Genomic DNA, 57516 nt, shown 5'->3' with positions numbered 1-57516 from the left:
GAGACTGGAGCCGGCGACACTGCTGCCGAAGGCCCACCTGTCGAGTTGGCTGCATCGCTCGCGCCGCCGCAGCCCGTCAGCAGGCAGGCGAGGAAGGTTGCGAGGATGCCGCTGGTCAGCCAGTTCAATTTGGAAAGTCGCATGATGGCCATGATTCAAGGAAGAGGAAAGCCCAACGAGGTGGCGATCGTGCGAAGGGAGCTGATGCCAGGAACGCCGCTGATGCCGGGGACGCTGCCGGTGATGGAGCCGGAGCACACGCCCCCGAACGGACCTTGCGGGACCGAGTAAGCCGGCGCAGACAGGTTTGGCTGAGCGACGAAGTCGAGCGCGTAGGCGATCGAATTGGTGTCCGGCAGCCCGCCACGCGCGCCGAGGGCGTTCAGCCCGAAGCGCCAGGTTAGCAACTGATGGATTGAACTCGGGTCGAGCGGCCAATGACTGACGTGCCCACGCTTGACCCGGGGCCCGATCAGCACCATCGGCACACGGAAGCCGAGGTAGCCGTCGTTGCCCAACTGTGTCTCTGCGGCAGACACCGGGCGCTTGAACGGCGGCACGTGGTCGAAGAAGCCGCCCCACTCGTCGTAGGTGATGATCAGCAGCGTTTTTTGCCAACCTGGACCATTACGCACGGCATCATAGATTTGATTGAGAAAGACCTGTCCGTTGCGGATATCCGAGTTCGGGTGATCATCGGCCGATACGCCTTGCGGGTTCTCCCCGGTAAAGCGCGGATCGACGTATGAGAATGCAGGTAGGGTGCCGGCTGCGGCGTCCGTCAAAAACGTTGCGAACGGTTTGGAGGTATTGAGATACTTGGCGCCAAACAGCGCCGTGAACGGCACGTCGCTGAAGTAATAGTTGGCCGACACGCCCTTTTCGGCAAAGCGATCGAAGATCGTCGGGAGCGAACAGGTTGCATTGGAGTTGTGTAACCGGTCAGTCTCGCCACACATCAAGTAAAACCGGTTCGGATACGTCTCCGCCAGAATGCCGCAGTGGTAGCTGTCGCATACCGTCCAATCGCGAGCGGCGGATCCGAAGAAAGACAAATCCTCGGCCTGGTAGTAGCCGATTGGAAACAGGTCGCCAGGCGTCTTGTTTGTGTCGGCCGTGAGCAACCATCCGTCCATCTTCCCGCCATTGAGCTGGGTGCGCGCTCCCTCGTAGCTGTGATCCGGATCGGCAAAGCCGCAGCCCTGGAAACCATACTTGGGATCAGTCGCGAGGCGGAACGAATTCTGCGGATTGCCAAAGGCGTCGATGAACTGGAGTCCAGCCTGCTTTCCGTGGGCGCCTGGCAGCCAGCCCAGATAGTGGTCGAACGATCGGTTTTCCATCACCACCAGCACGACGTGGTCGATACCCGACTGCGCAGGACCGGGCAAGACCGGTGGCACCAACTGGGTTGGCACGGGCGCGCTGCCCGTAGATGAGGCGCCACCTGAATCCCCCGAGAGGCTGCCATCGCCGCCTCCGCCACATGCAGACAAGCCGGCACCGGCGAGCGTTGCGGCCGCCGCACCAAGCAATCGGCGGCGCGTCTGGAAACGCACCGTTGAAATCTTCTGAGTCACGCTACTTCTCCTGCTTATTTATCGCCCTGAGGGCATCCCTAGAACGCGCGGACAGTAGCAGTGGTGCTCGGACCATCATGTGACAGGATCGCGAAGTAGAGTCGTGGCTCTTATTCAAACGGTCTGGATGCGGCGTGTGGTGCACACGTCGTCAAGACTGCTTCGAGATTAGGTGCGGGTATGCAACGCCTGGCGGACGGGCGCGGGATAAAAATCTGGCAACGGCAGCGGAATCGCAGTTGGAGGCGAGCGAGTTGTCAGCTCACCCGCCATCACAGAGGAAACGCTAGTCGATGAACACAGTCCGGTTCTTGCCAGAGGTCTTCGCGCGATACATCGCACTATCTGCGCGACGCATGATGGCGGGGATGTCGAGTGGGGCGTCTCGCGTGTCGGCTGAAAACAGGTAGACGCCGATGCTGGCCGACACAGAAACCGGATGCCCATCAACGGTTTGAATCGCATTCAGTACCGATTGGACTTCATCTGCAATGGCTTGCGCGTCTGTCTTGGTATAAAGGTCGCGCGCCAGAATCACAAACTCGTCGCCTCCCAAGCGGGAGAGCGTATCGCCCCGGCGCATCCGAGCTTGCAAGGCATGGGCAAAGCGTTGCAGCAGCAAGTCTCCTACTCCGTGCCCATATGCATCGTTGACTTGTTTGAACCCGTCCAAATCAATGAGCAACAGAGCCGTTCGGTACGCTTCCCCGTCTTGAGCAGAAAGGACGCGTGCGACGGCCTTCTCAAGGCTCTTGCGATTGCTCAGACCCGTCAAAGGGTCGGTAGCGGCTCGCTTCTCGAGCCTGTTGACCAGCACTGACAAGTAGATCGAGGTTGCGGTAACCCCGAAGGCGATGCCCAGCGCGGCGGAAAAATTCTCTTGCCACCACGGTGCCCATCGCATGAGCGTGACAATGCCAGCAAGCGCGACAGTACAGGAGAGTGCCAACATGCGCTTGCCATGGCGACACCCTGCGCCTACCAAAAACCAGAAAAAGGCCCAAAGCATGGGCAATGCAATCCGGCCTCCTGCGGCAAGAATCATCACCACCGACGCCTGGTCCATGACGGTGGTCGTCACTAAGCGCGTGCGCGATGGGGCGGACACTGTGTTGACAGCCAAATACGTACCGACGCTGAATACGGCATAAAAAAGACATACCAATAGCGTTCGGTATGCCTCAGGCGTTGGTTGGATGAGTGCAACGACTGTATAGGCCAGGAAGGGGAACGGGCCTAGATAGACCCGCAACAGCGCTTGCTCATACTCCGGCAGCCTTTCAACGGTGCTCAAACGCCGGGCTCCGCTTACGCCAAGTAAATCTGCCCATCTCATATGAATTCGCAAACCACAACCTTTCTTGTTTTGGCCGAGTGTAGTTGATGCGCAGGCGCTTCGGTTCATCTGCCAACGTAGTTAATTGGTGGGGTTGCGCGACCGCGCAAACCAAATCGAACCGTTGATTACCGACGTTGGTGGATGTAGGGCGTCCCCCCTCTCGAGGGGGGGCACATATATATTGACGTCGTTCATCTACGTTACGGTACATCACTGGCTCAAGCATCGCGGCATGCCTACATTGCCAGCGCTTCCTCAGATCGCTGGGCACGCCGGACGAGTACTTGCCAAAGTACTGACGCCGCTCTGAAGAACTGGTCCCCACCGGCCGACACTTGCAAACAAGTGACCATGCTGTCTCATCGCACAGCGCAGCGCGCCCCGCGTCGAACCTTGGTCTGGGACGATATTCGTGGTCAACTGGAGCGCTGGCGGCAGCATATGCGACGCCGGGGCGATCAGAGAGTGGAAAAAGCCCGAGATGCGATTGATGCCGCATGCCAGGAAATCCTCAGCGAAGGGGAGCGATCAATTTTCGCGAAATAAGAAAGCGTGTCCGCAAGAGGCGCTTGGCAGCGTTAGAGGGGTTATCACCTTGCTGCAGGAAGCGCGGGATCGTATGGAGGCGGACTGAAGGTCGCCGAGGCGTAACCGCAATGAAAAAAGCCGACGCGCAAACGTCGGATTTTTTTTGCCCATCGGTTTTGCGACCGTTTGAAGACCCGCCCGTTAAGGTGCGCCGTGCCGATAAAGCATAACGTGGCCGACGAATAAAGCATAACGTGGCCGGCTGCACAGGGGCTTAGTCTGGCTTGGCGCTAGGCCATAAAGCACAACTTGGCCCAACGGGACGGAATAAGGCATAACCTGTCCAAACGGGTTTCTTCCCGTTGAGGCCCGCGCAATGCGGGTCTTGGGACGTTGTAGCAGAGCGTCCCGAGTCGCGAGTTCGTCATTGGACCGTCTACCTACTGATCATGACGACGCATGCTGCTGCTCGGCTCAGGCGGTAGGGCATAGAGCCACGGGCAGGGCTGAAATCTTTGGCCCTAATGGAACTGCCTCCGACCTTCCAATGAATTAAGCTTCGGTCGTAGGAATGTGCCGAACGGCCTACTTCGGCGTTCTCTAATAGACAGCGACGTTGTCTATTAGACAGCAGGTTGATCCAACGTACAACGCCGGTAGCAGGATGCAGGGGCTCGCGCCTATATTCGCCGTCGACAACCGCCAGAAGTCCGGCCGTTTCGACTCGTTTTACTTCGACACAGATAACTTGGGACGCCATCCGCATCGCACCCGAACTTGCTGTGTCGCTCATGGCTGGTCTCCCGTGATAGCGCTGTTGCGTGGATGATCCTGACGCCCACGGGGGACGGTCAGGTATTTGAGACTGAGGAAAGCATAACAAATCACCGTAGCGGTCAGGCCAAGCAGGATGTAACTGGTTCTGGGCAATAGCAGGGCAAGCCCGGTCAACACAAACACGACCAGGGTGTTGACGACCAACTGGCGCCGCAACTCAGGACGCTCCATGAAATAGGCGTACTGCTTGCCAATGAAAAAGCAGACCGTGCCGATGACCAACAGTATCCGGAAATCGGATACCTGCATGTCGTCCAGGATCGCATGCCGGATCAGGCTCGCCAGGATCGACAGGCCGATGAAAACAAAAAGATGCGAATACGCGACCGAATGACCGGTCGCGAGCTTCTGTCTGGACAACAGGTGAAAACTGTCAAAGTAGACCCACCAGATGCTGGATATCGTCACGAAGCCGGTGGCGGCGGTCATCAGCCTCACCACAGTCCAGCTAATATTGGCCAGTCCCGCCGACAGGCTGATAACGGACTCTCCCAGTAAGATGAGCGTGAGCAGGCCCACACGCTCGATCAGGTGTTCGGTATGCACTGGGATACCCTGGAGATGACGGGGCAAAAAAAAGAGGAACGCAACCAGATCGAACAGTATTCCAAGGTAAAACACGACATATCGCTGTGGCGCCGGGAACAGGATCGAAGCGAGGCTGATGGTGGCGCCAGCGAGGGTCACCCACCCAACTGCCGTTGTGAGATGCACGCTTTCCTTATGCCGTTGCTTCGATACGAAATACATCATGGCGATGATGTATTTCGAACAAGCGTAGCAGACGATGATGGCCTCAAAGCTGGCCAGGAATCGTTGGTCGATCAAGCCTGAGATGATAATCATCAGGAACATGATGAACAGGGTTGCGAGCCGATGCTTCCGGTCATCCGCGTCGAACCGGTTGGCATACATCGTGTGGCTGACCCAAATCCACCACAAGGGTATGAAAGCGAGGACGTATTGCCAGAACTGGGGTGGGTCAAGATGACCCTCGTGCGTGTGGTTCAGGATATTCGTTACGTCACCGATCGCCACCACAAAAATCAGGTCGAAGAACAACTCGAGCCAGGTGGCACGGCGATTGAGTTCGAAATATTTTGTGTTCTGCATTTTGGGCCTAACAAGTAATGCTAGCGCACCAATCTTCAGTGGTTGTTGAGGTACTGCCGCAGATACTCGACGGTGCGGCTTTCCTTCGCGCGCACGATCTCCACTGGTGTGCCGCTCGCCACGATCTTGCCGCCGGCGTCGCCGGCGCCCGGGCCGACGTCGATAACCCAGTCGCTCTGCGCGGCCACCCGCATGTCGTGTTCGACCACCACGACGGTATTGCCGGCATCCACGAGTCCCTGGAGTTGCACCATGAGCCGGTCCACGTCGGCGGGATGCAGGCCGGTGGTCGGCTCGTCGAGGATATACAGCGTGTCGGAGCGCTGCGCGCGTTGCAGTTCGGTGGCGAGTTTGATGCGCTGGGCTTCGCCGCCGGACAGTTCGGTGGCCGGCTGGCCGAGCCGCAGATAGCCCAGGCCGATGTCGCGCAGCACGTTCAACGCGCGCATCACGCTGGCTTCGTCGGCGAAGAAGTCGCAGGCGGCGTCGACGGTCAGGCGGAGCACCTCGGCGATGTTTTTATCGCGCCACGTGACTTCCAGCGTCTGCGCGTTGTAGCGCGTGCCGTGACATGTCGAGCAGGGCGCGTAGACGCTCGGTAGAAATAGCAGTTCGACGCTGACAAAGCCTTCGCCTTCACAAGTCGGGCAACGGCCTTGCGCCACGTTGAACGAAAAGCGGCCCGCGCTGTAGCGGCGCTTGCGGGCGAGCGGCGTGTCGGCGAACAGCTTGCGCACATGGTCGAACAGGCCCGTGTAAGTGGCAAGGTTGGAACGCGGCGTGCGGCCGATCGGTTTCTGATCGACGCGCACGAGTCGCCGCACGGTGTCCATCCCTTCTGTGATGCGGCCTCCGGTCGGCACGGCGGTGGCGGCGAACAACGGGTCCTGCTCGTCGTTGTCCGGGTTTTCGAAGGCGCGTCCAAGGTGGCTAGCGACCAGCTCGGGCAGTGCCTGGCTCACGAGGCTCGATTTGCCCGAGCCCGACACGCCTGTGACGGCAGTCAGACAGCCGAGCGGAAACGCGGCATCGAGCCCGAGCAAATTGTTGCGCGTGATGCCGGCGAGCCGCAGCCAGCCGGTAGGTTTACGCGGCATACGTTCGACTGGCGCCGGCGGCGCGAACAGATGCCGGCGCGTTTGCGACGCCTCCACCTTCGCGAGTCCGGCGGGCGGCCCGCTATAGACCACATAGCCGCCGGCCTCACCCGCTGCGGGGCCGACGTCGACCAGCCAGTCGGCGCGCCGCATCATCTGCAGATCGTGTTCGACGACAAACAGCGAATTGCCCGCCGCCTTCAATCCCTGCAGCGCGCTGAAGAGTGCTTCGCTATCGGCGGGATGCAGACCGGCTGATGGCTCATCGAGCACGTACACGACGCCGAACAACTGCGACGATAACTGCGTGGCGAGTCGCAGGCGCTGCGTTTCGCCGGATGACAGCGTGGGCGTGCTGCGCTCCAACGCGAGATAGCCCAGGCCCAGATCGACCAGCGTCGTCAGGCGCTCTAGAAGTTCGGCTGCGATACGCTGGGCAGCGACGCGCTTCTCCTCGGACAGGTTGGGCGTGCGCCTCACGTCGGGCGAGGCTTTGTGCGCGGAACCGCCTGCGGCGCCCCGCTTTTCGACGGCATCGCGCATGGCGCTCCTGCTGAGCACGCTGCCTCTGGCGGCGTCTTTGACCGAATGAGCGGCATCCGGCTCGGGCCATTTTCCGCGCGCGATCGGTTCGAGCATCTCGGCAAGTCTGGCGAGCGGCAACTGAGCAAAATCGCCGATATCGAGCCCGGCGAACTTCACCGACAGCGCTTCCTTCTTGAGCCGCTTGCCATGGCAGGTCGGACAGACGCTGCCGACCATGAATTGCGACACGCGTTTTTTCATCAGCGCGCTTTGCGTGTTCGCGAACGTGTGCAGCACATAGCGGCGCGCACCGGAGAATGTCCCTTGATAGCTCGGTTCGTCCTTGCGCTTTAGCGCGGCGCGGGTTTCTTTCGGCGTGAGGCCGGCGTAGACGGGCACGGTCGGCTGTTCGTCGGTGAAGAGAATCCAGTCGCGGACTTTCTTCGGCAAATCGCGCCACGGTTTATCGACGTCGTAGCCGAGCGTCACCAGAATGTCGCGCAGATTTTGTCCGTGCCAGGCCGGCGGCCATGCAGCGATTGCGCGCTCGCGAATGGTCAGCGAGTCGTCCGGCACCATGGATTTTTCCGTAACCTCGTACACGCGGCCGAGTCCATGGCAAGTCGGACAGGCGCCTTGCACCGTGTTTGGCGAGAAATCCTCGGCGAACAGCATGGGTTGCTTTGGCGGATAGTCGCCAGTGCGCGAATAGAGCATGCGCACGAGACTCGACAGCGTGGTCACGCTGCCAACCGACGAGCGCGCGCTCGGCGTGCCTCGCTGCTGCTGCAATGCGACCGCGGGCGGCAGGCCTTCGATCGCGTCCACTTCGGGCACGCCGACCTGTTCGATCAGGCGCCGGGCATACGGCGCGACCGATTCGAAATAGCGCCGCTGCGCTTCGGCGTACAACGTGCCAAATGCCAGCGACGATTTTCCCGATCCCGACACGCCGGTGAAGACGACTAGCGCATCACGCGGAATCTGCACGTCGATGTTTTTCAGATTGTGTTCGCGAGCGCCGCGCACGCACACGAAGCCGGTGAAAGCGGGTGCGTCGGATTGCGCCGGCGTCGAGCGAGCTTCGTTGCGGATGGCGTCCATATCGATGAGTAACGAATAAGCATGGCTCGGCTAATCGAGCGAAAACTAATGAAGGCGCTCGGCACAGGCTATTCGGGCTCGAAGGTTGTTGAGCAACGAGGGCGGGGATGGCCGCTGCGGCCAGCATTGTCGGGGCATCCTCACCGCTTCAATTAAACCCGAAGCGCCAGCATGACAGCGGCACATTTCCCCAGACAGCCGAGACTGTAAAGAGCCATCCCTAAAGATTCAAACATGATGTGCGAGACCAGCATGAGGATGCCTGCAACGAATTCCGCACTGTGTCATATCGAAGAGCATGTGTTCTTCAAGGGAAGATTGCATGACGCGGCTCCTCCATTCTTTTTAGACAATCAGGGGGACCAGCCAGGGCTGACACGGACAGCAACAGAAAGCCCCATGACATGATCAAACGATCATCGTTCGCGCTTCTACCAGCCAGCGACGCCGATTTTCTGAAAAGATTCCCTGTGCGATCAAAGCAAAGTGCTTGGTGCGCGCCGGTTCAGGTTCGGCTCGGGCGCATGTATCACGTCCTTCGATTGGTTTCGGGTTTCGGATCTGCTGGCCCACTCTCCTTTTGCATGACTCACTCCTTCAACTCCGGCGACGTATCAAGCCATGCTCAGCCTCGAGAGCAGCGCTTTTGCCGCTGCTTCCGACGAGGCGGGATTCTGTCCAGTAATCAGGCTTGCCGCGACGACCACATAGGATTGCCAATCCGGCCCCTTCGAATACTTGCCTCCATTCTTCTTCAACATGTCCTCGACGAGGAATGGCACCACTTCCGTAAGACCGACGGCCGCTTCTTCTGAATTGGCAAAGCCGGTTACGGGTTTATCGCGCACGAGCGGAGAGCCATCGGGCGCCTTTGCATGACGGAGCACACCGGGTGCATGGCAAACGGCGGCGACCGGCTTTCCCGCCGCATACATGGTTTCGATCAATGAGATCGACTGCGGATCTTCTGCCAGATCCCAGAGCGGTCCGTGTCCGCCGGGATAGAACAAGGCATCATAGTCCGCGGCCGAGACAGTTGAGAGCTTCGCTGTATTTGCCAGGGCCGCTTGCACTTCGTTATCGTTCTTGAAACGCCGGGTTGCTTCGGTTTGCGAATCCGGATCGTCGCTCTTGGGGTCGAGAGGCGGCTGGCCGCCTTTTGGCGAAGCGAGCGTCATCTCGACGCCTGCGTCCTTGAACACGAAATAAGGCGCGGCAAACTCTTCGAGCCAGAATCCGGTTTTCCGGCCCGTATCGCCGAGCTGGTCGTGTGAAGTCAGTACCACCAGAATCTTCATGACAACCTCGCGAGTCCGTTCAATTCACGTTGCAACGAGCCGAAGAGCGGTGTCGTCGACCCAAGTCATTCTGGCAGTATAGGCGGCTGTCAGGAGCGCTGAGGGTGTTGCCGGTTTTTGTGCTGTGTTCTTCCCCGCCCCTTGACCACGTCGGCATCGAACGGTCGGAGGTCGCCGGAACATGTCGATTCCAGTTCCGCCAGTATCGAATTCCTAAGCTCCGCATAACGCGACCAATCGGTAACCTGAAAGAGGCAAGGTCGCGGTGACCCAACGCAAGTACGGATGGCATCTACCGTATGGGCGCCTCTGCCATCGAATTTAGGAATTGCGAACTGTAGATACGAGGCCGTGCTTAGTGCTGTCCCCCGTACGGATTCTCGCAACAGCCCTCACTTTCCAGCCGTGTTGAACATTCGGATGGAGAAAGGAATTTCATGTCATCACCGCGAACTGCCGTTCAGCGTCTACCGAAGCTGAAACCGCGTGCGCAACGGAAGTTCGGTATTGCGATTTTCGTCCCGAAGATTCACTTCGACCGCCCAAGTCACTGCAGGGTCAAGGGGCCCGAAGAATGTCGCTGTAGGTGAAGTTGCCGCTTAGGTTGAGCGGTGGGAGACCTCGCCTTGTTTGCCGAGGATGGCCTCCCTTGCCAAGCAGACCCAGGTGATTTTCCTTACCCACCACCATCACATGGAAGCACTCGCTCGAGACACATTGGGCGATGGCATCAATGTCGTGCGCCTGTAATCAACGAACTATCATCGGCCAACGAACGACGGGGCCTCGCAATGTCGCAAGTCATATTGGATGAACAACGTGTGCAAATCGTGGCAGCCGCAGATAAGGGCAATATGCATGGAGTCACTAAGAAGAATAGCGGCCGTGACCTGCCCCCGGGGATTAGTACGCTGACGATGTAGAGTCCGTTCCCATACGCCGGAAATCTCCACTTATGGACGGTACTAATTCCGGTGTAGGGTCACTTGCCTCTCTCACTGCAAATCGATGGGTGTCCAAGTTGGTCGGTCAATCAAACGGAACTGTGAGCTGGTCGATGATGGCTCGCGTTTGCGGGCGAACGCCGCGCCACCACTCGAATGCTTCTGCTGCTTGTTCAACCAGCATGCCTACTCCGTCCGCAATGCCTTGAACACCGGCATTGCGCGCCAGCCGCAGGAACGGTGTCAGTTTTTTTCCATACGCGAGTTCATATGCGGTTCCCTCCGGGCTGAAAACGCTGGGCGGGACGGGAGGAAGGTCTCCAGTCAGACTTGCTGACGTTGCATTGACCACGAGGTCGAATTGCCCCATCGGCTCAAGCTCGCCATAGCCAAGCGCACGCAGCGGCCCCTTTGAGCCGACCTCGCTGACTAAGTCCTGAGCCTTGCACAGGTTCCGGTTCACGATGACAAGTTCTGCGGGCTGTGCCGCAAGGAACGGCAGCAATGCGCCCCGTACCGCGCCACCTGCGCCAAGGACGAGAACGCGTTTTCCTTGCAGCGGCAGGCCTATGTTGACCTCGATATCGCGCAGCAACCCGATACCGTCGAAATTCTCCGCAAATGTCCGACCGTTCGCAAATTTCAGCGCGTTTGCCGCCCCAGCCAGCGTTGCACGCTCACTTCGCTCGTCGGCCATTGCGAATGCCTTGAGCTTGAAAGGGGCCGTGATGTTGATGCCCTTTCCCCCTCCCGCTGCAAAAGCCCGCACCGTATCTTCGAAAGCATTTTCCGGTTCCAGCGGGCCTTCGATGGCCGTGTAATTCATGTCCTGTTTTGTCTCTTTGGCGAACAGGCCATGAATCAGAGGAGATTTGGTATGTCCGATGGGATTACCAATTACCGCGTACTTGTCAGTCATCGTTGGCTCACCTCGAATAAAGCACACCTTCGGATTGCATCGCCTCAATCTCTGCCGGCGTAAAACCTAGCGATTGCGCCACTTCGGCGTTGTGCTGGCCATGGTCCGGCGCAACGTCACGAATCGCCGTGTCGCAGTCTGAGAAGCGGAAAGGCAGGTTGGGCAGGCGCAACGTTCCATAGCGCGGATGATGCTGTTCCACGACCATGCCTCGCGCTACGATTTGGGGGTCGCTCAGGACCTCGTCGATTCGTTGGACCTTGGCGCAGGGTACGTCGACGCTGTCGAGCAACGCGAGTATCTTCGCAACGGAATGCGCGGCCACCCAAGGCTGCACGACCGAAAGAATCTCTTCTCGGAACGTATTGCGACCGGTGAGTGTGTGGAAGCGGCCGTCGGCTCCGAAACCTGCAGGGCCGCCATTCTTCTCGACCAGTTCAGCAAACCGTTTCCAGGCGTCGTCTACCTGAGCCGCAATCACCAGGTCGCCGTCGGACGCACGGAACACGCCGTAGAGCGTGGACGTCGGCATATCGTGGCCCGTTTGCTCAGGCAAAACGCCTTGCATCGTGTAGCACTGCACGGCGTATTCGTGCATCGATACGAGCGTGTCATACAGCGCCATGTCGATGTGCTGACCGCGCCCACTCCGCTCACGTCCCAGCAGCGCTGCATTGATTGCCGCGACGGCATGAATCCCGGTGTACATATCACCGAGGGAAATGCGCAGGAGCGGAGGGCGCTCGCCGGGCGTGCCGACCATTTGCATGATTCCGCTCTTTGCTTCTGCAATCAAACCAAAACCCGCGCGATGCGCATCCGGCCCGGTGTGCCCGTAAGCCGAGATTGAGCAATAAATCAGTCGCGGATTGCGCTCGGACAGCGCGGCGTAGCCGAGTCCGAGCTTGTCGAGCGCGCCGGGTCGGTAGTTTTCGATGAACACGTCGGCCGAGTCACACAGGCGCTGCATGAATGCCTTACCGCGCGGGTCTTTCATATTGACGCTGACACCACGCTTGCCCATGTTGAGCTGCAGGAAATAGCCGCTTTGCTTGTCGTCCAGCACCGTGGCGTGCTGCCGGCCTGCGTCGCCACTGCCGGGACGCTCGACCTTGATGACTTCCGCACCGAGACCTGCAAGGCAGCGACCGACGTAGGGCCCTGCCAGAAAGTGGCTGTAATCGATGACGCGAATGCCTTCGAGGGGACGTGCTTGCATCAGTACGCTCCCGGCCGGCGCGGCACCATGAGGCGATGTTCGCCGCGCTGCACGACCTCGCCCTTCTGATTGATGAGCTCCGAGGGCAGGACCACGATGCCCCAGTCCCGCCGGCTCTTGCTTGCGCGCATGGACCCCACTCGAAACTTCACGTGCAGCACGTCATTGACTTTGATTGGCAGCAGGAAGTCCCAGGTCCAGCCGAGCGACATGCCCGGCAGAAAGCGGTAGTCACTCTGGGTCTTGAGACCATCGGCGATTGACAGACCGAATAGGCCATGCGCGACGATGCTGCCAAAATGACTCGCGTTGGCATATTCCTCATCGACATGCACCGGCGTGTGGTCACCGGTCAGGTCAGCGTAAGCCAGGATGCGTTCTTTGGTGACGGTGTAGGTCGGGCTCGCGCACTCGTCGCCTTCGCGCGCGTCATCCCAATACTTTTCAACGATTGTCATGCTCACGCCTCCGCGCGGGGATTGATTGCCAGTGCCTGCGCGACACAGATTGCGGGTTGGGCTTGAATCAGTTCGACAGCGAGTCCGTCCGGCAAACGCACCCAATTAGGTCCTTGCGGCATCTCCGTCACGCCATAGCGCTTTGCCGCCGTCAAAGCCTGCTCGAGGTCTTCGCACATCACGCCCAGATGAGCGAGTCGGCCCTCCGGTCCGTCGTGCTCTGGAGCATGGATGAACTGCAGTCCACCCAGCGTCCAGTATTGGCGGGGCGCATCAATGGGTCCGTCGACCTCGCGCATCGTCATGCCGAGAACATCTTCGAAAAAGCGGATGTGCCACTGAATGTCCTTCACCCAGATAGCAACGTGCTCGAGATATGCTTTGGGACCGCTCATGTTCTTGCCTCCTCCTTCTGTTGGTCGGTCATCGCACGCTCGATACCTTTGATGCATGCGACCAGAGTGGCGTTGACCGGCGTCGGAATACCAACGCGTTCACCCCAGCGTACGACCGACCCGTTGATGTAGTCGATTTCGGTGACCGAGCCTTTTTCGAGACTCTGAAGCATCGAAGTCTTGAAAGCCGGTCCAAGTCCTGCGGCTGCCAGATTCCATGCGTCTTCCGGCTCCGTGATTGACAGTTCGACGCCTGCAGCCTTTGCAACGGCGATTGCCTCGGCCACTGCGGAAAGTGAGGTCGCCTTGAGAAGGGGTTCTTCGTACAAGGGACCGTATGTCAGACTGGTGATGCCGGTCAGGGCGCCTGTCGCGACGTTAATCAGCAACTTGTCCCACATGGTCCCCATGATGTTGCTGCTGACCGTGGTGGCGAGTCCTGAAGCATTGAACGCTTCAGCGATGGCCTTCGCGCGCGGGGTGAGTCGGCCATCGAGTTCCCCAATGAAGGTGAGCTTTCCGGCAACACCGGCCTGAATATGGCCCGGAGCACGCAACACGCCGCCGACGTAAGTCTTTCCTGCCAGAACTCGCTCGCGGCCCACGATGTCGGCAAGCACATCTTCATGGCCGAGACCATTCTGCAGCGATAGCACGACCGTATCGCTTCCGATGAGGCCGAGCGCGCTGCGCATCGCCGCATCCGTATGGAAGGACTTGACTAGCACGACGACCAAATCCACAGGACCGACGTCGGCAGCGTCCGTGGTTGCGCGGACCTTGATGTGCCTGGAGCCCTCGGCACTGTCCACCAACAGTCCGTCACGGCGCATCGCGTCGACGTGCGGAGCGGAGCGGGTGACCAACCAGGTCTCGTGACCGCCTTGTGTGAGCGCGTAGCCGATAGCGCAGCCGAGCGCACCGGCACCGAGAATCGCAATCTTCAATGGCATCCCCTTGATGTGTGCTGCACACGATAGGAGTTGCCCGACATATTGACAATTCAATGGCTACAATGAGCATATTGCGTATCGCAATAACGCCATGAACTCAAGCGATTTGCCGGACCTGAAGCTGCTCCAGCTTTTTGACATCCTCTATGACACCCGAAGCGTGACTCGCGTTGCCGAGCAGCTCGGGCAGAGTCAACCGACCATCAGCATATGGCTCGGTCGACTGCGGGAGTATCTGCAAGACCCATTGTTCATTCGCACGCCAGGAGGGATGGCGCCGACACCACAGGCCGACGCACTGATTGGGCCTTGTCGGGAAATTCTTGAGTCGCTCCGACGCTTCGTCGCATGGGAAATTGCTTTCGACCCCGCAACTGCGAAGCGAAGGTTTCGAATCTGTATGACTGACGCGAGTCACATCACACTGCTCCCAAGGCTGCTCGCGCACGTCCGTGCTCAAGCGCCGGGCGTTCGGCTGGAGGCGGCGACAATCGATGGCAATACCGAACGCGCGCTGGAATCAGGCGAAGCAGACCTCGCAATCGGTTACGTGCCGTGGCTGAGCGGCGGAATCTACCAACAGCAACTCTACGAACAGGATTGGGTTTGCCTCACGAACAGGCGTCACCCAAGGGGCGGCGCCCGATTTGGTGTGAAACAATATCGCGCGGAAGGGCATATCGCCATTGCGGCTGGAACCGGAGCCCAACTTCTCGAACAAGCGTTGGCACGCGAACGCATCGAGCGCGAGGTCGTATTGGAACTGCCAGGCTTTTTGGGGCTTGGCGCCGTCATCCAGACAACCGACCTGGTCGCAACTCTACCGCGCCACATCGGCGAGACGCTTGCGCAGGCGAACGGGCTCCATGTGCATAACTGTCCGATTCCGGTCGAGCGCTTTGCCGTTCGGCAGCATTGGCACGCGAGATATCACCATGAAGCCGGGAATCGCTGGTTGCGCGGCGTCATTGCGCTTTTATTCGGTGGTTGATGAAATCAACCTCGACGCATGAAGGGCTTCCCCATATGTTCTCGACGTTCTCGGAATTCAGGGAATCGCGGTGTCCAGAGCGTAGGGGCCTTTACGCAAACGCTTGATGATGAACTGGGTGCAGGTGCGCAACTTCGGGGAGGTTTGAAGTTTGGCGGCGGTCACGGCCCACACATTGGCTTCTTGCCGGTATTCAGGCAGCACGCGCTGGAGTTTGCCGGACTTCAACGCATGAGCGACGTCCCATCCAGCAAGAAGGATAATGCCGTGACCCGCCAGCGCCCAATTGCTCACGATGTCACTGTGATTTGAACCGATGGGCCCGGTTACCTTAACCGACTCGATGCCCTGAGGCCCCTGTAGCCGCCAGACGCCAAACGTCTGATGTCGCTCCCGATAGAGAAGACAGTCGTGGCTCGCCAGGTCGGCCGCTGTTTTGGGAGTGCCCCGTCGTGCCAGATATTCAGGGGAAGCACACAACACCCGCGCATTCTCAACGACAAGGTGTGTGACCAGATGCGGTTCGGACACCTCACCCATCCGCACATCGATATCGAACCCCTCGGCCAGCAGGTCGACGCGGCGGTCCATCAGTTCCAGCCATATCTCGAGTTCAGGATGCGCGCGATGCAGCTCAGCCAATATTGGTGAAAGGTGGTTACGTCCGAGTCGCAAGCTTGAGCTGATGCGCAACTGGCCAGACAGGCGGGTGTCCGTATGCGACACGCTGTCGTTCAGCCCTTCCACCGCTTCCAGCACCTTGCGCGCCCATGCATAGACTGCTTCACCCGCATCACTGATGCGAACCCGGCGAGTCGTGCGGTGAAACAGCGTAACGCCCAGCGCACGCTCCAAATCTGCGACCCGCTTACTGACGTAGGCGGGGGAAATACCGAGTTCCGTTGCTGCCGCGACGAAGCTCGAGCGTCGAGCGACTTGGCAGAAGACGCGAAGGTCAACTAGGTCCCAATCATTGTTCACGATTTGGAATGATTAAAGTGAACGATGCACGCATTGTAATCGCATCGGTTGACTTTAATCTCCGCTCCAGACAAAGCCGCGCGTCAAGTACGCGGCGGTCATACATGGAGACGAAACAATGAAGCATCAAGCCAGCAATGCGGCCGACGGCGGACACCCGACCCGGCAGACGCGAAGAGCTGTTGCGAGCGGTTGGATAGGCTCAGCACTCGAGTACTACGACTTCTTCATCTACGCGACGGCTGCTTCGCTCATCTTCCCGCAAATCTTCTTTCCCAAAGGCAACCCCACAGTCGCCATCGTGGCTTCGCTGGCCACGTACGGCGTGGGGTACGTCGCACGACCCATTGGCGCGTTCTTCCTGGGGCACCTGGGCGATACGCATGGACGGAAGAAAGTGCTCATCACCTGCATGTTCCTGATGGGATTCTCGACAATGGCGGTCGGACTTCTGCCCACCTACCAACAAGCCGGCGTTCTCGCTCCCACGCTGCTCGTCATCATGCGGCTCATCCAAGGGTTCGCGGTCGCCGGGGAGATTTCCGGTGCGGCCTCCATGATTCTGGAGCACGCCCCCTTTGGGCGCCGGGGTTACTACGCAAGCTTCACGCTTCAGGGTGTGCAAGGCGGCCAGATTGTCGCCGCCGCCGTGTTCCTTCCACTGGCTCATTACATGCCGGAAGACGCTTTCAATTCCTGGGGTTGGCGTCTGCCCTTCCTGTTGAGCTTCCTGGTCATTGTCGCGGGCTACGTCATCAGACGAAAAGTGGAAGAGACACCCGCCTTTCAGGACGAAGGCATCAAGAACGCCGTGCCGCGCTCTCCAATCGTGGAAGCGTTCAAATACGGTTGGCGCGACATGCTTCGCGTTGTCGGCATCGCCCTGATGAACGTCATTCCGGTCGTGACTACCGTGTTCGGCGCGGCATACGCGGTACAGCCGGGTTATGGAATCGGGTTAGCGAAGGACATTTATCTCTGGATTCCGGTGCTCGGCAACATCGTCGCGGTGCTTGTTATTCCCTATGTTGGCAACCTGTCGGACCGCGTCGGAAGACGGCCCCTCGTCATCGGTGGTGCGCTCGTATCCGGGCTGCTGTCGTTCTTCTATCTGTACGCAATCAGTATCAAGAACGTTCCGGTAGCCATCGGCATGTCGCTCCTGATGTGGGGCGTTATCTATCAAGGCTACAACGCAATCTTTCCGAGCCTCTATCCGGAGCTCTTCCCAACACGCACGCGAGTGACCGCCGTCGCCATTGCTCAGAACGTCGGAACGGCACTCACCGCGCTGTTGCCCGCGCTCTTTGCCGCCGTGGCACCTCCGGGCGCGACCGGCATTCCGATGACCATCGGCGCAATCACGTTTGGCATCACCGTTGTGGCGGCGGTTGCGGCCTGGAGTGCGCGCGAAACCTATCGGATTGCGCTGAACGATTTGGGCAAGCCTGATGCGAGCCCGGTCAGCAAACCTGAGTATCAAGAGATGCGCCAGCAGGCTCTTGCGCAATCACGCGCCTAAGCGCAATGACTGAGGAGCAATACGAAGCATGAACAAGACTCGAATCGCCGTCGCGGGGGCCGGCTACATCGGACAGGCGCATATCGGCGCGGCCGTCGGGAGTAGCACCTGCGCGCTTTCGGCCATCGTGGACCCGTCGCCTGCAGCGAAGGCAATCGCAGAACAAGCGAACGTGCCGCTTTACGCGACACTGGACGAACTGTTCGAGAAGGATAAGCCGGACGGTGTTGTGCTCGCGACGCCCAACCAATTGCATGTTGCACACGCAATGCAAGCTCTCGAAGCACAGGTACCGATGCTGCTCGAGAAGCCAATTGCGGCGACCGTCGCCGAAGCCGAGGTGCTGGTGCGCGCTGGCGAGGGCGCAGGCGTGCCGATTCTGATTGGCCACCACCGCGCCCACAGCCCAATCATGGCGAAGGCTCGCCAGGTCGTGGACTCGGGGGTTCTCGGACGTCTCGTCGCGGTGACCGGTACCGCGATGTTCGTGAAGCCGGACCACTACTTTGTCGATGCCCCCTGGCGTCGCGAGATTGGCGCCGGCCCGATTCTGCTGAACATGATTCACGAAGTGCACAACCTCCGCATGCTCTGTGGCGACATTGTCGCCGTCCAGGCATTCAAGTCGCATGCGACGAGAGCGTTTCCGGTCGAGGACACTGTCGCTATCAATCTTCGGTTCGAAAGCGGCGCGCTCGGCACGTTCATGCTCTCGGACGCGGCCGCCAGTGCTCGTAGCTGGGAGCAGACGTCACAGGAGAACAAGGCCTACCCGACCTACGAAGACGAAGACTGTTACCTCGTCGCAGGTACAAACGGGAGTCTGGCCATTCCGACCATGCGGCTGAAAACCTATCCGCGAGACGAGGACCGCTCTTGGTGGAAGCCGTTCGAGGCTGGCGTGGTCGGCATGGTGCGAGATGACCCCATCAAGCATCAGATGGAGCATTTTGGTGCGGTTGCTCGCGGTGCGGTCGCGCCTTTGGTATCGGCGCGAGACGGCCTCAAGAACCTGCGCATCACCGAAGCTATCATTACAGCGGCTACGTCGGGCACCGTCGTCGAACTGCCGCGCGACTGAAACTCAAGGTTAAGGAGGGATTGAAATGAAAGTACTCATGCTTCATGGCGTCAACCACAATATGTTTGGCAAGCGCGACCCGGTCCAGTACGGGACGATTACCTTGGCCGAAATAGACGAGAAACTGCAAGCGCTCGGTCGCGAGTTGAACGTCGAAGTTGACAGCTTCCAGACGAATCACGAAGGTGAGATGTGCGAGCGTATTCACAAGGCCTTCACCGATGGCGTCGACGCGGTGTTAATCAATGCCGGCGCCTGGACTCATTACAGCTATGGTATTCGCGACGCGCTGGCGATTCTCACGGTGCCTGTCGTCGAGGTGCATATGTCGAACATCCATGCTCGTGAAGCCTTCCGGCATCACTCGGTGTTCGCCGAAGTTGTGAAGGGACAAATCTGCGGTTTCGGTGTCGACAGCTATCTGCTCGCACTGCGCGCGGCCGCTTCGGCGACAAAGTAGCCTTCGACATGGCTGTTGCGCGGCTAGCTCGCGTCGAGCGATATTTTCGCACCAATGAAAATGGCCACGCGGAAACGGGTGGCCGAATCAATCGTTGCCTTCGAGATGCAAACATCGCTAACCAAGGCAAAGCAATCAACCTTCGGGAAGTGAGGGGGCGAGTCCCTCGCTTCGACAAGCGAGCTGACAGGTGTTGGCGGCCGAACGCAGTCGGCCGCCGGCACGACTACAGATTTGGGTTCGTTGGACCGCAGACGGTTTTCACTAGGTTGCCCCAGTAACGCAAGCCAACGGCTTCCCTATCCCGTTGCTCTAACGCATCCGTCGTATGGAACGAGGCAACTGGTTGATGCCGCAATGATGTTGGAGAAGATACGGCTCAATCCAACCATCACGACGAACTCAATCGCCATCCTGAAGCTCTTTGCGAAGAGCGACCTTGGATACAGTCTGCTACCGCCGTTCTCCATTGCCACCGAGCTTGCCGCTGGTGAGCTGAAGGCAATTCCCATCGACAACATTGTCCTCCGTAGTTCGGAGGCTCAACTGGTGATTCGTGTTGGTCGGCAGCTCTCCGCTGCGGCAAACCGCCTCCTTCAGCATCTCAGCTCCCCGATGCGAGCCTTTCAAGAGGCGTAGACCCCATTGTCTCCAAGGTCCCACCAGAGGCCGGCCATTAGCATGAGTCCTTCTCGCGCAATCCCACTCAGCATGTGTTCATCCGGCGCATGTTGAGCGTAGCCGGGGTAGGAGTGTGGAATCCAGATGGTCGGCAACTGGAGAATGTCCGAGAACACGTGGTTTGGAATCGAACCTCCAATGCTCGGCAGAACAACAGGTGTTCTTCCATAGCCTACGTGGCCTTGCATCTTTCACCAAACGTCCTAGACTGCAGTCGCGCGCCCCAGCGGCGCATCAGTTGTTGCCGCCACAAGCAGAACTACTTCCTGGCAACAATCTCATCCCTTGCGTGCAAGACACCCCGACGGCCCATCGAGCTGCTGACTCGTCGTGCCTGAGCTTGGGCTGACCGCGCCTGTGCCCGCTTAGCGGGCGTAGGAGCGTGGTTTTGTGCCCAAATTTTTGCAATCGGTTGTGCTGACTTGCTAGCAAAGGCGTCTCTCGCCTGTGCAGGGCGTCATTGCGCCCAATGAGGCTGCTTAACAGCGTAGGAGCAACACCGTGCACACGTGGATTTCGACGGTCGAAGACATTGCAGGAGACGCCCTCCTCGTGGAGTGGCGCGTGATGCAAACCTGCGTTGGCACCAGACACTTTGTCGGTAAATGCATGCGCAATGGCGGTTGCTGCCGGGTCAGCCCGCCGATTATCTCCTTTGATGGCACAGCCAGGGTGGGCCTCACCAAGGGCGGTCTTCGATTTGCCTTGTCGGGCGTCGCTGGCCGAGACAAAGGTCTGGTGAAGCTTTGTTGGTACATCGCAGCTTGGTCCAACAAGGTCTCAGGTCATAAGGACGTGACAGGCGAGTATTTATCAGAATTGCTCACAAGGGAGTGTCTCGCCTGAGGTAGCGCTTATGGAATCACACCAACGCCGCAGACGAGAGTAGCGAATAGAGGGAGGGGCGCGGTACTGACCGAGGTACGACGACGTCCCCAGCGGCGCGATGATGGTTCGGCAGCACGTCTTCTCGGTCGGCGGAAGACTCGTCCGTAGAACGACGACGCGAGTGGCTGGTGCGCCCACGCAGTATGGACGTTGGCGCCTCTGCGGAGGCGAGGAGATTGGCGATGCTGCTCATCACGATTGAATTGCTTCCTAGCGGCTGCGCAGACGGTCACGGGGCGCTGGCGATAGCTGAAATCGGGCGCATTCAGGGCGGCCGACTGGGGCGCTACGCCGTGACTCTTCGGGAGGAGCCATTCGGCTTGGTGGGGGAGGGACAGCTCAGTGGCTACCCGAGGTATAGCGCCAGTATCTGGGACCTCGTGGCGCGATGCATCGCCGTGGGCTTGACTGGGAAGGAAGAGCTGCCCGCCCGTCCAAGGATACCCCTGGTCCCAATCCACTTTTCAGATTCGCTCGCGTACGTCCGCTTGAGTGAAATTCCTGAACCTGCCCGTGCTCTTTTCGCGTCCAACATCCGAAACTCTGCTTGTCCGGTGATTGCCGGCGAGCCTGAGCCGACGGGCTGCGCGTACTTGTGGGATTGGGAAGACTTTCTTGATGGCAGGCGATGAGCATCCATAAATGGCAGGAGTGTCATCATGTCATTCGAAACAGTTCCTCCGGTCAGCGTGCAGCCGCAAGCAACGCTCACACGGTGGAGAGTGTTTGAGACCGAGCTGGGACAGAGGCACCTCGTAGGCCATTGCGTCGAGAGCAGTCATGGTCGCGTCACCTCGGCCGTCGTCTCGTTTGATTTCCGTACACGCACTGGTATCACCAGTAGCGGTCGGAGGTACGCGTTGTCGGGGAACTCAGGATATGACGATGACGCTCAATATATTTGGCTGCTTTGGACCCTCTACAACGCTGTCAAGGAGTTCAAGGATGTAACCGAAGAATACGATGCGCCTTGCAACACAATTCAATGACGCTGTCGGAGGGGGCTACCGATGTGGGCGATGAATACGATGCACTCCGCGATGGTGGTTCGTGATAGCAGACGCCGAACCAGCTATTCCAACTGTCTGCATGCCACGCGGTGTAGATATCAGGCTCCGCCATGTAGCTCTCATATCGCCGCCTCCAGTCACAATGGCGGGAACTTGGTTACTGCACTAGCTTCACGTCGACGACGGTATGACAAAAAGCGCTCCCCGAATCCTCGTCCTCTTCACGGATTTTGATGGCGTACTCCATGCTGCAGATGAGCCCGCTCTGGATAGTGCTGGGCGCCTAATCGCTAATCCCAATTTGTTCGGCTGGCGACCAATCCTTGTCGACATCCTGGCGCCTCACCCCGAGGTTCAAATCATTGTGAGCTCAGATTGGCGACGCTTGCTCGATGACGACGATTTGAGACGAGTGCTTGGTCCTCTTGGCGCCCGCTTCGTTGGTGTTGTGGAAACCTGGGGCGCATCCAGGGCGGACGAAATTCTGACGGAAGTTCGGCGGCGTCGGCTTACTCGCTGGCTCGCAATCGACGACCATCCGAGCGTGGTTGCTGCAGGTCGATGTGATGCACGATTCATCGCATGCGCCTCGAAGACAGGTCTGAGTGCTCCGGCTGTCCAGGCGACGCTGCGGTCGAGGCTCGCAACGATTCTAGCCTCTGGTTGATGGTACGTCGTCCAGCCGTTCGCGACCCGCAGTAGCCAATCTCTGGGCAATTTTCGATAAGTTCTCGACGGCGCGGATGTAGCGGTCGCAGCCCTTTCGCATGGGAGTGGCACATGGACTTCGAGCGAGCGATTGTCACTGCGATTGCAAAGAGCCTGTCAAAGAAACTGCACGAACTGAATCGACGTAACGTTGTCGTTCTCTTGTCAATACCAGTGACAGCGCTGGGACGTGAGTTGAAGAAAAAACTGAGAAATGAACTCCGCAAGCCGACTTTTAATTGACGCACCTAGCGTGTTGCCAGATACACGTAACAACGATGTTTTGGCAGCATTTTCTAAGCATCCAAACCTGCATGCTATCGCTGTCGTCAAGGATGAACGGCCCGTCGGCATCATCAGTCGCCGTTCTTTCATTGATTGGTATGCGCTACCTTACCACCGGGACCTGTTTGGCAAGAAGCCGTGTATGACCATTGCGAACCCCACTCCCGCTGTATTGGAAAAGGGTGCGACGATGGAAGATTTGGTCAATCTGCTGGCCAGCGATGACCAACGCTATCTCGCGGATGGACTGGTGCTCGTCGAGAATGGACGTTATGCAGGGCTTGCACGAGGAGAGGACCTTGTACGCGCGGTCACGGAAGTGCGTATCGAGGCGGCAAGGTACGCAAACCCATTGACGTTCCTGCCGGGCAACTTACCAATTGACGCCCACATCAAGCGGCTGCTAACAAGCGGAGCTCCCTTCCACGCGTGCTACTGCGACCTAAACAGCTTCAAGCCGTTCAACGACCAGTATGGCTATTGGAAGGGCGACGAAATGCTTAAGTTGGCGGCTGCGGTCCTGAGTGAGGCCTGTGACCCACTTCGTGACTTTCTCGGGCACGTTGGCGGCGACGATTTCCTGATTCTCTTCCAGAGCGAGGATTGGGAGTCGCGCATCCGCACCGCCATGGCGGACTTCAATCGCAAAGCGGTGGAGATTTACACGCCAGCGGACATCAAAGCGGGCGGCATCAACAGTGAAGACCGTCACGGCAACCTCCGCTTCTATGGCTTCGTGACGGTCGCCGTGGGAGTCGTCTCGGTGCCCTCAGACTCTCAACTCGATAGCGATGCGATTGCGACGCTGGCGGCGTCTGCCAAGCGCGAAGCCAAAAAAGCAGTTGACCACTTCTATGAGTGTTCGTGCGACCCCCTTGTCATGAACTGCTGTAGCTGACCTTACTGGGATGCACTCGTGCTCTCTTTTCGGAAGCAAAGTTCTGGCGACGCTACGCGCGTCGCAAAGCGGGCTTGTCAAGACATGCGCGATGGGGAGCGCACGATGTAACAGTGCTTGTGTCCCCTACCATCCGGCCTACACTAGTGGTGCGTGTTTTTACGTACCGACTAACTCGAACCGAGCAAAAGCAGAATTACAAGAAGCTCCGCGCGATGAGGGCAAGCTTAGGTATTGACGGTCGCCGCTGTGTGCTCGATGTCTCTCTGGTCAACGAAGCGCTCCATTCCGCCAATAGGTGCGACCAGAGACAGCTGTAGGACTAGGACAAACGGGAATTCGCCAAATGCAATCTGCGATTCGAGAGAGCTGGCCTCTGCCGGGATGCCGAGTCGCGTCAGGCGGTGTCCGAGTTTTGCAACGTCAAGCGCGTGAGCCGTTAGCTCATGGACGACAATCTTCTTGGCAGCAATTTCCCAAGCATCCTCCGTCTCGATGTATGCCTTCCAAGATGGCGGGTACTCCGAATCGACAGCCTTCAGAACCTGGAGGAAAAATGCAAAGCGATATGAGCCTCGCTGAACTTTACTCTCCGCGCCTCTAACGGATTCCTGGATTCCCATGGCGCAGAGCTGCGCGGCAAGGGTTTCATAGCTGAATCCTTTGCGCGCAAGCAGCCCTCGTGCAGTGCGCGAGGCCAAGCGCGTCCAGGGCGTGTCGACGTGACTCACGGCACGAACCTTTAGGTTGTAGAACTGTGTGCTCGTCGCGAGCGCGGCAAGCAGTGCAAAAAGACGACTTAACAGAAGCAGAACTCCAGCCGCAATGGCGAAGTCGGCCCTATCTCTGTCGGCGAAGAGAGGAAGTCTGCGCAATTCTAAGCCGATGTTTCCCGGCTAGGAAGCTGCCTCCGCTCTTGGCGCTGCGTTTGCCATCGAGGAGTCGCGATGGAACCTGCGACCCTTTACCTTGGTTTCGACGGTGTGCTCCATCCTCGCAACGTGCGTCTGCATGAAGGGGAGACGCCGCGTCTTCTTGTCGCTGGCCACACGTTGTTTGAAAACAGCCCCTGGCTTGAACGCGTCATCTGCGCGAGGCCGAAAACGCGCGTCATATTGCACACATGGTGGGTTTTCTATTCCGGCTACAGGTGTGCGGCGCAGCGGCTACCACCTACTGTGCAAGCGCGCGTAGTCGGGGCAACGCTGCCGGGAAACCGGCTTTTACACGTGGCAAACATGCCGTTGGTGCCTCGACGAGAGTGGCTCCGCGCTGATATCGAGCGCCGGCGACCAGAAAACCCGGTCCTCATTGACTGCGATGTTCGACAGGTGCTCGCCAAGTTGACCGACAGGGCTTTGATTCTCGACGGTCAACAGGGTCTATCGTCAGAGCGGCTGGTTGATGCGTTGATTGCGCTACTCGACATCGCTTAAACAGCAGAAAGGGAAAGACCACCCATGTTGGGAGGGGGTGATGGCGAGCGGCCGGGACCGAACGACTAGGGCGCCGTGCAAGTGGGTTTCAACGCGACGAACGAGCGCTCGTTTGTTTCGGCTTGGCGAGAATGGGGATGGATTGCAGTTCCATTGCGGTCAGGCAAGCGAGCAGAAAAGCTGCAGAAAACCGCTTTCGATTGACCTTGCGGTTTATCTGGTCGGCCGATTCTTCGATTCCATAGCGTTCGAGCCGCCGAGCCAGTTCCTTGTAGCCCAGTTTGCGCTGCGCCATCCCCCAAAGAACCAATTCCTTCGCCCGTTCTTCCCATTGCGCGTAGGGCGGCTCCGCCGGCGCTACTTCATTGCGCTGCGTTTCGTTCATTTGTCGTTCTCCGACCATGCCTGGCATCTGCTCTTCTAAGCCAGCACACGCTTGCAAGGAAAAATCGGCCGTATGTGACCGATTTGTCGATTATGCCAGTTCGGCGTGACTACACGGCTTCATCAGGAAATGCTGTTTACACCGTCATGCTGGACAAGACCCAAATTACCCAATTTTTCGACCGACTAGGCACTCCGACAGCTGGTCGCAAGCTCATTTTGGATGCAAGAGTCCAAGCCCCGGTACGTGACGTGACGTCCAAGGGAGGCAATGTCATCACCATCCTGGCCAGCCGCAAAATGGGGTGCGAAATCGCCACAGAAAGCCGCCACATCGAATTTGCTGCGGCAGTCGGAATGGAGTACGACGACGGTGTGCTCGAGTTCTATTCGCAACCTTGCGAACGGCAATTCGAATTTGTCGATAAGGCGACTGGGGAAATCCATTCTCATCGACACATTCCGGACTTCCTGACTATCCGCCACGATGGTTTCACACTGGAAGAATGGAAGTCGGAAGCCACGCTCACTCGACTCGCGGAGCGATACCCATATCGCTACGCCAAGACGAGCGACGGTCTATGGCGCTCGCCCCAAATCGAAGAGCAGCTCGCGGAACTCGGTATTCGTTACCGCATCTTCAGCGATGCGTTTATTCCGCGCCGGCGCGTGGAAAATCTGCTGTATCTAGCAGATTATTTTTGCCCCACAACTGAACCGTGCTCGGCTGCTGCGGTGGCAGTGCTGCGCGAAGCCTTACAGGTGCACGGCCACCTGTCGTTCTCTGAGTTGCTTGCTGCGCCCTACGAATTGAACGCGGATATGCTCAACAAGGCTATCGCCGACAATTTAGTTGCCACGGACCTCGACCGCGAATCGCTGACGGAGAAACGGTTATTTCGTCTATATCGGGATGAGGTCCTGCGCGACTTCATGATTGCAGAGGCTGCCACAGCCGGCCCGCCCGGGCTGGCTCAATTCGCGCTCGACATCAAAGTGGGCACCGCATTTCTGTTCGAGGGGCAGGAGCTGACGGTAGTTGTGGTCGGCGAAGAAAGTGTGGTCTGCAACACGCAAGATGGAGCGAGCATTACGCTGCGTCGCGCATGGCTACTGGGCGCGCATGAAGACAAGCACATCACCGTACTCCACGGTAGCCACGCAGCCAGCCAGGAGTTGAGCCGTTACTCGCAGGAGGACTTCGAAGAGGCGCTGCGACGGCAGGCGTTGCTTGACTCATGCTCAGCCGACGGCGCTGGTTCTCCCCGCACGCGGAGACGGTGGGCGGCTCGCCAATGCGTCGCCGAGGCAAATGGCAGTAGCAAAGGCGTAGCGTTGATTCCTCGCACCAAAGCGCGTGGCAATCGCACGGTGCGACTGAGCGAACCACAATTGGCCGTACTGGCTCGGGTCATCGATGAACAGTGGCGGACCAACAAAGCCATCAATTACAAGGCGTGCCACAGATTTCTTCTGGTCGCTTGCAAAGAGGAGGCGGTAGAGCCGATTTCCTACCCGACTTTGATAAAGCACATCAAGGCATTGGAAACCAATCACGATGTCCGGGTTCGGCATGGAAAACGCATGGCTTACAAGCAGGATACGTTCGTAGATGTACTCTATTACGACACACCTGTTCACGGCAGTCGGCCGTTCCAATACGTCCACATCGACCATACTCAACTGGACATTGAACTCATTTCGAGTCGGTCGGGAAAGCCGCTCGGGCGTCCGTGGCTGACACTAGTCGTGGACGCTTGGTCGCGGCGCATTCTTGCGCTTTATCTGACCTTCGATTCGCCATCTTATGTGTCAGTCATGATGGCCATCCGGGACATGGTCCAGCGATTCCATCGATTGCCTGAATTCATTGTTGTCGACAACGGCCGTGATTTCATGTCAGCCGCGTTCCAGTCATTCCTAGAGGTAATGGGCGTCCATTTGCGTTTTCGGCCAGCAGGGCGGCCGCGCCACGGTGCTGTCCTTGAACGTATGTTCGGGCGCTTGCACACCGAATACATCCACAATTTGGCTGGCAACACCAAGGCGACGAAGAACGTGCGCGAAGTTTCCGGCTCACATCTGCCAAAGAAGCTCGCCGAATGGACGCTCGAAAGGCTCTATCGCGGCATTCAATACTGGGCCACCGAGTACTACGACCAGGAGCGCCATCCGGCGCTCGACGAATCCCCGAGGGATGCGTTCCAACGGGGCTTGCGCGAGAGCGGCGTGCGTCCGCAGCGGCAGATTCTCTTCAACCAAGCTTTCCTAATTGCGACCTGCCCACCGGTTGACCGCGGCGGTGCCCGGAAGGTCCATCGACAACGCGGTGTCAAGGTGGACGACCGGCTTTACTGGAATGACGTGTTCCGGTCCTCCAATGTCGCGGGCAAGCACCTGTCTGTCCGTTATGACCCATGGGATGCTTCTTCGGTCTACGTTCGTGTGAAAGACCAATGGCATCAAGCTGTTTGCCGGAACCTGCATGGCCTCGGGCAACTGACCGAAGCGGAGCAGAAGGCGTTGTCGGAAGAGTTTCGCCGCCGGACACATGCAAGCGCGACGGACGAACGTGCTGCTCAGCGGCTTCGCGAATTCATGCAAATTTTTACGCCTGAGGGCGCCATGGCTGTTGAGTTCGACCGCCAGGCCGAAAACAAATCGCTATACAACTTTCTGCAACTGTCGAGCGTTACGCCGGCAACGCTTCCGCATCGATTCAGCCTCATCGAGGCCTCATCAAGTGCTGTCGGTGTGCCGGCAGAACCGTGGACAACAACAAATCCGTCCGCACCGCTGCAAGAGGCTGCAGCGGGGGACGACTCCCCTGAGTTCGAGGACTTTTAAGGTTTCCTATGCAGCAACAACAACACTCTTCTCCGCTGTCGCCGGTTAAAGCGTCCGCCAGCAGTTTGTCAGGCAAGCGCATCAAACACACACGTGTTATCGACGTGATGGCTGAACTTGACACGCTGATATACCCCGGCAGCCAAGACAGCATCCTACTGGTGTGTGGCCCCACGGGTGCAGGTAAAACAACGTTGGCCAAATTTATGGTCGAGAATGCGCTCGTTCAGGCGAGCACCCAGATGGAGTCGAATGCTGGGGTCATTCCAGCAATCTACGTTGAGGCGCCCGCGTCTGGCGAGAGCGATTTCTCCTGGCGGCTTTTTTATCAGCGAATCCTGAGTCAGCTGGGCGATAACCTCGACGCCCCCAAAGTGGCATACGGCGTGGACCCGCAGTCGGGACGGCTCGTGCGCCCCCGAGGCGCCAGCGGCAATAGCCTCGCGGCGCTACGGACTGCTGTTGAGCGTGGACTGCGTGAGCGCCAAGTTCGATTCGTTGTCATCGACGAGGCGGCGCACATCATTCGTCAGACGCGTGGCAATAGCAGGTTGGAGATTCAACTGGACACGCTGAAGTCCCTCGTCAACCAGTGTGGCACCCAGATGGTCATGGTCGGCTCATATGACCTCTACCAACTCGTTTCACTATCTGGGCAATTGGCGCGACGCACTCATGTGCTGCATTTCGAGCGTTATCGGGAGGACCGACCGGAGGATGTTCGGGCATTTGAGGCCTGCATCCAGTCCTTCGAGAAAGCGTTGTCGCACCTATGGGGCGGTCAGTTGACGCGCTACTCCAATGCACTCCTTGGGAACACGCTGGGATGCGTGGGAACGCTGAGCAGCGTGCTCGCCCGTGCGGCAAGACTTTCGGAGGCCGGTGGCGGTTGGTCTGTCGAAGCCTTGAAGCGAGCTTTGCTCAATGAAGCACAGCACAAGCGAATTCTGGAGGAAATTGTTGACGGCGAGGCGGCCATCGGGCCGAGCCTCATTCGAGTAATGCCAAAACTCCAGCGTTCAAGGGCAAGTTACGATAGGCGTGCCGCATGACCACCCAATTTGTAAATCCGCGCTCTACTTTGCATGCGCTGGCGCCTATCGGAATCGGCACGCCGGAAGTCGAGAGCCTGCTGAGCTACCTGTGTCGATTGGCGGCCTCTCACGCGGTTTCCGTCACCGAGTTGTCGCGCAAGGTCGCGGGGACTATTGGGCAGGAGCTGTCCGCAAATTACAATTGGAAGCGCCTCCACCTGAGCGGCAATGGCGAAGCAGCGAGTAACTGGTCGGGGGCGCTCTCGGCGCTGACAAGTGTTGGCAACCTGGACCGGTTGACGCTGCTGCCATGGAGAGACGTCATTGCCCAGCAAAGCCTCACAACAACGTTGGCGCGTTGGTGCCCGAAATGCTTGACCGAAGACCGTGAGTCAGGCCAATCACCATACTTCCGACTGGCGTGGGAAGTCGGCTGCGTCACAACATGTCCAAGGCACCAGACGCAATTAGTTCATATCTGTCCCGACTGTGGCCGCACCGATGCGCGGCACAAGTTTGCCTACGTCGTGCCCGGGTGGTGCGCTCACTGCGGAGCATTTCTCGGTGATGTTGAACATCGCAACCCAGCTACTCCTGAGGAAATTTGGAAAGCGTCTCAGGTTGGTGAGATGGTGGCAGCTCAGGCAACGCTGGAGTCTTTGCCGACAAGGGCGCTGCTCCACGAGAGCGTAGGCGAGCTGGTCACCCGCCTGGACAACGGTAAGAGTGCGGCATTTGCTCGGCGTATCGGTCTGAGCAAGGCAACGGTGCACCATTGGCTCAAAGATGGCGGCATACCTGCGTTGCCCGCTCATCTGCGCATCGCTTCACAGGCGGGGCTGTCGCTTCACAAGCTACTGGCAGGTGACTTGGCTGGTTGGTCGCCTGCAACCGTCCCATGCCAGCAGCTGGCCATGCTGTTTCCGCGCCACGGGCAGCGTGCGCCGCGACGGACGTTGGATTGGGACCAGATACGGGTGGAACTCATGGCGATGAGGACATTGCCGGTTCCGGTGAGCGTGGCTGAGGCGGCGCGGCGCCTCGATATTGATGTGCGCTTGCTCTACCAGAACGCCAACACGGAGGCCCGCATCCTGGCCGAGCGCTGGCAGCAATATATGCGGCGCCGAGGGGAGCAGAGTTTAGAAAACGCGCGAGAGGCTATTGATGCTGCCTGCGTGGACATTGTTGACGAAGGCAAAGCTATCAATCTTCGGGAGATGAGGGCGCGAGTCCCTCAACAAGTTCTTGGCAGCGTCAGGGGCGTCATCAGCTTGCTGCGGGGCGCCAAGGAACGAATCGAGTCGAACTGAACGACTATCAAGAACTATGAAAGCCGGCCATGTGGCCGGCTTTTTTGCGCCCTGCTTCTGCAGAGCAGCAGGCAACTTTTCACGTTAACACGATTTAGCAATAAAGCAAAATGTGGCCCATCGGGTAAACAAGCATAACCTGTCCAGATGGCCACTTTATGCTTAACGGCACACATTTGTTGTTTCTCAATAAATCATCAGATGGTGGGACGTACAGGATTTGAACCTGCCTGCCTGCGTCGGTAAACCGTCGCCGCTCGACCCATGAGCTACCGTCCCGCCTTCACTATATCGGCCCTTCCTGAGGAAACCCGAGTCGGGACATCCCCCTAGCCGGATCGGCCAGTGAATCCCGCTGGCCGAGGCATCCGGATGCTCTAGCCCGGAATGATTCTGCGCTGGCGCAAGTCGTCGAAGATGCGCATGAACATCGCTTCCGTCTCCACATATTCGTGAAAGCCGAAGCGGCGCGCCTTGGAGCCGTCGCCGAACATGTCGTAGTCCCACGAGAAGACGAAATCGGCAAAGCGCCACGAAGACACATCGCGGTAGGGCGTGTTCGCCAAACCATGCCTGGCGATCATGCTCTGCCATAGAGGCTCCTTGTCGGCCATGACGGTGTCAAGCGACAAGGCCAGCGGCGGGGCGACTTCCAAGTCAAAGTACCGCGCGATCTTCGGCCACATTTCGCTCCAGCGGAACAGGTCGCCGTTGTTGATGTTGAAGGCGTGGTTGGCGCAGCGTGGGTCGGAGGCGGCCCACACGGTGGCGCGGGCGAGCAGGCCGGCGTCAGTCATTTCCAGCAGATGGTCATATGCGCCGGGTTTCCCGGGAAAGCGCAGCGGCAGGCCCAGTTCTTTCGAGATCGACGCATACATGGCAATGGCCACAGCCAGGTTCATCGGGGTGCCGAGCGCAAAGCCGCCCACCACTGATGGGCGGATTGCCGACCATGTCCATGCCTTGCCCAACTGGCGCGCTTCCAGCAAGGTCTGCTGATCGAACATGAATTCGGGCGGCATGAAGTGCGCATCGGTTTCGCGCGCGGGCGTTTTGAACGGCCCGAGGTGGCCGCCGTAGACTTTGTAGCCCTGCATTAGGCTGATGTGCACGAGGTTGGACGATGCGGCTTCGATGGCGTCGACCACGTTGGTCAGCATGGTGAGGTTGGGCGGCACCAGCTCAGCCCAGGTCGCACGGTCCTGATAGGCGGCGTAGAAGAGGTGGGTGACGCTGTCGAGTGCGCCGAGCTTGATGCGCGTGTCGGCCGCGTCGAGCAGGTCGACGGCGATGTGCTGGATGCGCTCTGTCGATGCTCCACCGCGACGCGACAGGCCCACGATGCGCCAGTCGTCCAATGTGGCGAGGTACTCGATCAGGTTGCGGCCGATCACGCCCTGCGCGCCCACGACGAGCGCAACTTTGTCCTGTGCAGTCATGTTGGAGTTGGGTTGAAGTACGAATCAGCAATGACCACCAGTATGAGAACGCTCGGATCTGTGCGATAGACTGCCTGTAAGAACAACATCTATGAATTGAAATCACAATGTCGCGGCTCGATGTCAATCGCTTTGGCGAGATGGAAGTCTTTGTTCGGGTCGTGGAGGAGGGCGGCTTCTCTGCTGCGGCGCGCGCTTGCCGGATGACGCCGTCGGCGGTGAGCAAGCTGGTGGCACGGCTGGAGGCTCGCCTCGTTGCGCGGTTGGTAAACCGATCCACGCGGCGCTTCCAACTCACGCCCGAGGGCACGGCGTTCTATGAACGCAGCGTGACGGTGCTGGCCGATCTGGACGAGGCGGAGCGCGCGGCTTCCGCCGGTGCACAGCCCGCAGGGCGGTTGCGCATCAATTCAAATGTGCCAGTCGGCACGCACTTGCTGCTGCCGATCGTGCCGGCGTTTCTGGCGTGCCATCCGGAGGTGTCGCTCGACATTGCGCTCACGGATCGAGTGGTCGATCTGCTGGAAGACCGCACCGATGTTGCGCTGCGCAGTGGCCCGCTGAAGAGTTCACGTCTGGTGGCGCGCAAGCTGGGACACACGCGCTTGATGGTGGTCGCGTCGCCGGCCTATCTGGCGCGCGCCGGGACGCCACGCACGCCGGCTGATTTAACGAACCACAACTGCCTGGCGTTCAGCTATGTGCGGGCAATGAATGCCTGGCCCTTTATCAAGCGCGGTCGCCGTACCGAGTTCATACCGCAGGGCAACACGCAGATCAGCGATGGCGAGGCGCTGCGTGCCGTGGCGGTTGCCGGGCTGGGCTTGGCGCGCCTGGCCGAGTTTCAGGTGCGCGCCGATCTGGAGGCGGGTCGACTCGTTCCCGTCCTGGAGGATTACAACCCCGGCGAGGCCGAAGACATCCACGCCGTCTATGTTGGCCAGGGCGCGCATCTGCCGGCGCGCGTGCGGGCGTTTCTGGATTTCCTGGTCGCCCATGTGAAGATTGCCTAGGCGGCTTTTCCCCCACGCTGGAAGGGCGCGGCCTTCACATTCGCAAAACGCCTTCAAGTTGCCTAACGCCCTGCCGTTTACCGCCACATAACGTGTGCATGAACGGGGGAAGACGCGATGTCACAGCATTCGCAGCACGAAGTCGATGAACGGACCAATCTGACGAACAACAACCGCTTTGAGCTGCTGCTGTTCCGCCTGGGCGAATCTGCGCGCTCCAATCAGCGCGAGATGTTCGGCATTAACGTGTTCAAGGTGCGCGAGATCATGGTCATGCCGCCTGTAACGCATGTGGCGGACGCCGGCGCCCATATCCTGGGTGCGGTCAATGTGCGCGGCCAGATCATTCCCGTGATCGACCTCGCCAGCGTGATCGGCACCAAGAACGGTAACGCCAACATCCTGCTGATTACCGAATACGCGCGTACCACCCAAGGCTTTGCGGTGGAAGAAGTGGACGAAATCGTGCGCCTGGAATGGAGCCAGATCTTCCCGGCCGAGGCGAGCGTGGGCAGCAGCAATATCACCAGCCTGGCGCGCCTGGACGGCAACGCTGATAACTCGCGTCTGGCGCAGGTGATCGACGTCGAACAGATTCTGGTGGACGTGTTCCCGACCCGCCGCACCGATCTGGCGCCCGACAATGACGAGCGCCCGATCAAGCTGCCGCCGGGTGCCAAGCTGCTGGTGGCGGATGACTCGGGCCTCGCGCGCTCGCTGATCGCCAACGGCCTGGAGGCGATGGGCACGCCGTACGTCATGACCAAGAGCGGCCAGGAAGCCTGGGATACGCTGCAGAACATCGCACGCGATGCCGCCCGCGAAGGCAAGACCGTGCGCGACAAGATTGCGCTGGTGTTGACCGATCTGGAAATGCCCGAGATGGACGGATTCACGCTCACCCGCAAGATCAAAACCGAGCCGGCGTTCCAGTCGATTCCGGTGGTGATTCACTCGTCGCTGTCGGGCTCGGCCAATGAAGACCACGTGCGCCGCGTCGGCGCCAACGGCTACGTGGCCAAGTTCGAAGCCAACGAGCTCGCGCAGGCTATTGCTTCTGCGCTGGGTTAAGCACTGAGCCAGGCATGGGGCCGGGCGACGTGCAATGCGTCGCCGGGCTCTGTATTACTTGCGGCTGTGGTGGTCCCCGCCAAGCGGGTCGACGACGATCATGGTGCGATCGAGCACGCCGTTGTCGTCAAACAGGGCGTTGAAGTGCGCCTGCTGAGTCCCGGCGACGTACATCCGGTATGACCACGCCTCCCTCTTCATCAGCGGGTAGTACTGCGTCGGCTCTTTCGGTGTGCCGAAGCGCTCGAGCACATCGCGTTTGGTCCACACACCCGGGCGCGCCTCGTAGATTTCCTTTTCCGTCAGCATTTGCCGATAGTTGGTGAGCTTGCCGTTGGCGTCAAAATCGGCGGCATACACCTCGTGCCCGAGCGGCTGCTTGGAGTAAATCCAGCGGTGCGTGCCATCCGCAAGCTGATAGGTCTCGGTGGGTGCGCCAAAGGTTTCTCGCACAGCACTTTCCGGCTGGCCGATCATCTTTTGCGCTGTCTGCACAGGGTTGAGCGAGGCACACGCGCAAAGGGCGAGTGCCGTCAGGCTGATCCATCTGCTGAGTCGTTTTGGCATGGCGTTCTCCGGGGGGATGCTGGGATTGACCTTACGGATGGTAAACCGCGCGGCCGCCCGAAATATTCCATCGATCCAAACTGGCGCCTGTGCCGCACAACATTGGTGCGATCAACCGGGTTTCTGGGCGGAGGCAGCGATGACGCGGTGCACGAAACGCAGCTTGTCGATCACGGGGGATGCCAGCGTGAATGGGTAGCCATCGGGCTGACCCAAGCTGCGATTGAGGCTGTTGAGCACGTAGGTGAGCGGAAACCAGCGGCTCATCAGGTTGTTGAAGCTGGCTTCTTCCACTGGGGTCTGGTCGGTCAGTTCGGGCTCTTGTGGATGGTCGGGCAGCAATGCCAGGCCGTATGACACGGCGGTGTCCAGCGCGTCGACCATGTGCAGGTAGTGCGCCCAGGTTTCGGCCCAGTCTTCCCATGGGTGCATGGTGGCGTAGGCGCTGATGTAGTGCTGTGCCCAGTCCGCCGGCGGGCCATTGTCGTAATAGGTCTTGAGGGCGTCGGCATAGCTCGCGCGGTCATCGCCAAAGCGCTCGCGGAACGCGGCTTCCCACATCGGCTTGCCGGCAATCAGGCGGTCGAAGAAGTAATGCCCGGATTCGTGGCGGAAGTGGCCAAGCAGCGTGCGATAGGGCTCGCGCAGCTCGGTACGGGCTTTTTCGCGCGCGGCATCGTCGGCTTCGGCAATGTTGAGCGTGATGCGGCCGTGGTTGTGGCCGGTCATGACGGGCGCGCTGTCTTCCTTGCTTGCGAGAAACGCGAACTTCAACCCCGTCTCGGGGTTCTCCTGCCGCGATTCCAGTGGCAGGCCCAGCTTCATGAGCGTATAGAGCAGTCGGCGCTTGGCCACCTCCATCTTGTACCAATAGAACCGGTTTTCCGGCACGGTCAGGTCGGGGATCGTTTCGGTGAACTGGCAGGCGCGACACAGCGTGTCGGGCGAATCGGCCGGGATCATCCAGTTGCAGACGTTTTCGACCGCGTAGTTGTGGCATTGGCGGTAGCGCTGGGCTTGTGCCTCGGGGTGAAGGCTGCGCCAGCGCTTGTCCGTGGCCTTTGCTGTCTCCACCGTCTCCCCCGTCTCCGCTGTCTCAGTGGGCTCGTCGGCAGGTTCAAATGCGCTGATCTCGCCCACGTCAGGCAGGTAGCCGAGCAGGGCGTTGCAGCGCTCGCACAAGACGTTTTCAAAGAAGACGAGTTGCTGGCAACGGTTGCAGTGGAACGTTTTCATGGCGGTCCAAGAGCAGGGCAAGGGCTGGCTTTCGGGGTGCTTCCCAACCAGGATGGTGGCGTGGCGGCGGACAGCTTTCCAGCAAGCGTTGTACCGCATTGGCGTGTCATACGCACGGCCGTGCGCTGTACCGGCTCGGCCATCAATGCCCGTATCCCGGCGCACAGCGAATCCGCCTCATGGGTCCATCGCACCGCGCTGTGCGTGGAAGCGCGATCAACAGATGCTGCGGACGCCCACGACCAGCGCTTAGGGGTGGCCCACCAGCTCCTGTGCGGGTTGCCGCCGCCGTTGCGCGCCCGGGTGGGCGTCCGGCAGACGGTCGGTACCAAACAGCTTGCGACGCAAGGTGCCCAGTGCATACGCGGTCTTGTAGACACCGCGGTTCTGCAGCTCCGGCACCACTAGGTCGATAAAGTCCGCATAGCTTTCCGGCGTGACCGTGCGCGCCAGGTTGAAGCCGTCGATGTCGGTCACATCCATCCACTGCTGCAAAGCGTCCGCAACCTGCTGTGGGTCGCCGACGATGGTGGCGTAGCGGCCCCCCAGCGCGAGTTGATCGAGCAGACGCCGCACGGTGAACTGCGTGTCGCCGCCGGTGGCGCGGCGGATGGATGACTCGATCGCATTCGTCTTCACCGCACGCAGCGGATCGTCCAACGCATAGGTCGAATAGTCGACGCCGGAGCCCGCCGAGAAATGCGCAAGACCGGCTTCCGCGCTGGCATAGTGTTGGTATTCGGCGAGTTTTTCGCGTGCAAGTTTTTCCGTCTTGTCGACCACGACGGTGATGCCCATGAAGACTTTGACGTCATCCGCCCGGCGCCCGGCCTGCACGGCAGCCTGACGGAACTGCGCCACCTGATCGCGCGTGGCCGATTGGCTCTGGCCCGACAGGAACACGCACTCCGCATGCTGCCCGGCAAAGGTCTGCCCGCGCGCGGACGAGCCCGCCTGAAACAGCACCGGCGTGCGTTGCGGAGACGGCTCGCTCAGGTGGTAGCCCTCCACGTCGTAATAGCGGCCGTGATGCCGGATGCGGTGCACCTTGTCGGGCCGTGCAAACACGCGTGCAGCGCGATCGCGCAGCACCGCATCGTCTTCCCAACTGCCTTCCCACAGTTGGTAGAGCACATCGAGAAACTCGTCGGCGCGGTCGTAACGCTCGTCGTGTGCAATCTGCTCGCGCAGGCCCATGGCGCGCGCAGCGCTGTCCAGATAGCCCGTGACGATGTTCCAGCCGACCCGGCCGTCGGTCAGGTGGTCGAGCGTGGAGAAGCGCCGCGCAAACAGGTACGGCGCCTCATAGGTCAGGTTGACGGTCAGGCCAAAGCCGAGATGTTCCGTCACGCCAGCCATGGCGGACACCAGCATCAACGGATCATTCACCGGCAGTTGGATCGACTCGCGCAGCGTCAGGTCGGCAGACTGCTGGTAGACGTCGTACACGCCCACGATATCGGCGATGAACAGACCGTCGAACAAGCCGCGTTCCAGCAGCTTGGCGAGGTCGGTCCAATAGCTGAGCTTGCGGTAGTCGGCCGACGTGTCGCGCGGATGGGTCCACAGCCCGTGGTTGATGTGGCCCACACAGTTCATGTTGAACGCGTTGAGCAGGATCGGTTTCTTGGACATCGCAGTCAGCTGGCGAGGCTGGTGAGGGCGGGCAGGGTGTCGGCGGGGCGTTGCAGCAATACGCCCAGAATCTCGCGCCGCCATGCGTCGTACAGCGGTACGTAGTTGCGCGTGTCGATGCCGGCTGCGCGTTCGTTCAGCGCCCACGATTCGCGCAGGTAATCACCGAGCAGCACTTGCAGCCTGTCGTCGGCTTCCAGCACTTCGCCTACGAGCTGTTCGCGCTCGCCATCCGACGCGGCGTCGAGCCGGTCGTGCCACCACTCGGTGATGAGGATGCGGTGCACCTCCTCGTCCGGCATGATGCGGTTCTCGGCAAAGTCGCGGTTGGCTACATCGAGCACGCGCGACGTGCGCCGGTTGACCTGCAGCCGCGCGAGGATGTGATGCTCGTAGTGGAATTCCCACGCCAGAAACGCGGCCTGGCTTGTCAGCGGGTAGTCGCCAAGGACATCCCAGTGGTGGCGCACATCCCGCGTGATGCGTTCGATCTGGTCATGTCCGGACAGCACGCGAATGCGCTCGCGCGAGGCCACTGCGTGAAAGCCGTCATCGCCGATCTGGCGCGACAGCGCGAGCTGAAAGTCGGGCGTGTCGCGAAACAGCCGGTCCAATCCCGCGCTCGCCAGTTGCACGATGAACAGGTCGTGCGCGGCGTTCCACACTGCGTAGTCGATCACGCCTTCCAGTTCTTCCGCCGTCTGTGCGTCGCGCGGCGGTTCCGTGCGCGCCGGCGGCAGGTGCGGCGCATGCACGGCGGCAACGCGGTCGAACAGGTCTTTTTCCAGCGCCGCGCCGTAGCGCGTGTGGGCGGTGGCTGTCGTTTCGAGATGGGCTTGGGTCATGCTGACATCCTCGTCGCGGAGGGTCACTCCGGTTGATGGGGCATGCACGGCCGGGTGAGCGGGTGCAGCGAGGCTGTCATCGTTGCATTGAAGCTTGCGCTGGCAAACGAAGCGTTGCGCATGTCGTCAGACGCTGCACGCACATGGCGCGCTTTAGAGGCCGTTCTCCACCATTTCGACCACGCGCAGGGCGATGGCGCCGGTTTGCTCCGGCGGGCGGCTGCGCAGGGGCCCGTCGATGATGAGCAGCGCCAGCCCATGCACGGCAGACCAGGCGAGGTATTCGGCCCCGGGGCGGCGCTCGGCGGGCAAGACGCCTGCGGCGGTCATGCGATCCAGCGCGAGGCTCAACAACTGAAACGGGTTGAGTCCGCTATCGCCTGCCTTGGCTGGGTCGGCGTCGTTTTCCACCTCATCGGGCACGGCGAAGGCGGTGCGGAACAAGCCGGTCTCCATTTGCGCAAAACGCAGGTAACCCACACCGATGGCGCGCAGTGAAGCACGTGCTTGCGCGTCTGCCGGCCAGGTTGGGTCGATGGCATTCAGCTCGGCCTCCATGGCGCGGGCCAGCGCCGCGAGTGACGCTGCGCGTACCGCCTGCAGCAAATCGAGCCGCCCCGCGAAGTGACGATAGGCGGCATTTGGCGCGACACCTGCGCGGCGGGTGGCCTCGCGCAACACGATGGCCTCCGGCCCGCCGGCACGTGCCAGCTCAATGCCTGCGTCAAGCAGCGCGCGCCGCAAGTCGCCATGGCGATACGTTGCGCGCACGGGCGGGCGGGGTGGTTCCTGGGTCATGCGATGAAACTCCGCAAAAGCGATGTGGACACTGTTCATTATGTCTGCTATCGTTTGTGGACAGTGTTCACAAATCAACACTAGGCGCTGCCCCGCAGGATGCCAAGCACTTTCAGGAGGTCGATATGACAAACGCAAGCGATGCCGCGGGTGATGCATCGCAGCTGCGCAGCCTGATTGAGGCGTGGGCAGAAGCCGTTCGCGCCAAGGACATCGATGCCGTAATGCGTCACTACGCGCCGGATGTGGTGGTCTTTGACGTCATGCCGCCGTTGTTTGTCAAAGGCGCAGAGGCGTATCGCCGTAACTGGCAGGGTTGGTTCGATGCGCTGGATGGCCAGGCGGATTTCCAGTTCGTTGAATTGCACCTCGAGGTGAGCGGCGATCTGGCCTATTGCTTCAGCGTGAACCGTCTGCGTGCGCGGTATCGAGACGGTGCAAAGCACGATGCGCAAACGCGCGCCACCGTGTGCTTTCGCAAGATCGATGGGCGCTGGCTGGTGGTTCATGAACACGCCTCGGTTCCCATGCCGGTACCCGAGACTGCGTGCAGTTGAGTTCATCGACCAAGCTAAGAAGCGCTTTCCCCCCACCGCGTGAGGACGTAGCCAGCGCGCGGTATTGCAGTCCCCCAAGTCCACCTCAAGGAGTTGTGATGCAAGTTCAACCGTATCTGTTCTTCGAAGGTCGTTGTGAAGAGGCGCTGGAGTTCTACAAGAAGACGCTCAGCGCCAAGGTCGATGTGGTGATGCACTACAAGGATGCGCCCAAGGACGCGCAGCCCACTGCCGAGCAATGTGGCGGCATGGCGCCCCCGCTCGACAAGGTGATGCACGCCGCCTTCCGCGTGGGCGAAACCCAGATCCTGGCATCTGACGGCATGGCCGGCGGCAAACCGGATTTCAAGGGTTTCGGGTTGTCCGTGAGCGTGGCCGACAACGCCGCTGCCGAGCGTACCTTCAAGGCACTCGGCGACGGCGGCCACGTCACGATGCCGATGTCCGAAACGTTTTTCGCCCACGCGTTCGGCATGGTGACCGATCGTTTTGGCATCACGTGGATGGTGATCGCACCCAAGCCGATGTAATGGGCGTGCGTGTGAAAACGGCCGCCGCACGGTGGCCGTTCTACGCAAACTCGTAGTCGGCCTGCCTTGGCGCAGGGCCGTGGCCCGGTGCTAGACTGCGCGGTCACCGGGGCCTTACCAATATCAACGAAACCACCCCCTGGGTGACGGTCGGCTGTTCTCGCCGCGACCCTTTGCATGGCCTGCGCAAAGGCGTCTATTCACCTGCTGCCCCTCTGTTGGAGCGTTCTTCATGCTGAAGATCATTGCGATCGTCATCGTCGTCGCGATTGTTGCTGTGTTGGGCACATCGCCAAGCTGACGGGCGTTTTTTCAGTATGGACGCGATGATCGGCGAGGACTTTGAAGCCGGTCTCGCCAACCTCAAATCGGCTGCGCAATCCTGAGCGACATCCGGGCGCAGCAGCCAAGCATAGGAGTGATTCCATGACGCATGGCATTGACGAACGCAAGCGTTGGCTTGCCCTCATCGTGCTCTGCCTGGGCGTGCTGATGATCGTGCTGGATACGACGATCGTGAACGTTGCGCTGCCGTCCATCCAGGCAGACCTGGGCTTTACCGAAACCTCGCTCGTATGGGTGGTCAACGCCTACATGCTCACGTTTGGCGGCTGCCTGTTGCTCGGCGGGCGATTAGGTGATCTGTTCGGGCATCGCAAGCTGTTCCTGCTGGGGCTTACGCTGTTCACGCTGGCATCGGCCGCATGTGGGCTGGCGAATTCGCAAGGGCTGCTGATTACCGCGCGCGCCGTGCAGGGCCTGGGCGGCGCGGTGGTGTCGGCGGTGTCGCTGTCGCTGATCATGAATCTGTTCACTTCGCCGGCGGATCGCGCCAAGGCAATGGGCATCTACGGCTTTGTCTGTGCGGGCGGCGGCAGCATCGGCGTATTGCTTGGTGGCCTGCTGACGAGCACGCTGAGCTGGCACTGGATCTTCCTGGTCAACCTGCCGATTGGCGTGGCGGTGTATGCCGCCTGCGTGGCGTTGCTGCCGGTGGGCAAGTCGTTGGCCGATCGCACGAAACTGGATGTGGCGGGCGCGATTGCCGTGACCGCGTCGCTGATGCTGGCGGTGTACGCGGTCGTGCATGGCAACGAAGCCGGCTGGACGTCCACGCAAACGCTGACGCAACTGGGCATTGCCATCGCGTTGATGATCGCGTTCCTGGTCATCGAATCGCGCGTGTCGCATCCTCTGATGCCGCTGCATATGTTCGCGCTGCGCAACGTGGCCACGGCCAACGTGGTGGGCGTGCTGTGGGCGGCGGCGATGTTCGCGTGGTTTTTCATCTCGGCGCTGTACATGCAGCGTGTGCTCGACTACAGCGCCATGCAGGTCGGGCTAGCATTCCTGCCGGCCAACATCATCATGGCGGTGTTTTCGCTGGGCTTGTCGGCCAAGCTGGTGATGCGCTTTGGCATTCGCGCGCCGCTGTCGGTGGGTTTGCTGGTGGCCGCTGTGGGGCTGGTGCTGTTTGCCCGGGCGCCTGCCGGCGGCAGCTTTGTACTCGACGTGCTGCCGGGCATGTTGTTGCTCGGCCTGGGCGCCGGTGTGGCGTTCAACCCGGTGCTGCTGGCCGCCATGAGCGATGTGGCGCCGGATGAATCCGGCCTGGCGTCGGGCGTGGTCAACACGTCGTTCATGATGGGCGGTGCGTTGGGCCTGGCCATCCTGGCAAGTCTGGCTGCCGGGCGCACCGAAGGTCTGGCGGCGGCAGGGGCCGATGCCACGACCGCGCTGAATGGCGGCTATCACCTCGCGTTCCTGCTGGGGGCGGTTGCAGCGTTGCTCGGCTCGGTGCTGGCGGGCGTGTTCGTGCGCACGCGCACGCACGGAGCGGCGCAGGGCGAAGCATCGTCGGCAGCGCCAATCTGAGCCACCGAGAAAGGACCCGAGGAAAAGAGCACACCGCATGTCTCACACGAGGCATGCGGCGAAACCCGTTATTGACCGACCGGTCGGACGGTTTATAATCGATCCATCCAAAACACGGTGTGCATGACGTGCCGTGCACATGCCGCGCCAGCGGCCGGAGGATCGCATGTACACCCAAAGCCTCGACCAGCCCGGCGGTCTGCCCACGGAGCAGGAACTGGCCGCCGCCTCTCAAGGCGAAGCCGATTTGCAGGCGCGCTTCGATGCGCGCATCGGGGCTGACCAAAAAATCGAGCCGCAGGACTGGATGCCGGCGCCGTACCGCAAGACGCTGCTGCGGCAGATTTCGCAGCACGCGCACTCCGAGGTGGTCGGCATGCTGCCCGAGGGCAACTGGATCAGCCGCGCGCCGTCGCTCAAGCGCAAGGCCATCCTCCTGGCCAAGGTGCAGGATGAAGCGGGCCACGGCCTCTATCTCTATTCCGCGGCTGAAACGCTCGGCAGCTCGCGCGACGAGATGATCGACGCGCTGCACGAAGGCCGGGCGAAGTATTCGTCGATCTTCAATTACCCGACGCTGTCCTGGGCAGACGTGGGCGTGATCGGCTGGCTGGTCGATGGCGCGGCCATCATGAATCAGGTGCCGCTGTGCCGTTGCTCATATGGCCCGTATGCGCGCGCCATGATCCGCATCTGCAAGGAAGAGTCGTTTCACCAGCGCCAGGGCTATGAATCGTTGCTGACGATGATGGGCGGCACGCAGGCGCAGCGCGACATGGTGCAGGAAGCCGTCAACCGCTGGTGGTTTCCTGTGCTGATGATGTTCGGCCCGCCCGATACCGCATCGCCCAACAGCGCGCAGACCATGGCCTGGGGCATCAAGCGCATTTCGAACGACGATCTGCGACAGCGTTTTGTCGATGCCACCGTCGAGCAGGCGCGCGTGCTCGGCGTGACGCTGCCGGACCCCGGCCTCACGTGGAACGAAGCGCGCGGCCATTACGATTTCTCGCCGCTCGATTGGTCCGAATTCAAACGCGTGCTCGATGGTCACGGCCCGTGCAACCGCGAGCGCCTTGCCACCCGCAAGCGTGCACACGAAGAGGGCGAGTGGGTGCGCGAAGCCGCGCTCGCCTACGCGCGCAAGCAGGCCGAACGTGCCGCCGCCAACCAACAAGCTGCCTGAACCGGAAGGAACCCACCATGCATCAACACGACTGGCCGCTGTGGGAAGTGTTCATCCGCAGCAAGCAGGGCCTGGAGCACAAGCACTGCGGCAGCCTGCACGCGGTGGACGCCAAGCAGGCGCTGCAGATGGCGCGCGATGTCTACACGCGCCGGCAGGAAGGCGTCTCCATCTGGGTGGTGCCGTCGGCGGCCATCACTGCCAGCGAACCCGACGACAAGCCAATGCTCTTCGACCCGATGGCCGACAAGATCTATCGCCACCCGACGTTCTATCGGCTGCCCGATGAAGTCAACCACATGTGAGCCGCGGCGATGACTTCCGACGCGCATCTGCAATACATCCTTCGTCTGGCCGACAACGCGCTCATCCTTGGCCAGCGCAACGCAGAATGGACAGGCCACGGCCCCGTGCTGGAAGAAGACATCGCGCTGTCCAACCTGAGTCTTGACCTGATCGGCCAGGCACGGTTGCTCTACACGCACGCGGGGCAGATCGAAGGCGGGCTCACCGGTACGCCGCGTACGGAGGACGACTACGCCTACTGGCGCGCCGAGCCCGCTTTCCGTAACTACACGCTGCTCGAGCTGCCGCATGCCGGCCCATTGGTCGCGACGTCGGCAGCCACGCGCGACTACGCCGTCACCATGGTCCGCCACTTCCTGTACGCCGCGTTGATGGTGCCGCTGTGGGAAGCATTGACGCGTTCGACCGACGCAGAGCTGGCCGCCATTGCCGCCAAGTCGGTGAAGGAGATGCGCTACCACTTCGCCCATACGCGCGACTGGCTCGTGCGCTTCGGTGACGGCACCGAGGAATCGCATGCACGTGCGCAGGCCGCGCTCGATTGGCTGATGCCGTACACGAACGAATTTTTTGCCGCGGACGACGTTGAAACGGCCGCGGCCGAAGCCGGCATCGGCGTGCGTCCGGCAGACCTGCGCGACGCATGGGAGGCGACGGTGCGTGACGCGCTGGACGAGGCTACGTTGCGCTGGCCCGAGCCCGGTCCCTATGTCAGCACCGGCAAGCACGGCGTGCACTCCGAACATATGGGCTATCTGCTGGCCGAAATGCAGGGATTGGCGCGCCAGTATCCGGGGGCATCGTGGTAAGCGAGCGGTTGGAGCGCGCACGCATGGCGCTCGAAGCGGTGACCGATCCGGAGATTCCCGTGATCACGATCGCTGAGCTTGGCATCCTGCGGGATGTGCAGCTCGACGAAGACGGCACCCTGGTGGCAACGATCACGCCCACCTATTCCGGCTGCCCGGCCATGGAACAGATTGCCGATGATGTGAGCCATGCCTTGCAAGCGGCAGACGTAGGGGCGTATCGGGTGCGTTCGGTGCTGTCGCCGGCATGGACGACGGATTGGATCACCGCGGAAGGGCAGCGCAAATTGCGCGACTTTGGTATTGCGCCGCCGGCGCATGTGGCCGAAGTGGATGGGGCCCGGCCGATTCGTCTTACGCGCCCCGCGCAGGGTGAACACATCGCCTGCCCGCAATGCGGATCGCACGATACGGTGCTCATTTCCGCCTTCGGCTCGACGGCCTGCAAGGCGCTGTACCGCTGCCGCGCTTGCCGCGAGCCGTTCGACTACTTCAAGCCCTACTAAGCCCACCGAGCACGACGCCCATGACTCCGCAATTTCACCCCTTGCGCGTTGCCGAAGTGCGCGGCGAGACGGCCGATACGATTTCCGTGCGCTTCGATGTGCCGAACGATCTGCGCGATGCATACCGATTTACGCAGGGCCAGTTCCTGACGTTGCGCGTGCCGTCCGGCCAACTGCCAGGACACGAAGAACTGCGGCGCTCGTATTCGATTTGCTGCGCCGTACAGGACTACGACGCGCACGGCGAGTTGCGGGTGGCCGTCAAGCGTGTCGATGCGGGGGTCTTCTCCAACCACCTGCACGACCGCATCCGTGTGGGCCAGACGCTTGATGTGCTGCCGCCGGATGGGCGCTTCTATGTGCCGCTCGCCGCCGAAAGCGCTCGCCACTACGTCGCCTTTGCGGCTGGCAGCGGCATCACACCCATCCTGTCGCTCATCAAGACCACGCTGGCGGCCGAGCCGCAGAGCCGCTTCACGCTGGTCTACGGCAACCGCAGCGTCGACAGCATCATTTTTGGCGAGGCGCTCGAAGACCTGAAGGACCGCTACCTCGATCGCTTCGCGCTGTATCACGTGTTGTCGCGTCAGGCGCAGGAGATTGCGTTGTTCAACGGGCGGCTTGATGGCGCCAAGGCCCATGCATTTCTGGATGCGCTGATCCCGCCCGACGATATCGATGCCGCTTTCATCTGCGGCCCGTCGACGATGATCGATGCGGTGGAAGCCGCGCTGCTTGAGCGCGGCGTGCCGCGAGAGCGTGTGCATGCGGAGCGCTTTGGCGTGCCGGTGGGCGATGTGTCGGCAACGGCCAAGCCGCGCAAGCATGGTGCCGTGGCGGGCGAAGTGGCGCTCACCGTTGTGCTCGACGGCAAATCGCACGAGGTGCCGATGGCAGGCGACGCCAAGGTGCTCGACAGTGCGTTGAACGCGGGGCTGGATCTGCCTTATGCGTGCAAGGGCGGCGTGTGCTGTACGTGCCGCGCCAAGGTGCTGGAAGGCCGCGTAGAGATGGACAAGAATTTCACGCTGGAAGACTGGGAGATCCAGCAGGGGTTTGTGCTGACCTGCCAGGCGCGCCCGCTCACGCAGCGCGTGGTGGTCAGCTACGACGAGCGTTGAACGTCAGCTCTTCTTGCCGCCGAGCCCGTTCTCCAGCATGTCGATCACCATTTCCGCATAGCCTTCATACGAAAGCGGCCCGTCGGGTTTGAGCCAGGTGAACGTCCAGTTCATCATGCCGAACAACATCATCGTGATGGGCGTGCGGTTGGCCTCGTCCACCTTGCTCGGGTAAGCCGCCCCGAGCTGTCGGCCCACCGCGGCCACCACGTCTCGCTCGCGCGCGAGCACGATGTCGCGCTGCTCTGGCGCCAGGTATTTCACATCATTGAGCAAGGCCACATGCCGCGTACGCGACGTGGCGTATTCGGCCAGGAACGTGCGGATCAGCAGATGCAGCGTGGCGCGTGCCGAGAGCTTGGCGTGGCGCGCGTCGCTCTCGGCGCGTTCAACCAGGTCGGCCAGCCGCCGCGTATAGCGGTCGAGCAGGTCGAACAGAATGGCTTCCTTGCCTTCGTAGTAGTGATACAGGCGCGATTTGGATCCGCCGCACGCAGCGGCAAGCTGGTTCATCGACACGCTCGGGTAGCTGTCGGCCGCAAAGGCTTCGGCGGCGGTGTCGAGCACGCTTTCGCGGCGCAACTCGAATTCGTCTTCGTTCTTGACGCGGGACATGGCGGGCGGCACATCGGTTGGATGGCCGCCATGTTAACCGGCTGGCTTGCCGTGTGTCGATGCTGCGTTGATGCTGCATCAACGCGTCAGACGGTTTCGTGCACGCCCAGGAAATCCAGCACGGCTTCAAGAAACGCGTCCGGCAGCTCGACATTGGCGAGGTGCACGGTGTCCAGCAGGCGCAGTTGCGCGCCTGGAATAGCGGCGGCAATTTCCTCGCCGTGGCGGGCAGACGTCACGGTGTCGTGCTGACCGGCAATGACGAGCGTCGGATGCGTGATGAGCGTAATCGTGCGGCGCAGGTCGGCATCGCGCACGGCCGCCCAGCCGCCGATGATGCCTTCGCGCGGCGTTGCCAGCAGCGTGCGGCGGAACGGCTCAACGGCGGGGTCGTTGGCTTCGAGCATGCGCGCCGGAAACCAGTTGCGCAGGAACGTTTCCGTCGTCGCGTGCATGTCGGGTGCCCGATTCAGTTCGGCGATGGCCTGATCGAAATACTGCGTCGGGCCGATATGCGCGGCGGTGTTGGAGAGGATCAGCCGGTCGATGCGTTCCGGCACATGGATCGCCAGCCACTGCGCCACGATGCCGCCGAGCGACAGCCCCAGCATATGCACACGCCGGATGCCCAGCGCATCGAGCAACTCCACCACGTCACGGCCGAGCCGGTCCATTGAATACGCACCAGCAGGGGCATCCGAAGCACCATGGCCGCGCGCGTCGTAGCGCAGCACGTGAAAGTGCTCGGCCAGGCTCGGCACGCTCACGTCCCACATGTGCAGGTCGGTGCCGATGGAGTTGGACAGCAGCAGGACAGGCTTGCCGGCTGTGCCATCAAAGCGATAGGCAAGGCGTGCCCCGTCACCGGTGGTGATGAAGGAGAGGTCGTTGCGGGTGGTCATGTTGGGCTCCTGGGAAAGACGGTTGAAACGATTGGGATGTCGTCATCCTAGAAGCCGGTGGGGTTCGTGGATACTATGAAGTTTTGAACAACTTTGTAGGTTTTGTCGACAATGAAGAACTTCACGCTTCATGAGCTGCAGTGCTTCGACGCGGTGGTGACCGGCGGCAGCTTTCAGGCCGCGGCCGAGCGGTTGCATCGCTCGCACCCGTCGGTCTTTGCGGCGGTCGCCAAGCTGGAAGGACAGTTGGGTTTGAGCCTGCTGGACCGCACCGGTTATCGCGTGCGCTTGACGGAAGCGGGGCAGTCGTTTCATCGCAAGGTGCAGTTTTTGCTGCGTGAGAGCGAGGAGTTACGGACCCACGCAAAACAGCTCGCGATGGGCGAGGAGGCCGAGTTGCGCGTGGTGCTGGGCGACCTGTGCCCGCTCCAGCCAGTGCTCGCGCTGCTCAGCGCGTTCTTCGGCCAGTGTCCGCAGACGCGGCTGCAATTGCTGTTCGAAGCCGTCACCGGGCCGTGGGAGCGCTTGCTGGAAGACGATGCGGACCTGATCGTCCACCGCGTGCCGAAAGGCGACGTGCGCATGGAGTGGATCGACTTGGGCAAGATCGCCATGGTGCCGGTGGTGGCGCCGGGGTTTTTGCCGTTCGCCATCACGTCGGCCATCACGCCTCAGCAGATGCAGCGCTTCATGCAGTGCGTCATCAACGATTCCGCGCGGAACCCGCCGGAGCAATTCCATTACGTCATCGACGGTGCGCCGCAGTGCGCCGCGCCTGACCAATTGATGAAGAAAGAGCTGATTCTCCACGGCATGGCGTGGGGGCATCTGCCGCGTTTCCTGATCGAGACGGAGCTGCGCGAGGGGACGTTGCTGTCGATTGCGGGGCGCCATTTTCCCGGCATGGTGCAGGAGCTGGTGGTCGCACGCAGGCGCGATCAGCCGCATGGGCCGGTCGCCAATCGGCTGTGGGATGTTCTCGGCCACCATGCACCGGTGCTGAAGCCTGCGTTGGGCCGCATGCCGCGTCAGGCGGGTGCGACCAGCCGAAGGCGGACATGAAGCGCTGAGACGCAGGCTGCCCGTCTCAGTTTGAAGCGGCTGATCAAGCGGCTTGCTTGGTCGCGCCCATGTAGTTGCGGTTGTAGTTGAGCACGCGGCCCGTGGCCAGGTCATAGCCGACGCGCCCCGTCAGGGTTTCCAGCGCTCGGCCATACAGGTGGAAATGGCGGGTGGGTGTGTTGCCCAGCACGTGGATGCTGTGGATGTCGTCGTCGAGGAACGTGATGGGCGTGCCGGGCTGTACCACGACTTCGCGCGACAGGGCCAGTGTGGCACGCTCGGGGTCGCGGCCGTCGTCGGTGCGTGTGTAGACGCGGTTCAACTCTTCGCCTTCGAGCGCGACGATGACGGCCCACGTGGTGTGGTTGTGCGGCGGCGTCGTCTTGCCAGGGTTGATGGAGTTCAGGTACAGCGCGAAGGTCTGATCAGGTTCTGCATGCAGCAGGTAACGGCTGGAGGCATCCGCATCGCCGGCTGCGGGCGGTGGGAAGGCGTCGAGCGGGAACAGCGCTTCTTGCGCGGCAAGTTCATGCAGACGATCGGCAATGCGTGCAAGCGATGCCTGCGTAATGCCGTCTTGCGCGGCAATGGCGCGAATGGCGACGAGGGTCTGGCGGACGGCGTGGTCGCGTTGCTGGGCGAGGCTCATGGCAGCTCAAAGCGAATCGGTGAAGCCCTCAGTGTAGGGCGGCGGCAGCGCACGACCAACGCAGTATCCTGCATATGGTTAGACGCATCGGTTCGTTCTCGGGTGCGGGGTGGCGTGCCTAACATGGGCGCCTTCAGAAACGCGCGAGGCCTGCATGACACGCTCTTCCATCGACGCCCGTTCCAATGCGCCGGATGCCTCGAATTCTCTTGCAACATGCATCATCCACGCGGGCAGCCCGCCGTTTGTGGAGGGCACTGCGCCGGTCAACGTGCCGGTGGAGCGCACCAGCACCGTCCGCCATGCCAGCATTGCCGCGCAGCACGATGTCCACGCGCGCCGCAAGGCCGGCGAGAACATCGCGAGCTACGGCCGCCACGGTTCACAAACACACCGCGCGCTGGAAGATGCGCTGCTGGCCCTTGAGGGCGGCGTGCGTGTGTTCCTTGTGCCATCGGGCTTGTCGGCGATTTCGCTGACGTTCCTGGCGCTGTTGTCGCCTGGCGACCACGTGGTCGTGACCGACAGCGTGTATGCGCCCGTACGCCGGCTCGACACAGGTCTGCTGCAGCGCCTGGGCATTGAACTGACCTATGTGGACCCGCGCGACGGGCAGCTCGAAGCCGCCATCCGCCCGCACACACGGCTGATCTATACGGAATCGCCGGGGTCGCTGCTCTATGAAATCTATGACTTGCGTGCCATTGCCCGAGTAGCGCAGCGGCACGGCGTCTTGCTGGCGACGGACAATACGTGGGCGTCTGGCATTCTCTTCCGGCCGCTCGATGCGGGGGCGGACATCTCCATCCTTGCCGCCACCAAGTACGTGGCCGGGCATTCCGATGTGATGCTGGGTGCGGTCGTTGCCCGCACCGATGCCGTGGCGGCACGTATTGCGGCCGCACACGATGTGCTCGGCCTCACGATCGGCGCCGATGATGCCTATCTGGCGCTGCGCGGCGTGCGCACGTTGCCGGTGCGCATGGCCCAGCACCAGCGCAATGCCACGTGCGTGGCGCAGTGGCTGCAGGCGCAGTCGGGCGTTGGGCGGGTGTTCTATCCGGCATTGCCGGGTGACCCGGGTCACGCGCTGTGGCAGCGGGATTTCTCGGGCGCGAACGGGCTCGTTTCATTCGTGCTGGAAGGCGCGGATCAGTACGCCGCAGAACGGGTTGCCGATGCCTTGCAGCTGTTCGCGATTGGCGCGTCGTGGGGCGGGTACGAAAGCCTCGTCACCGTGGTTGCGCCCGAAAGGTTGGCTGACCACGCGCAATGGGATCAAGCTGGCGCTGTGCTGCGCTTGCATGTCGGTCTGGAAGATGCCGATGACCTGATTGCTGATCTGGAGCAGGCGCTGCAGCACGCGCCCGTAGCCGCGCTGCACGCGATTGGCGGTTGAAGGTCGAAGGTCAGACGGCAAACGTCGCGCTGGTGAAAGCAGCGTGCCATGCCGCATGCAGGAGGGGCCGCGCACCTGCATGACCCGAAAGCGCGCGCGACAGGAATGCACGTGTGCGGTCGCTCGTCGGAGAGGAAAAAACCTGTTCTGCCGAGCCACGTTCCACCACGACGCCGTGTTCCGTGAACACCACCTCGTCGCTGATCGCCCGCGCGAAGGCCATTTCGTGCGTGACCAGCACGCAGGTCAAGCCATCGTCGACCAATTCGCCGATGACGTTGAGCACTTCCCCCACCGTTTCTGGATCGAGCGCGGACGTCACTTCATCGAACAAGATCAGTTCCGGTTTCATGGCCAGCGCGCGGGCAATGGCTACGCGCTGTTGCTGGCCGCCCGAGAGCTGTCCGGGGTATGCGCGCGCCTTGTCTGCCAGGCCCACTTTCTTGAGCAGCGCATGTGCGGTGGCTTCAGCCTCTGAACGCGCTTTGCCGAGCACGCGCACGGGGGCGGCGACGAGGTTGTCGAGCACGCTCAGGTGCGGAAACAGGTTGTATTGCTGGAACACAAAGCCAATGCGCTTGCGCAGGGCAATGGTGTCTTCTTCGGTGTTGAGCTGGTCGACGCGGATGCCGTCCACGGTGATGCTGCCGCGCTGCGGCCGAAGCAAACCGCTGATGCAGCGCAGGAGCGTCGACTTGCCCGAGCCCGACGGCCCGATGATCGACACGGCTTGGCCGCGCTGCACGTCGAGGTTGATGCCCGACAACACCGGCGTGATGCCGAAACTCAGATGCACGTCGCGGAGTGAGACAAGCGGTGGGGCAACCGGCGTAGATGCATCGAGAGGAAGAAGATCAGGCAGCGACATGCGCGCGCTCCATGCGCCGGGTCAGGCGCGAAATCGGGTAGCAGTAGAGGAAGAACAAGGCGAGCACGGTGAAGTAGGTCAGCACCGTAAACGGTGTGCGGTTGACCGTGTTGCTGGCGATCTGGGCGGTGTCGAGCAGATCGTGCACGCCGACCAGAGACGCCAGGGCCGTGCCCATGGTGATGACGGCATACAGGTTCATCCACGAAGGCAGCATGCGCTGCACGCACTGCGGCAGCACGATGCGCCACAGGATGTCCCGCCGCGTAAATGCCAACGACGCAGCGGCTTCCCACTGCGTATGCGGGATCGACTGCACCGCGCCACGGAAGATTTCCGCCACATGAGCACTTGCCGGCAATGCGAGCGCGAACGTCACCTTGAGCCAATCCAGAAACGGGATCACGTGGCCGCGCACGACAATTTCGAAGGGCACGGCGTACGCAATGCCATAGACCAGCACAAGCCAAGGCGCATTGCGAAATGCGACGACATAACCGCCGGCGAGCTGCCTTAGCCCGCGTACCGACGACAAATGCAGCGCGCCAATCGCCAGCCCGACCAGTGTGCCCAGCCCGACGGCCAGCAAGCTGATGCCGACGTTGATGCCCAGCCCCCGCAGCAATGCGGGCGACCAATGGAAAAGCGTGGCGAGAAGGGTGTCAGGCATGCGCGACGCCCCCCAGTGTGGTGTGGCCGGTGGCACCGTACCCCGGCATCCGCAACCGGCCTTCGATCCACAGGCCCAACGCATGCACGGCATAGGTGACCACGCCATAGAACAGCAGCAACAGCACCATGCATTCGAGCACGTTGTCTCGCTGTGTCCAGATCATCAGCGCGCTGTACGTGATGTCGCCCACCGCAATGGCCGATGCCAGCGACGATGCCTTGACCAGCTCGACTGTGTTGTTCATTAGCGAGGGCCATGCAGCGCGAAGTGCCAGCGGCAGTTGCACGCGCCACAGGCGCTCGCGCGCGCTGAAGCCGAGGGAGGTTGCAGCTTCCAGCATGGCGGGCGGCACGGCTTCAATGCCGGCACGCAGGGCTTCCGCATGAAAAGCCGCCTTGTGTAGCGAGAGCAACGTCACCGCCCAGAAGAACGGCGTGAGCGGGTTGGTCCACTGCCACTGCGCCAGCGTCTGCGTGATGAGCGTGTTGACGACGAGAAAGGCGCAGCACAACTGCACGAGCGTGGGCGTGTTGCGCGTCAGTTCGATAAAGCCCTGCGCCAGCCATCTCAAGCGCTTATGCGGCGACACCAGCAGCCGCGCGAGCCCAAGACCAAAGACGAGGCTCAGCACCACGGTGCTCAGCATCACCAGCAGCGAAACTTTCGCGCCTTGCAGCAGCGCATTACGCTCGTACACCTCGGCCAGAAAGCCGTAGTCGAGGCCGGTGTGGCGGACCAGCGCAATCGCCCGCGCGAGCAGATCGTCAGTCAACTGCAGCCTCTCGATCAGCCGCGCGTGGCCTTTAGCTTGTCATGCCATTCGACCAGCGCGGGCGAAGGCGGCAGGATGCCGTTCTTCTTCTCCGTTTCGATCAGCCAGCCGGTGCGGTGCCAGCCCTGGACGATGCGGTCGAGGGCGGCCACGGTGTCGTTCTCGCCCTTGCGCGCCCAGATGACCGTGGGCGAAGGGATGAGGTCCGGGCCGACGATGCGGTAGTCCTTCCATTCGGGGTTGCTGCGTGGCAGCGGCTGCAGCAGCGTGGCGTCGTGCACGGCGGCAGCGCAGTTGTTGCCGCGCAGGGCCAGCAAGGACTCGGCCGGGCTCTTGAACCCCTTGGGCGTGGCGCCAATGTCGGCTGCCAGCGGCTTGGCATAGCTGCTGCCTTGCGACAGGCAAACGTCCTTGCCTTTCAGGTCGCTCCACTGGTGCACCGGGCTGTCTTTCGGGACCAACGCCACGCCGCCCACGCGGTAGTACGGTGTCGGCACGTGGGCGAGCAGGTCCGCGCGTTCGGGGTTCAGCTCCATCGCCGCAACCAGCACGTCAACACGGCCCTGCTGCAGAAATTGCACGCGGTTGGAAGGTTGCACCTGCACCGTCTCCACTTCCACGCCAAGCCCGCGCCCGAGTGCCTGTGCAAGGTCGACGTTGAAGCCCGTGCCGCGTTGCGTGACGGGGTCGATGGAGCCGAATGGCCCGCCCGACAGCACCACGCCCACGACAAGCTTCTTGCGCTGCTGGATCTTGTCGAGCGTGGCATCAGCGTGTGCCGCCGTTGCAGTGAGCGCGGCGGCCGCAGCCAACGCGACGGAGGCGAAGACGAGAGCGGATCGGCGGGACGAGGAAGAGGGAGCGGACATGGCACGCGACAGATTGTTTCTGAAGCGGCCATTGTGTGAGACGCCCGTCGTGCGGCGAACGAATAAAAACCGGAAACGTTATGCGTCGCTCAGGGCTTTTGCGGCCCGAGGCGGGTGCGCAAGGCGTGCCGAAGGTTGCGAATCCAGTCGATGGCGCGGCGGCCGAGGGCGATGGATGGCAGTTCGACATAGCGATGCAGCAGCACGGCCAGCGCCAGCGTGAGCGCGAGGTTGACGGCAAACAGCATCAACTGCGTACCGAGCCACTCCGACGCGAGCCTGCCCACCACGCGATGCGTGGCCTCAATCACGCTCGGGTGCACGAGGTACAGCGCATACGACAACTCGCCCAGCCAGACGGCGACGCGCGGCACGCGAAGCTCGCCGCAGTGCTCCATGGCCACCATGCCGATCAGCAACGCGCCTGCAGGCAACCCGCGGGCGAGAAGATCGAACTTGGGGACCGGGCCGACGACCGACATTACGAACGTTGCCACGCCAACAGCCATCAGCACTCGCGCAACGGCCGGTGTCAGGCGATGCCGATGTGCCGCATACAGCCATGCCAGCATGGCGCCCAACAGAAACTCCAGCACCAGCGGGTTGGCTGCCATGGCTTGCACTGGCGTGGCCCAGTCGTACAACGCTTCCGGGTTGCGCTGCACGACACCGTTGTGCCAGAACGGCACGATGATCGTTGTCGTGAACAGCGCCAGCGCCACCAGCCCAAGCGCGCGCCGGCCGAACAGCGCCAGCCCCATCGCGCACAACGCGTAGAAAAACACCTCGTAGTTGAGCGACCAGCCGACGTATAGCGCCGGGTAGCCGAAGTACGGCGCATCCACATTAGCCTGCGGCAAAAAAGCCAGCGAAGTGAGCAATACGCCCGACGAGACGGGGTTGAGCCACGTGGAATGCAGCACCGACATCAGCCAGTAAGGCGGTGCCAGGCGGAACGCCCGCTTGACGAGAAATTCGTCGGCCGGCTCAGGTCCCTTGGGGCCAAGAACTGCGACCCATGCAATGATGAAGCCGCTGATGACGAAGAACACATCCACACCCACATGCCCACGCTTGATCACATGCGTGGTCAGCCACGCCAGGGCGGGGATATCGGCATGGGCCAGGGCGAGTCCGGAGTGGAACACCACCACATACAGTGCGGCGAAGCCCCGCAGCGCCTGGATGCTGAGTAGAGAAGACGAAGAACGGTTCACGCAGGATGACTATCGATAACGCAGAGAGCAACTCACGCTGGCAAGCAAGCTACGTGCCCATCACGTCTTCGTGTGCCACTGTCGCGGGTGCTGAGGCAAAGGGCAGTGTGCGGGGTGCGCCAACTTCGCCCAGGCGAATAAGCCGGGCGCGTACCACGTTCCGCGTTACGCCCAGCACGCGCGCGGTATCGCTCTGGCTGTAGTGGCAGTACCGGAATACCTCTCGGAACAACGCATCTTCCACCACCTGATAGACATTGCCCACGTTGTCGTTACAGAGTTGCCGAATGGCACGTCGCAGCAGGTCAGTTTCGTCGGCGGACGCGATGGGCACCTGCGTGGGCGCGGTGGCGCCGGAAGCGATTGATGGGTCGGTCTCGGCCTGTGCTTGAGGGCTGGTAGAGCGGCTCGACAGCCGCAGGTCTGGCGCATCGATGGTGTTTCCATCGCAGAGCAGGAGCGTCCGGTGCATGACGTTTTCAAGCTCGCGCACGTTGCCGTGCCAAGGGGCTTCTGTCAGCAGGCGTTCGGCCTCCGGTGTGAGGGTCGAGCGCGCGTGGCCGAGTCGTTTGCTGTAGGTGTTGATGAAGTAGCGCGCCAGCGGAACGATGTCGCTCGGACGCTCCTTCAGCGTGAGGACGTTGAGATTGACGACATTCAGCCGGTAGTAAAGATCCTTGCGAAAGCGCTTCTCCTGGACCAGCGTTTCCAGATCGACGGTGGTGGCCGCGACGATCCGGAGATCGACCGGAATGGGCGTGCGCCCGCCCAGGCGCACGATTTCGCGCTCCTGCAGCACGCGCAGCAGCTTGTTCTGCACAGGCAGCGGCAGGTCGTTGACCTCGTCGAGGAAGATCGTCCCGCCGTTGGCCTGCTCGAACCACCCGACCTGCGTGCCGAATGCGCCGGCGAACGCGCCGTTTTCGTGGCCGAAGAGTTCTGCATCGACCAGCGTGTCGGAGAAGGCGCCGCAACTCACCACCACGAAAGGACCACCCTGCCGTGCGCTGCGGTTGTGCAGGTAGCGGGCAATCAGCTCTTTGCCCGTGCCGGTTTCACCGGAAATCAGTACGGCCGCGTCGCTGGGCGCCACCTGTTCGACTTCATCGAGCAGGGCGCGGGAGCGCGGGTCCTCGAAGATCCAACCTGGCGTGCAGGCCGCGGGCTCATGGCCAGGCGGTGGAGGCCATACAGGGAACGTCGCCATGATTGTCCATTCAGCGCGTGGGATCAGGAATAGAAGGAAGGTTCCGGCAGCGTGCCGTTCAGCGCCCAGTCACCCAACTCGTGCAGCTTGTAGTCGACGGGGTCGTGCAGCGTCTGTGTGCGCAGGTTGCGCCAGAAGCGATCCAGCGCGAGCGCGCCGTGCGTGGCGCGTGCGCCGGTGGTCTCGAACATTCGGCTGGTCAAATCGAGCCCGACCCGCGTGGCTGCAACCTTGGCGGTGGCGATGGCAATACCAACGTGGCCGCGCGCGTGCGCGGTGAGCGTGGGGCCTTGCGCCCACGCTTCATCAAACCGTGTGACCGCCTGCCGCGCCAGCAGGCGCACGCTCTCCAGGCCGACAAAGAACTCACCGTAGTGGGCCAGCGTGTATGGGTCCTCGCTCGCCCGTTTTGCTGCAGACCGATGCCACGGTCGCGCCTCATGCAGCGTGTAGTGCCTGGCCTGCTCGAACGCACCTTCTGCCAGGCCCAGAAACATGTGCACAAACACAAGCTGCGCCAGCAACGGGCGTAAGGACGAAAAAGGCGTAGTGAGCGGCCCCGGATCGCGGAGCAGTTCGTTCTCTTCCACGCGGACTTTCTCGAACAAGGCGCTGCCGCTGTCGGTCTGGCGCTGCCCGAAGGCATTCCAGTCGTGGTTGAGCGTGATGCCGGCGCGTGCAGTCGGCACCGCTGCAATCAGCAGCTTGCGACTGTGTTCATCGATGCCCGAGGCAATCAGCATTTGCGAATCCAATGCGCCGGAGCAGAAGCTCTTCTTGCCGGAAAACTCGTACCAGCCGTCGAACCGGCGCACGATGGTGCGATCGTCGAGCGGGTTCAGCGCGTTGCCCCAGAACCAGTGCTTGTGCGCGGTCTGCTCGTACCACGGCTCCCACTGGTCTGGCCGCGCAAACAGTCGCACGGTGGCCAAGAGCAGATGGTGGAAGCCGTAGACGTGCG

General features: G+C 61.1%; 55 protein-coding genes and 1 pseudogene (2 of these 56 only partly in view). 25 read left to right on the top strand and 31 right to left on the bottom strand.

Annotated elements, in window-relative coordinates:
• The 11 genes from BEK68_RS20680 to BEK68_RS20630 all read right to left on the bottom strand — a co-directional run.
• Positions 1-152, bottom strand: partial view of an alkaline phosphatase family protein gene (locus tag BEK68_RS20680; RefSeq protein ID WP_004631569.1) — the beginning only. 1063 nt of this gene lie to the left of the window's left edge; the window shows 152 of its 1215 coding nt (coding positions 1-152); its start codon is at positions 150-152; the stop codon falls past the left edge of the window.
• A 3-nt stretch (positions 153-155) separates the two neighbouring features.
• On the bottom strand, positions 156-1580 hold the full coding sequence (locus BEK68_RS20675) for an alkaline phosphatase family protein (protein ID WP_024541805.1): 1425 nt from the start codon (positions 1578-1580) through the stop codon (positions 156-158).
• A 286-nt stretch (positions 1581-1866) separates the two neighbouring features.
• Positions 1867-2874 (bottom strand): GGDEF domain-containing protein, encoded by a 1008-nt coding sequence (locus BEK68_RS20670; protein ID WP_316851923.1) that lies wholly within the window; start codon positions 2872-2874, stop codon positions 1867-1869.
• A 1362-nt stretch (positions 2875-4236) separates the two neighbouring features.
• Positions 4237-5397 (bottom strand): low temperature requirement protein A, encoded by a 1161-nt coding sequence (locus BEK68_RS20665; protein WP_065851881.1) that lies wholly within the window; start codon positions 5395-5397, stop codon positions 4237-4239.
• A 35-nt stretch (positions 5398-5432) separates the two neighbouring features.
• Positions 5433-8123 carry an excinuclease ABC subunit UvrA gene (locus tag BEK68_RS20660; protein ID WP_065851879.1) on the bottom strand — a complete coding sequence of 897 codons (2691 nt, stop codon included), beginning with the start codon at positions 8121-8123 and terminating at the stop codon, positions 5433-5435.
• Positions 8124-8737: 614 nt separating this feature from the next.
• Positions 8738-9421: a type 1 glutamine amidotransferase domain-containing protein gene (locus BEK68_RS20655; RefSeq protein WP_004631575.1), complete on the bottom strand. Its 684-nt coding sequence runs from the start codon at positions 9419-9421 to the stop codon at positions 8738-8740.
• 1029 nt (positions 9422-10450) lie between these two features.
• On the bottom strand, positions 10451-11284 hold the full coding sequence (gene aroE / locus BEK68_RS20650) for a shikimate dehydrogenase (protein WP_065851877.1): 834 nt from the start codon (positions 11282-11284) through the stop codon (positions 10451-10453).
• A 7-nt stretch (positions 11285-11291) separates the two neighbouring features.
• Positions 11292-12503 (bottom strand): CaiB/BaiF CoA transferase family protein, encoded by a 1212-nt coding sequence (locus BEK68_RS20645; protein ID WP_065851875.1) that lies wholly within the window; start codon positions 12501-12503, stop codon positions 11292-11294.
• Positions 12503-12961 (bottom strand): MaoC family dehydratase, encoded by a 459-nt coding sequence (locus tag BEK68_RS20640; RefSeq protein ID WP_065851872.1) that lies wholly within the window; start codon positions 12959-12961, stop codon positions 12503-12505. Before BEK68_RS20640 ends, BEK68_RS20645 begins: the two co-directional genes overlap by 1 nt.
• 2 nt (positions 12962-12963) lie before the next feature.
• Positions 12964-13356, bottom strand: coding sequence for a VOC family protein (locus BEK68_RS20635; protein WP_065851870.1), 393 nt, complete (start codon positions 13354-13356; stop codon positions 12964-12966).
• On the bottom strand, positions 13353-14303 hold the full coding sequence (locus BEK68_RS20630; protein WP_065851884.1) for a ketopantoate reductase family protein: 951 nt from the start codon (positions 14301-14303) through the stop codon (positions 13353-13355). The genes BEK68_RS20635 and BEK68_RS20630 overlap by 4 nt, the downstream gene beginning before the upstream one ends.
• A 97-nt stretch (positions 14304-14400) precedes the next feature.
• Between BEK68_RS20630 and BEK68_RS20625 the strand changes: the two genes are divergently transcribed.
• Complete coding sequence (locus BEK68_RS20625; protein ID WP_065851868.1) at positions 14401-15300, top strand: LysR family transcriptional regulator; 900 nt, start codon at positions 14401-14403, stop codon at positions 15298-15300.
• A 57-nt stretch (positions 15301-15357) separates the two neighbouring features.
• On the opposite strand, the gene BEK68_RS20620 is transcribed toward BEK68_RS20625, so the two are convergent.
• The gene (locus tag BEK68_RS20620; RefSeq protein WP_024541808.1) at positions 15358-16281 is read right to left on the bottom strand and encodes a LysR substrate-binding domain-containing protein; all 924 of its coding nucleotides are present in this window, start codon (positions 16279-16281) and stop codon (positions 15358-15360) included.
• 118 nt (positions 16282-16399) lie between these two features.
• On the opposite strand from BEK68_RS20620, the gene BEK68_RS20615 reads away from it, so the two are divergent.
• From BEK68_RS20615 to BEK68_RS26275, 4 genes are all read left to right on the top strand, one after another.
• On the top strand, positions 16400-17803 hold the full coding sequence (locus BEK68_RS20615) for an MFS transporter (protein ID WP_024541809.1): 1404 nt from the start codon (positions 16400-16402) through the stop codon (positions 17801-17803).
• Positions 17804-17831: 28 nt separating this feature from the next.
• Entirely contained in the window at positions 17832-18884 is a 1053-nt protein-coding gene (locus tag BEK68_RS20610; protein ID WP_024541810.1) for a Gfo/Idh/MocA family protein, read from the top strand.
• Between the two features lie 25 nt (positions 18885-18909).
• The gene (gene aroQ / locus BEK68_RS20605) at positions 18910-19344 is read left to right on the top strand and encodes a type II 3-dehydroquinate dehydratase (RefSeq protein WP_024541811.1); all 435 of its coding nucleotides are present in this window, start codon (positions 18910-18912) and stop codon (positions 19342-19344) included.
• Positions 19345-19578: 234 nt separating this feature from the next.
• A complete protein-coding gene (locus BEK68_RS26275) occupies positions 19579-19983 on the top strand; it encodes a LysR substrate-binding domain-containing protein (RefSeq protein ID WP_316851922.1) in 405 nt (134 codons plus the stop codon).
• Here BEK68_RS26275 and BEK68_RS26270 read toward each other — a convergent pair.
• A pseudogene (locus BEK68_RS26270) lies at positions 19971-20192 on the bottom strand (M20 peptidase family dipeptidase); the annotation flags it as partial. The gene BEK68_RS26275 and the pseudogene BEK68_RS26270 overlap by 13 nt on opposite strands.
• A 334-nt stretch (positions 20193-20526) precedes the next feature.
• Here BEK68_RS26270 and BEK68_RS25600 point away from each other — a divergent pair.
• The 4 genes from BEK68_RS25600 to BEK68_RS20590 all read left to right on the top strand — a co-directional run bounded on the left by BEK68_RS25600 (position 20527) and on the right by BEK68_RS20590 (position 23814).
• On the top strand, positions 20527-20871 hold the full coding sequence (locus BEK68_RS25600; protein ID WP_137910739.1) for a hypothetical protein: 345 nt from the start codon (positions 20527-20529) through the stop codon (positions 20869-20871).
• 224 nt (positions 20872-21095) lie between these two features.
• Positions 21096-21545, top strand: a complete 450-nt coding sequence (locus BEK68_RS20595) for a hypothetical protein (protein WP_024541813.1) — start codon at positions 21096-21098, stop codon at positions 21543-21545.
• A 565-nt stretch (positions 21546-22110) separates the two neighbouring features.
• Positions 22111-22590, top strand: coding sequence for an HAD domain-containing protein (locus tag BEK68_RS25165; RefSeq protein ID WP_025574135.1), 480 nt, complete (start codon positions 22111-22113; stop codon positions 22588-22590).
• Between the two features lie 255 nt (positions 22591-22845).
• Positions 22846-23814, top strand: coding sequence for a diguanylate cyclase domain-containing protein (locus BEK68_RS20590; protein WP_024541814.1), 969 nt, complete (start codon positions 22846-22848; stop codon positions 23812-23814).
• Positions 23815-24041: 227 nt separating this feature from the next.
• On the opposite strand, the gene BEK68_RS20585 is transcribed toward BEK68_RS20590, so the two are convergent.
• Complete coding sequence (locus BEK68_RS20585; protein WP_249262950.1) at positions 24042-24545, bottom strand: DUF6471 domain-containing protein; 504 nt, start codon at positions 24543-24545, stop codon at positions 24042-24044.
• Between the two features lie 216 nt (positions 24546-24761).
• Between BEK68_RS20585 and BEK68_RS25595 the strand changes: the two genes are divergently transcribed.
• A complete protein-coding gene (locus tag BEK68_RS25595) occupies positions 24762-25250 on the top strand; it encodes an HAD domain-containing protein (protein WP_025574138.1) in 489 nt (162 codons plus the stop codon).
• An 88-nt stretch (positions 25251-25338) separates the two neighbouring features.
• Here the strand turns inward: BEK68_RS25595 and BEK68_RS20575 are convergent, their stop codons facing one another.
• Positions 25339-25635 (bottom strand): DUF6471 domain-containing protein, encoded by a 297-nt coding sequence (locus tag BEK68_RS20575; RefSeq protein WP_024541817.1) that lies wholly within the window; start codon positions 25633-25635, stop codon positions 25339-25341.
• Between the two features lie 74 nt (positions 25636-25709).
• On the opposite strand from BEK68_RS20575, the gene BEK68_RS20570 reads away from it, so the two are divergent.
• From BEK68_RS20570 to BEK68_RS20560, 3 genes are read left to right on the top strand one after another with little or no spacing between them, the layout of a single operon-like run.
• The gene (locus BEK68_RS20570) at positions 25710-28481 is read left to right on the top strand and encodes a DDE-type integrase/transposase/recombinase (RefSeq protein WP_249262949.1); all 2772 of its coding nucleotides are present in this window, start codon (positions 25710-25712) and stop codon (positions 28479-28481) included.
• Between the two features lie 8 nt (positions 28482-28489).
• Entirely contained in the window at positions 28490-29533 is a 1044-nt protein-coding gene (locus BEK68_RS20565; protein ID WP_029768891.1) for an AAA family ATPase, read from the top strand.
• Positions 29530-30828 carry a TniQ family protein gene (locus BEK68_RS20560; RefSeq protein WP_024541820.1) on the top strand — a complete coding sequence of 433 codons (1299 nt, stop codon included), beginning with the start codon at positions 29530-29532 and terminating at the stop codon, positions 30826-30828. Before BEK68_RS20565 ends, BEK68_RS20560 begins: the two co-directional genes overlap by 4 nt.
• A gap of 377 nt (positions 30829-31205) precedes the next feature.
• Here BEK68_RS20560 and BEK68_RS20550 read toward each other — a convergent pair whose 3' ends face one another.
• Positions 31206-32267, bottom strand: a complete 1062-nt coding sequence (locus tag BEK68_RS20550; RefSeq protein WP_024541821.1) for an SDR family oxidoreductase — start codon at positions 32265-32267, stop codon at positions 31206-31208.
• A 107-nt stretch (positions 32268-32374) separates the two neighbouring features.
• On the opposite strand from BEK68_RS20550, the gene BEK68_RS20545 reads away from it, so the two are divergent.
• Positions 32375-33280 (top strand): LysR family transcriptional regulator, encoded by a 906-nt coding sequence (locus BEK68_RS20545; protein ID WP_024541822.1) that lies wholly within the window; start codon positions 32375-32377, stop codon positions 33278-33280.
• A 117-nt stretch (positions 33281-33397) separates the two neighbouring features.
• Positions 33398-34351: a chemotaxis protein gene (locus BEK68_RS20540; RefSeq protein ID WP_004635059.1), complete on the top strand. Its 954-nt coding sequence runs from the start codon at positions 33398-33400 to the stop codon at positions 34349-34351.
• 54 nt (positions 34352-34405) lie between these two features.
• Here the strand turns inward: BEK68_RS20540 and BEK68_RS20535 are convergent, their stop codons facing one another.
• The 5 genes from BEK68_RS20535 to BEK68_RS20515 form a co-directional block, all read right to left on the bottom strand.
• Complete coding sequence (locus BEK68_RS20535) at positions 34406-34918, bottom strand: hypothetical protein (RefSeq protein ID WP_004635056.1); 513 nt, start codon at positions 34916-34918, stop codon at positions 34406-34408.
• A 111-nt stretch (positions 34919-35029) separates the two neighbouring features.
• Complete coding sequence (locus BEK68_RS20530; protein WP_024541823.1) at positions 35030-36154, bottom strand: zinc-binding metallopeptidase family protein; 1125 nt, start codon at positions 36152-36154, stop codon at positions 35030-35032.
• A gap of 249 nt (positions 36155-36403) precedes the next feature.
• Entirely contained in the window at positions 36404-37789 is a 1386-nt protein-coding gene (locus tag BEK68_RS20525) for an LLM class flavin-dependent oxidoreductase (protein ID WP_024541824.1), read from the bottom strand.
• 5 nt (positions 37790-37794) lie between these two features.
• Positions 37795-38634: a hypothetical protein gene (locus BEK68_RS20520; RefSeq protein ID WP_024541825.1), complete on the bottom strand. Its 840-nt coding sequence runs from the start codon at positions 38632-38634 to the stop codon at positions 37795-37797.
• A gap of 153 nt (positions 38635-38787) precedes the next feature.
• Complete coding sequence (locus BEK68_RS20515) at positions 38788-39432, bottom strand: TetR/AcrR family transcriptional regulator (RefSeq protein ID WP_024541826.1); 645 nt, start codon at positions 39430-39432, stop codon at positions 38788-38790.
• Between the two features lie 125 nt (positions 39433-39557).
• On the opposite strand from BEK68_RS20515, the gene BEK68_RS20510 reads away from it, so the two are divergent.
• From BEK68_RS20510 to paaE, 8 genes are all read left to right on the top strand, one after another.
• Positions 39558-39989: a YybH family protein gene (locus BEK68_RS20510; protein WP_024541827.1), complete on the top strand. Its 432-nt coding sequence runs from the start codon at positions 39558-39560 to the stop codon at positions 39987-39989.
• A 98-nt stretch (positions 39990-40087) separates the two neighbouring features.
• Positions 40088-40519, top strand: a complete 432-nt coding sequence (locus tag BEK68_RS20505; RefSeq protein ID WP_024541828.1) for a VOC family protein — start codon at positions 40088-40090, stop codon at positions 40517-40519.
• A gap of 426 nt (positions 40520-40945) precedes the next feature.
• The gene (locus BEK68_RS20500) at positions 40946-42394 is read left to right on the top strand and encodes a DHA2 family efflux MFS transporter permease subunit (RefSeq protein WP_024541829.1); all 1449 of its coding nucleotides are present in this window, start codon (positions 40946-40948) and stop codon (positions 42392-42394) included.
• Between the two features lie 166 nt (positions 42395-42560).
• A complete protein-coding gene (gene paaA, locus BEK68_RS20495) occupies positions 42561-43580 on the top strand; it encodes a 1,2-phenylacetyl-CoA epoxidase subunit PaaA (protein ID WP_024541830.1) in 1020 nt (339 codons plus the stop codon).
• Between the two features lie 17 nt (positions 43581-43597).
• Positions 43598-43885 (top strand): 1,2-phenylacetyl-CoA epoxidase subunit PaaB, encoded by a 288-nt coding sequence (paaB, locus tag BEK68_RS20490; RefSeq protein ID WP_024541831.1) that lies wholly within the window; start codon positions 43598-43600, stop codon positions 43883-43885.
• 9 nt (positions 43886-43894) lie between these two features.
• On the top strand, positions 43895-44695 hold the full coding sequence (gene paaC / locus BEK68_RS20485) for a 1,2-phenylacetyl-CoA epoxidase subunit PaaC (RefSeq protein ID WP_024541832.1): 801 nt from the start codon (positions 43895-43897) through the stop codon (positions 44693-44695).
• Between the two features lie 23 nt (positions 44696-44718).
• Positions 44719-45201 (top strand): 1,2-phenylacetyl-CoA epoxidase subunit PaaD, encoded by a 483-nt coding sequence (gene paaD / locus BEK68_RS20480; RefSeq protein WP_024541833.1) that lies wholly within the window; start codon positions 44719-44721, stop codon positions 45199-45201.
• A gap of 20 nt (positions 45202-45221) precedes the next feature.
• Entirely contained in the window at positions 45222-46322 is a 1101-nt protein-coding gene (paaE, locus tag BEK68_RS20475; RefSeq protein WP_004635028.1) for a 1,2-phenylacetyl-CoA epoxidase subunit PaaE, read from the top strand.
• 3 nt (positions 46323-46325) lie between these two features.
• On the opposite strand, the gene BEK68_RS20470 is transcribed toward paaE, so the two are convergent.
• Together BEK68_RS20470 and pcaD are read right to left on the bottom strand one after the other, a co-directional pair.
• Positions 46326-46937, bottom strand: coding sequence for a TetR/AcrR family transcriptional regulator (locus BEK68_RS20470; protein ID WP_004635026.1), 612 nt, complete (start codon positions 46935-46937; stop codon positions 46326-46328).
• An 86-nt stretch (positions 46938-47023) separates the two neighbouring features.
• On the bottom strand, positions 47024-47839 hold the full coding sequence (gene pcaD, locus BEK68_RS20465) for a 3-oxoadipate enol-lactonase (protein WP_024541834.1): 816 nt from the start codon (positions 47837-47839) through the stop codon (positions 47024-47026).
• Positions 47840-47950: 111 nt separating this feature from the next.
• On the opposite strand from pcaD, the gene BEK68_RS20460 reads away from it, so the two are divergent.
• Positions 47951-48901: a LysR family transcriptional regulator gene (locus BEK68_RS20460; protein ID WP_024541835.1), complete on the top strand. Its 951-nt coding sequence runs from the start codon at positions 47951-47953 to the stop codon at positions 48899-48901.
• Between the two features lie 43 nt (positions 48902-48944).
• On the opposite strand, the gene BEK68_RS20455 is transcribed toward BEK68_RS20460, so the two are convergent.
• On the bottom strand, positions 48945-49550 hold the full coding sequence (locus BEK68_RS20455) for a cysteine dioxygenase family protein (protein ID WP_024541836.1): 606 nt from the start codon (positions 49548-49550) through the stop codon (positions 48945-48947).
• Between the two features lie 154 nt (positions 49551-49704).
• Between BEK68_RS20455 and metC the strand changes: the two genes are divergently transcribed.
• On the top strand, positions 49705-50949 hold the full coding sequence (gene metC / locus BEK68_RS20450) for a cystathionine beta-lyase (RefSeq protein ID WP_024541837.1): 1245 nt from the start codon (positions 49705-49707) through the stop codon (positions 50947-50949).
• Between the two features lie 10 nt (positions 50950-50959).
• Here metC and BEK68_RS20445 read toward each other — a convergent pair whose 3' ends face one another.
• From BEK68_RS20445 to BEK68_RS20415, 7 genes are all read right to left on the bottom strand, one after another.
• A complete protein-coding gene (locus BEK68_RS20445; protein ID WP_004635016.1) occupies positions 50960-51817 on the bottom strand; it encodes an amino acid ABC transporter ATP-binding protein in 858 nt (285 codons plus the stop codon).
• Positions 51804-52487 carry an amino acid ABC transporter permease gene (locus tag BEK68_RS20440; RefSeq protein WP_024541838.1) on the bottom strand — a complete coding sequence of 228 codons (684 nt, stop codon included), beginning with the start codon at positions 52485-52487 and terminating at the stop codon, positions 51804-51806. The genes BEK68_RS20445 and BEK68_RS20440 overlap by 14 nt, the downstream gene beginning before the upstream one ends.
• Entirely contained in the window at positions 52480-53262 is a 783-nt protein-coding gene (locus BEK68_RS20435) for an amino acid ABC transporter permease (RefSeq protein WP_024541839.1), read from the bottom strand. Before BEK68_RS20435 ends, BEK68_RS20440 begins: the two co-directional genes overlap by 8 nt.
• 14 nt (positions 53263-53276) lie before the next feature.
• A complete protein-coding gene (locus BEK68_RS20430) occupies positions 53277-54131 on the bottom strand; it encodes a transporter substrate-binding domain-containing protein (protein ID WP_024541840.1) in 855 nt (284 codons plus the stop codon).
• A gap of 89 nt (positions 54132-54220) precedes the next feature.
• Complete coding sequence (locus BEK68_RS20425) at positions 54221-55348, bottom strand: acyltransferase family protein (protein WP_024541841.1); 1128 nt, start codon at positions 55346-55348, stop codon at positions 54221-54223.
• 49 nt (positions 55349-55397) lie between these two features.
• Complete coding sequence (locus BEK68_RS20420; RefSeq protein WP_004635005.1) at positions 55398-56555, bottom strand: sigma-54 interaction domain-containing protein; 1158 nt, start codon at positions 56553-56555, stop codon at positions 55398-55400.
• Between the two features lie 23 nt (positions 56556-56578).
• Positions 56579-57516, bottom strand: partial view of an acyl-CoA dehydrogenase family protein gene (locus BEK68_RS20415; protein WP_024541842.1) — the 3' portion only. The gene runs 265 nt beyond the window's last position; 938 of the gene's 1203 nt are visible here — the last part of the coding sequence; its start codon lies off the right edge, out of view; it ends in the stop codon at positions 56579-56581.

Source organism: Ralstonia pickettii, assembly GCF_001699815.1.
In the GTDB taxonomy this organism is placed as follows: domain Bacteria; phylum Pseudomonadota; class Gammaproteobacteria; order Burkholderiales; family Burkholderiaceae; genus Ralstonia; species Ralstonia thomasii.
The sequence above is the reverse complement of the archived record's forward strand: the minus strand, read 5'-3'. Positions and strand labels throughout refer to the sequence as shown.

Bases quoted from the DNA above. Each gene is read 5' to 3' on its own strand.
- paaA (WP_024541830.1), top strand. From the start codon at position 42,561: ATGTACACCCAAAGCCTCGACCAGCCCGGCGGTCTGCCCACGGAGCAG.
- BEK68_RS20460 (WP_024541835.1), top strand. From the start codon at position 47,951: ATGAAGAACTTCACGCTTCATGAGCTGCAGTGCTTCGACGCGGTGGTG.
- BEK68_RS20470 (WP_004635026.1), bottom strand. From the start codon at position 46,937: ATGTCCCGCGTCAAGAACGAAGACGAATTCGAGTTGCGCCGCGAAAGC.
- aroE (WP_065851877.1), bottom strand. From the start codon at position 11,284: ATGACTGACAAGTACGCGGTAATTGGTAATCCCATCGGACATACCAAA.
- BEK68_RS20615 (WP_024541809.1), top strand. From the start codon at position 16,400: ATGAAGCATCAAGCCAGCAATGCGGCCGACGGCGGACACCCGACCCGG.
- BEK68_RS20595 (WP_024541813.1), top strand. From the start codon at position 21,096: ATGCTGCTCATCACGATTGAATTGCTTCCTAGCGGCTGCGCAGACGGT.
- BEK68_RS20625 (WP_065851868.1), top strand. From the start codon at position 14,401: ATGAACTCAAGCGATTTGCCGGACCTGAAGCTGCTCCAGCTTTTTGAC.
- paaD (WP_024541833.1), top strand. From the start codon at position 44,719: ATGGCGCTCGAAGCGGTGACCGATCCGGAGATTCCCGTGATCACGATC.
- BEK68_RS20575 (WP_024541817.1), bottom strand. From the start codon at position 25,635: ATGAACGAAACGCAGCGCAATGAAGTAGCGCCGGCGGAGCCGCCCTAC.
- BEK68_RS20665 (WP_065851881.1), bottom strand. From the start codon at position 5,397: ATGCAGAACACAAAATATTTCGAACTCAATCGCCGTGCCACCTGGCTC.
- BEK68_RS20540 (WP_004635059.1), top strand. From the start codon at position 33,398: ATGTCACAGCATTCGCAGCACGAAGTCGATGAACGGACCAATCTGACG.
- BEK68_RS20565 (WP_029768891.1), top strand. From the start codon at position 28,490: ATGCAGCAACAACAACACTCTTCTCCGCTGTCGCCGGTTAAAGCGTCC.
- BEK68_RS20545 (WP_024541822.1), top strand. From the start codon at position 32,375: ATGTCGCGGCTCGATGTCAATCGCTTTGGCGAGATGGAAGTCTTTGTT.
- BEK68_RS20505 (WP_024541828.1), top strand. From the start codon at position 40,088: ATGCAAGTTCAACCGTATCTGTTCTTCGAAGGTCGTTGTGAAGAGGCG.
- BEK68_RS20430 (WP_024541840.1), bottom strand. From the start codon at position 54,131: ATGTCCGCTCCCTCTTCCTCGTCCCGCCGATCCGCTCTCGTCTTCGCC.
- BEK68_RS20520 (WP_024541825.1), bottom strand. From the start codon at position 38,634: ATGACCCAAGCCCATCTCGAAACGACAGCCACCGCCCACACGCGCTAC.
- BEK68_RS20530 (WP_024541823.1), bottom strand. From the start codon at position 36,154: ATGAAAACGTTCCACTGCAACCGTTGCCAGCAACTCGTCTTCTTTGAA.
- BEK68_RS25595 (WP_025574138.1), top strand. From the start codon at position 24,762: ATGGAACCTGCGACCCTTTACCTTGGTTTCGACGGTGTGCTCCATCCT.
- paaC (WP_024541832.1), top strand. From the start codon at position 43,895: ATGACTTCCGACGCGCATCTGCAATACATCCTTCGTCTGGCCGACAAC.
- BEK68_RS20590 (WP_024541814.1), top strand. From the start codon at position 22,846: ATGAACTCCGCAAGCCGACTTTTAATTGACGCACCTAGCGTGTTGCCA.
- BEK68_RS20525 (WP_024541824.1), bottom strand. From the start codon at position 37,789: ATGTCCAAGAAACCGATCCTGCTCAACGCGTTCAACATGAACTGTGTG.
- BEK68_RS25165 (WP_025574135.1), top strand. From the start codon at position 22,111: ATGACAAAAAGCGCTCCCCGAATCCTCGTCCTCTTCACGGATTTTGAT.
- BEK68_RS20510 (WP_024541827.1), top strand. From the start codon at position 39,558: ATGACAAACGCAAGCGATGCCGCGGGTGATGCATCGCAGCTGCGCAGC.
- metC (WP_024541837.1), top strand. From the start codon at position 49,705: ATGACACGCTCTTCCATCGACGCCCGTTCCAATGCGCCGGATGCCTCG.
- BEK68_RS20550 (WP_024541821.1), bottom strand. From the start codon at position 32,267: ATGACTGCACAGGACAAAGTTGCGCTCGTCGTGGGCGCGCAGGGCGTG.
- BEK68_RS20515 (WP_024541826.1), bottom strand. From the start codon at position 39,432: ATGACCCAGGAACCACCCCGCCCGCCCGTGCGCGCAACGTATCGCCAT.
- BEK68_RS20610 (WP_024541810.1), top strand. From the start codon at position 17,832: ATGAACAAGACTCGAATCGCCGTCGCGGGGGCCGGCTACATCGGACAG.
- BEK68_RS20655 (WP_004631575.1), bottom strand. From the start codon at position 9,421: ATGAAGATTCTGGTGGTACTGACTTCACACGACCAGCTCGGCGATACG.
- BEK68_RS20635 (WP_065851870.1), bottom strand. From the start codon at position 13,356: ATGAGCGGTCCCAAAGCATATCTCGAGCACGTTGCTATCTGGGTGAAG.
- aroQ (WP_024541811.1), top strand. From the start codon at position 18,910: ATGAAAGTACTCATGCTTCATGGCGTCAACCACAATATGTTTGGCAAG.
- BEK68_RS20560 (WP_024541820.1), top strand. From the start codon at position 29,530: ATGACCACCCAATTTGTAAATCCGCGCTCTACTTTGCATGCGCTGGCG.
- BEK68_RS20535 (WP_004635056.1), bottom strand. From the start codon at position 34,918: ATGCCAAAACGACTCAGCAGATGGATCAGCCTGACGGCACTCGCCCTT.
- pcaD (WP_024541834.1), bottom strand. From the start codon at position 47,839: ATGACCACCCGCAACGACCTCTCCTTCATCACCACCGGTGACGGGGCA.
- BEK68_RS20455 (WP_024541836.1), bottom strand. From the start codon at position 49,550: ATGAGCCTCGCCCAGCAACGCGACCACGCCGTCCGCCAGACCCTCGTC.
- BEK68_RS20420 (WP_004635005.1), bottom strand. From the start codon at position 56,555: ATGGCGACGTTCCCTGTATGGCCTCCACCGCCTGGCCATGAGCCCGCG.
- BEK68_RS20645 (WP_065851875.1), bottom strand. From the start codon at position 12,503: ATGCAAGCACGTCCCCTCGAAGGCATTCGCGTCATCGATTACAGCCAC.
- BEK68_RS20660 (WP_065851879.1), bottom strand. From the start codon at position 8,123: ATGGACGCCATCCGCAACGAAGCTCGCTCGACGCCGGCGCAATCCGAC.
- BEK68_RS20445 (WP_004635016.1), bottom strand. From the start codon at position 51,817: ATGTCGCTGCCTGATCTTCTTCCTCTCGATGCATCTACGCCGGTTGCC.
- paaB (WP_024541831.1), top strand. From the start codon at position 43,598: ATGCATCAACACGACTGGCCGCTGTGGGAAGTGTTCATCCGCAGCAAG.
- BEK68_RS20440 (WP_024541838.1), bottom strand. From the start codon at position 52,487: ATGCCTGACACCCTTCTCGCCACGCTTTTCCATTGGTCGCCCGCATTG.
- BEK68_RS20500 (WP_024541829.1), top strand. From the start codon at position 40,946: ATGACGCATGGCATTGACGAACGCAAGCGTTGGCTTGCCCTCATCGTG.
- paaE (WP_004635028.1), top strand. From the start codon at position 45,222: ATGACTCCGCAATTTCACCCCTTGCGCGTTGCCGAAGTGCGCGGCGAG.
- BEK68_RS20640 (WP_065851872.1), bottom strand. From the start codon at position 12,961: ATGACAATCGTTGAAAAGTATTGGGATGACGCGCGCGAAGGCGACGAG.